Consider the following 41770-nt stretch of genomic DNA (forward strand, 5'->3'; position numbering starts at 1 on the left):
AATCCAGCCAAAGATGTCATCGACTTACATCGCATACTTTTTGGTAAATTCATTGGGAATGCCGTTTCTTTAGTGATGGTCGGATACTATTTTATACTGGCTCTAACGGTCTTTCGCGGCTACATCGAAATCATACAAGTTTGGATGTTTCCAACCCTTAGAACCTGGATTCTAGCATTCATCTTCATCTGTATCATCTATTACACCGTTTCTGGAGGATTTCGAGTATTAGCCGGCTATTGTTTTTTCGGGGTTATTTTCTCCATGCTGCTACCATTGTTATTGTACTTCAATATCAAATATGGACATTTTATTTATGTACTGCCTATGTTAAATCATTCTATAAAAGATCTGCTCACGTCTTCTAAATACTCAGGCATCATGTTTATGGGATTCGAAGGTTTACTCATTTATTTTCCATTTATAAAAGCCCCCGAGAAAAATGTAAAATGGGCTCATCTCGGTTTGTTTTTAGTCACACTCAAGTACTCCGTACTAACGTTTGTAACCCTCATATATTTTAGTCAGGGGCTATTAAGGCATACCTACTGGCCAACCTTGGTAATGATAAAAGTGATTGAGTTTTCACTTATTGCAAGGATTGAATTTATTTTTATATGTATCTGGCATATGATTATTATGCCCATGCTTTGTCTCTCGGTTTGGAGCTGTACAAGAATTCTAAAAAGAGTTACGAATCTTAAACCCACATTGTCACTATTACCGATACTGATAGCAATCTTCATAGCCACACTACCATTCAATGATCGCGTTAAGATTGACTGGTTAGGAAAGAACGTTGCTGAGATTGGATTTTATTTTATTTATGCATATATCCCGCTACTATTTATCCTTTATTTGATTCGCAGTAAAATCTCACAGAAAAAATCAAAGACGATACAAGCCGAATAAATAAGAAAACCAGTCAAACATGAACAATGTTGGACTGGTTTTTACTGTGTCGTAATTAATCTCTATTTAGAAATAGTGAACATGTTCGGCAAACAAATCTGGGTATTGGAAGTGGAATCCGTGACAAAGCCGTTGATTTGAAATCAACGGCTTAATCCGTTTCATTTGTAGGACTCGAACTGAGATTTAACCCACGTCTGATTTTGCTCAGCAATGTATTGTTCAGCGTTAATTAGTAATTCCACGAGTTAGTTTTTGAGATTTTGGGTTTCTTTTTCGAGTGTTTTAGGTAGTATACGCGGCACTTAATGAAATAAAGTTCTTGTCAACCGATACTTGGCCGTGACAAGTCAGGCTAAGAGATCCTGAGCTCTTTTCGTTCATAAAATTAAAACGTATTATATACATTTTCACATTCTTTCGCGGTCGGCTCATAAAAACAGTGCTTCTTGTATCGTCCTGCGTGCGGCTGATTATACCAGGTCGGTGGACATGGTGCAGGATTTTCGAACGTTCCTGGACGGAAATACCATAGGGAGAATTTGGCTGGCCAATTCCGCTCCCCATCCACAGCCCTTCGCGCCAGACGGCGTTCTCTCTCTCTTGCGTTTTGATAGTACATACCATGTTGCAACGCTTCGAACGCGTGCGGCTGGTTGATCATTTGGGGAATTGTCCGGAGTCCTTTAAAATCGGAGCAATTCGCTCTTATTCGGTTAATGCCAACATTTCCAACAAGAAGCATACCCATTTCGCCTTCGCCCTCAGCTTCGGCTCGAAGCAACCTTGCCAACATATCAATATCCTGTTTCCTGGCTTTTACGACTGCCATCGGCTCACCTCTTTAGATTGTATTGACACATCATATTGTGGGTGAAGCGGAAGTGTTACTCTGGCAAAGGAGCTACTTCAAAGTAGCTCCTGAACTATAGTTCTTCGTTAGTTAATCGCTCTCTATATTACTGCTTATCTACACATGGTTTGAGAGCAAAAGATATCAAACATCATTTTGTCATGGGCAGCCTGATCTCTATCAAGGTCCCTTCATTAACCCTGCTCTTATACGTAATACTGCCTCGGTGTTGTTTAATAATCCTATGACAGATCATGAGACCGAGTCCTGTTCCCTTTTCTTTCAAACTATAAAAAGGCTGACCCAATCGTGGCAACAGCTCCTCAGGGATCCCACAACCTTGATCTTTTATAGAAATCATACATACATCATCTGCTTCTTTTCTCAAACTGATGTCGATGTCCCCGCCATTAGGCATAGACTCTATGGCATTCTTTAAAATATTCAGAATCACTTGCTTTAATTGATTTTTTTCGCATGTAATGGGGAATTTTGATTCTTCAAAATTACGTTTAAATTCAATATTGTTCAGCAGGGTCTGAGGAGACAGAAATTCGAGCGTATATTCAATCAATTCTTGTACATCCGTACGGGCAAGCTGAACAGATTGAGGCTTTGCCAAAGAAAGAAGTTCACTAGTAATGGTTTCAATGCGTTCAAGCTCACTAAGGAGCAAATCACTAAACTTTATCGAATGATTCTCCCTTTTGTAAACCTGAAGAAATCCCTTTATGGTTGTTAGGGGATTTCGAATTTCATGTGCCACTCCTGCTGCCAGCTCCCCGACAACGGACAACTTCTCAGATTGCAAAAGAAGTTCTTCCGCTTTTTTGCGTTCGGAGATATCGCGGCTGATAATGACGATATGCTTGATCGTCTCTTCCTCTCCCTTAACTGACCTGCAACGGGACTCTAATTCGATCCAATAGCCTTCTTTGTGCTTGAACCGGATCTCCATGGAGTGTGATTCCTTACCTTCGAACATCATCTTTATCGTACTCTTAAAACTCCCCACATCGTCTGGATGTACCACCATACGTAATTCAATACCTTCCAATTCGAAGCCTTTATATCCCAAAACGAGCTCGTGAGAAGGTGAAAAGTAACTAACCGAATGATCCTTATCCATCACCATGATCAGGTCGGATGTATTCTCAGCGATTAGCCGATATTTCGATTCACTTGCTTCTAGTGTCTTCTCCATAAGTTTTTTTTCTGTAATGATTCTACGAAGCCTCTCATTGGATTCAATGAGTAAGCCCCCGAGGATTACTCCTAACATCACAAACAATAAATACTGAAGGTGAAAGAGTGGCCGGTTTACTAAAATTTGAAAAGAAATTACCGTAATTATATAGAGAACAATATATGTTCCAAAAAGAGCCGCGATTTTTTTAAGAGGTGTGAATCGTGAAATATACACATGTAAGATGGAGAACACACCCATGATTAATGTCCACCCAATGATGGCAGGAAACCAATTGCCGCTTGAAAGCAGCCTTGTCATCAAGGAAAAACAACCTGTAATTAATCCAGCTACCGGTCCAAGATAGGCAAAAACCAGAATTACGGGGGCATATCTGATGTCGTAAGAATAGCCTTGTTGCTTAACCGACAAAATAACTAGGATTACGGAAACAAGCCCAGCATAAACGCCTGCCCAGAGGTGCAGCTGCTTAGTTGGCTGATGATTAATGAAAGAACGGATAACTAAGGGCGTACTAACTAAGAGTGAAAATATGGAGAGATTAACAATGTAGTCATAAAGTATCAATATACCTTCACCCGCATATTAGTTTTTATCATGAATCTTCATATCTATCATAAACCATGGTGATGAGTATTTCTATATTAATATCTTAACGATTGGGGGGTTCCTTTGCCGAAAACAAATCAATCTTTTCCTCGATCTCATTGTAGATCTGGAGGAAGAAGAGGAAATAAACTCAAATAGATATCTGTTCTTCACTAGTTGGAATGCGGATAAAAAAGAACGAGATCTTGCAAAGTTCATTAAAAAGAAATCAGCATAACCACATCGTCAGGATGTCGATCAGCGTGATTTCATTATAGATACAACCTGTAGTAGAACTATACCAGTTCTTGCTCTTGCGGATCTTGGTTTCTTTTTTATCCTTTGACAGCCGAACCGACAGTCATGGCACGCTCCACTTGTTCGCTGAAAAATAAATAAATAATAACCATCGGTAAGCTGGCAATCGTCATCACGGCGCCCATGCCGCCCCAGTCTGTGCTGTATTGTCCTTGAAAGAACATCAAGCCTAGCGGAAGCGTTTTCTTCGCCTCGTCGGAGATAAGAATATAGGCCATTGTAAATTCGTTCCACGCCCCGAGAAATTCGAAAATAGCCACGGTTGCGATCGCCGGCGTGATGATCGGCACAATAATCTGCAGAAAAGTCCTGTATACGTTCGCTCCGTCCATACAAGCGGATTCCTCCAATTCAACCGGGATGCCGCGCAAGAATCCGTAAAATATTAAAGAAGAGAAAGGCAAGCCAAAAGCGATATAAGGAAAAATCAAGGCTCCGTACGTATTCGTAAGGTGAAAGTTTTTCACCAGGATAGCCAACGGGATCATGATCACCTGGAGCGGCATAAACATGCCAAGCATCATATAGATTCTTACTACCTTCCGGAGCCTCCACTCCATTCTGGCGATTGCATAGGAAAACATAACGGCCAGCAGCAAAATGCCGATCGTCGTAACCGTAGAAACGACCAAACTGTTCAGAAAATATTTCGGAATATTGAATTGCGTCCAAGCGTGAATGTAGTTTGCGAACCTAAAATGGGGCGGCAATCCCAACGGATGCGTCACGAAGATTTCGTCGTTGTTCTTGAGCGAATACGAAATCATCCAGAAGAGCGGATATACGGAAATAATAAAATAAATCCACAGCGGCAGCTGCGGAAGGAAGCTAAGCATTCTTTTCGCGCGGGTCATAGCAGCAGGTTCTCCTCTCTCCCTTTCTTCATTATGCGAGTTTTTCGCTGCCGAAAGCACGGTTGATGACCATAGTGACGGCTAAGCTGATAAGCACAAGCAATACGGAAACCGCGCATGCGTAGCCGTAAGCATTTTCGCTGAAACCATAGCGGTAGATCATAAACGTCAGCGTATAGTTGGTCGTACCCGGACCGCCTCCCGTCATAATCGCCATTTGAGCGAAAGCACCGATACCTCCCGTGATTGCGACGATAAAGCAAAATTTGTAGGTTTCCACCATCAACGGAATCGTGATTTTCCGGTGAGCGGCCCATTTGCTGCAGCCGTCAATGGTAGCGGCTTCGAAATACTGTTCGGGTATCGACTTCACACCGGCATAAAGCAAACTAAATTGATACCCCATATATTGCCAAGCGTTGACGACAGCAAGCGCGATAATTGAAACACTCGGAGAGGTCAACCAATTTTGCTGATAGGAACTCCCGATTAAATGGAAAATCTTGTTGATCAACCCGTTGCTCGGATCATACATCGCGATCCAAAGCTGGCAAACTACCGTGACTGAAAGGACAACCGGAATAAAATAACCCGTTTTCAGTATTTTTCTGCCTTTCACTTTAGGATCGGCGCAAACCAAGGCGAGAATCGTACCCAGACCGATCTGAAAAATCACCAATACGGCGGCAAATACGATACCGTTTTTCAAGGAGGTTAGAAGAAGCGGATCCGATGCGAGCATGACGAAATTTTGAAACTCAATAAATTTGGCATCGCCTAAACCGTCCCAATCGAAGAAGCTGCGATAAAATGTCTGAAATACGGGATAGGCCACCACAATGGAGTAAAGCAGCAGGGAAGGTAGAACGAAAAGGGCAATCGCCGTTTTGTTGGAAAAAAAAATTTTCATTCTGGTTTCATCCTATCGTTTGAAAATGCCCGCACCGCGACGGCCGTCACGGTGCGGGAAATTCGTCGTCTTTATTTGTTCTCTTGCGCCAGCACTCGGTTCATGTTTTGAACGAATTGATCGGCGGTAAATCCTTTTACAAGAATATTTTGCGTGTTATCGCCGAGGGCGTTGTTGATTTTGTTATTAGGCGACGCGCCGGCGAAACCTTTAATATTCGGAAGCGTTTCTTTGACCAGACGCTGCATCATGGCAGGCGAGTCGGACGCCAGCGGTTTGTCGACTTTGACGGAAACGATCGGATTGCCGAGCTGAGAATATTTGAATTCGGCATATTTCCGGGCCATGAACGCCGCCACCTTGACCGCCTCATCCTTATGCTTCGTAGTAGCCGACAACGCAAAGCCGGAAGGCTCTCCCGATCCATCCATATAATATTTCATCTTGTCGTACGTAGCCTCGTCCTTGGCCGGAGAGTACATCCAGTCTACATTGTCGCCCATATTTTTCTGCGCACTGTAGATTTCCCACTGACCGTTGACGAACATCGCCGCTTTTCCTTGATAGAACAGCGAGGACGCTTGATCATAGTTCGCATTTGTCGCATTGGCGTCGAACAATCCGGCTTCCTGCAGCTTCTGCATTTGCTGGGCTGCAAGCTTGAACGCGTCAGGCAGCTGCGTTACGCCATTTTGATTGATCACTGCGTAGCCTTTCGGTTCTTCTCTTGTTACAAGACCTTTATAGAAGGAGTCAGCAATCCACTTTTCCTTGGCAAAAATCGACAAAGGGATAATACCTTTCGCTTTGAACTTCTTGGCGGCGTCGACCCATTGATCCACCGTTTTGATCGGCGTCTGAACGCCGGCATCGGCAAATAGCTTCTTGTTGTAATATAAAATTTGAAACTCGATGCCGCTGTACGGATAAGCATATACGTGCCCGTCAGGGGCAATCACTTTGGGCTCGTTTCCCGGGTTTAGGTCTTTCTTGAAAGCCGCGGTTTCAGGCTCGTTATCCAGCACCAAAATATTTTTCGAGTTGTTGAACGTTTGGAAATCGGTGAGCCCTCCGTCAAAGATATCGGGCAGATTCCCCGTCGCGGCGTAGGTTTTCAACTTTTGGCTGTTATCCTGCACATACGGGTCGAGCTCCAGTTCTATGTTCGGCATGGCTTTCTTCAACTCGGATACGGCATAGTCGTAAGGTTTCTTCGTATCGTCGTCAAAATATTTCGCATAAATTCGCAGCTTCACCGTCTGGATCGAAGGTGTCGCGCTTCCGCTTTGCGTATCCGCCTTGTTCGGAGCGCTCGCCGTTGCCGTTTGTTTTGCATCACCGTTTCCTGTTCCGCATGCCGTCAGACCGAGAGTTAATGCGAGCGTAAGTGCGATCCCCGTTGACTTGGTCAATGTTTTTTTCATGTGCTACCCCTTCCTCTTCGTTATGTTTCGTTAGCGCTTTCATTGAAGCTATCTCTTATTATAGAAATTTCGACCGATTTTCAAAACGGATAAAACAGGCACAATAGGGAAGAATCAGGCAAACTCAGCAAAACAAAGAACGCCCCATTCACGAGGCGCTAGATTCATGTTATTTTTTTCTGCTTTCGTATTCGCTAGGCGTCATGCCGAAATATTTTTTGAAGCTTTTGCTGAAATAATTCGCATCGCTATAGCCGATCTTCTCGGCGATGTCAGCCAATTTGACGTTACCCACTCCTAGCAGCGCTTTGGCCCTCTGCATGCGAATCCGGGTAATGTAATCCGAAACGGAGACGCTGCCTTCTTTCCTGAATATTTTCCGCAGGTAGCTCGGATCGACGAATACTTCACCGGCCACTCTTTCCACTGTCAGCTCCGGATCTTGAAAGTTCGAATCGATGAATTCCTTCGCCGCTTCAAACCAATTTTTCGATTTGGACAGACGGCCTTTCTTCGCCGACTCTAAGACCGTGCGGTACAGCTCCAGCATCCAGATGCGGGATTGTTCGATCGACTCCATGCTTTGAATAGCCTGATACGGCGAAAAATCCGGACCGAACAGCTCCATAACGGATAAGCCCGACTCGATGGCGAATGACAGGCATAGAGAGACCAGACCCATCATGACCGTATAGGCATAATCGACCGATATTTCGTTGCCCTCCATGTAATGAAAAACTTGTCCGATCAGCTTCTCGATTCCGTCCCAATCCCGCAATCTCAAATGAACGATCAAGCTTTCATGAATCTCGGCCGAAACGTAATCCAGCGAGTTTTGTCCGGTGGGTAATAGGTCGAACCGAATTACGTTCCTTTGACCGGCCGTTATTTTATTTCTTATAGCGGTTAGCGCATCCCGGTAGGAGACGTGAATTTTTTCATACCCGTCGGCTTCACTGCCGATTCCGATCGTAGCCGTAAATTTGAAATGGCGTTCGACCATTTGACACAATCTCCGGTATGCTTCGACGCCGAAATCGCGCATGTCGGCCACGTCTTCGAAAGCCGTGAGTGAGACGGTTCGCCCTTCCGCATCATGAAAGAGAATGTGGCCGCCTGCACCTTGCAACAAGTCTTTCAACAAATTCGCCACCGTATGCTTCCACAGACCTATTTCCTTCGGATCGCTCCATCTCTGGTACAGTCCGTCGATTTCGACGACGGCAACGCGAAACCGCCGCGGCGGTATCGGGATTCTGAACCGTTCCAGCGATTTCTCGATATCGTCCACGTTCATATTGAATTCTTGGCTGATGAGACGGTTAAGAAAGCCTTCGCGCAAAATAGCGGAATGGCTGCGGGACACCGTTCTCTCTTCTTGCGCTTGCTGCAGGGAGCTTTTGACCTTTTGCAGCGTCACAGTGATTTCCTCTTCGTTAAACGGCTTCAGGAGGTAATCCGCCACGCCGATTCGGATCGATTTTCTTGCGTACTCAAATTCATTATGCCCAGTTACAAGCACTACAACAATTTCGGGGAATGCGGCCGTTAATTTCTCGGCAAGCTCCAAACCGTCCATGAAAGGCATATTGATATCGACCAAGGCGACATCCGGTCTATGCTGATGCACCATCTCCAAAGCCTCGACTCCATGCTTCGCTTCGCAACAAACGATAAAGCCGAGTGCGTTCCAATTCAATTTGCTCCGTATGTAATGCCTGAAAATTGGCTCATCGTCCACAATCATCACTTTAAACATAGGTTTTCCTCCTCGAATTGTCGGCCGGCACCATAATCCGGACCTCCGTTCCTTTCCCCGGCTCGCTTTGGATGGAAACGCCGTATTGATCGCCGAAATACAGCCGGATTCGTTCATGTACGCTGAATATTCCGAAGGAAGCCGGATGGCGCTCGCCGGAGCCGAACCCAAGAATGGCTCTCGCCTTTTCTTCGGACATGCCGATGCCGTCGTCCTTCACCCGCAAGACGATCGCGGTTCCTTCCCTTTCGCCGTCAATGTCGATATGGCCGAAGCTGCCTTTCGTTTTCAAACCGTGGTAAATGGCATTTTCGACAAGGGGTTGAAGGGACAGCTTCGGAATTTCTTCGTTCAGCAGCTCGCTAGGCACATGAATGCTGAAATCGAAAACATCCGGGTATCTCATTTGCTGAATTACCAAATAATCGGCGGCATTCTTGATTTCCTCGCCGACCGTGATGATTTCTTTGCCCTTGCTTAACGCGATTCTATAATAATCAGCCAGCGCCTTCGTCGTATCCCGAGCCTCTTGAATGCGGTTTAAATCGTTCAGAACATAGATGAGATCAAGCGTATTGTATAGAAAATGAGGTTTGATCTGGGCATGAATCAAAGCAAGCTCGTATTCCTTTTTCATTCGCTGCTCCGTCTCCACCCGCTGCAGCAAATCTTGGATTTGCGAGATCATCGTATTGAATACTGAAGTCAACAAACCGATTTCATCCTGAGTCTGAATGTCGCTTCTGCTGTCCAAATCGCCGTCCTTTACTTTTCGCATCGCTTTCGTCAGCCGGAAGAGCGGCCTGACGATGACCCGAGACAACACTCCAGCTCCCACTAAACCGAACAGAAGGCATACGATTCCGATGAAAGCGATCATCCAACTATTTTTTTGAATATCGCCGGTCAGCATATTCATAGGTACAACATTGACCAGCTTCCAATTCATTTTATCGTAAGCATCGCTAGTTACCAGATTGCTGCTGGCGTCCGTATGAACGACTTGGCTGAACGAACCGTTCGCAGCCAGCAAACGGTTCAATTCGTCGTCCTGGAGAGGCTTTAGCAGCTTCCCGGCTTCGGGGGCGGAAATGATCATGCCCCGGTTGTCCAAAACAAAATAATGGTTGGGGCTTCCCTTGCTCATATTCAAGTAGGCGGAGGAAAGCGAGCTTTCTTTGACATTCAGCAGCAACGTACCGAACGGTAATCCCGTGTTGATATCGGTCACTATCTTGCCTAATGTAAGGACGGGCGTTTGGGGATCTGTCACCAAAAAAGCGCGCTGCTGCATCGGCAGCCAATGATTCACTCCAAAAGTTTCATTCGTTTGAAGCTTCTCCAGAATGCCGCTGCGAAACACCTCTTTATCCTTGTCGCTCGTTGATGCATAGGATGTGAAGATATTCGAATTCCGTCTTTCGATGAAGACAGCGGAATCGACGTCGGGAAAAATGAGCAAATCGACCGCGAGCTGAGATTCGATTTGGCCGCGGAACTGCCCTTCTCCATAAGCGTCGTTTGTCTCCGGATTGTTACTCAAAATTTTGTTCAAATCGGTCGTCAAAATATTGGCGCAGCTTTCCGTATTTTGGATGATGGAGTTCACTTGGCTCAAGATCAGATTCGATTCGTCGATGCTGTTTCTTTTCATCTTTTCGATCAGCGATCCGGTAAAAATGCGGCTGGACACGATGCCGAGAATAAGAAGCGGAACGATAATCAACGGAATATATACGGCGATAATTTTATTGCGAATCCATAGCCGCTCAAACCAGGAAACGGGATTCCATCGTCCGTTCATAGTTTTCTCCCCCTTTTTAAATGGGTTGATTCTGCCGTTTGTGTTAACTCTCTTTTATTTAATGCGATTCTTGAAATATGTATATGGTTGGTTTCTTAAATGGAGACCGCTTTCCCGAGTCATTTAATCTCTCTGGATCTATTCATTGACGTACTTCTTCAATACAAAGAGCATCTACCGAATCTTTATAAATCGATAGACGCCCTGGCTTAAGATTTAACGGAGATTGATTTAATCCAATAGATACCCGGTATTGGCACTAAAATTGCAGCAACAATTTTAGCTGAGATCGGAGGGTTCTCTGAGAGGAACCTTTTAGTAGCTCACTAAATGGTGATAACTTGGTTAATGTTAAAGTAGATTCTGATGAAGACTTATAAAGAGCCTCGGCTTTGGAATAATGTTCTTTCTCACCAAGATTAGATAATGCTTGTCCGTCTCTTCCATATAACCAGCAAACTCCCTTATCGCATTTGTATCTCCAGCTTTTCGTTTGCAGTTGCATGATTTTGATAGAGAACACGTGAATCCCTAAAAAGACCAAAGCGATCAGTAAGGAGAAGATTGCACCCTTCCTTACACAGATCTTCAATCAATCAACTGCCTGCATTACACCCATTAAATAAAAATTACATAAATATTGAAATTAATTTACTTATCATGCTGTCCCCTGAGTTTTAAGTTTTCGTCTCATCTTGTATCTAAATTCAACCTCTTTTACGAATGTCCTTTATTGTAAGTATCCTGCCCGATAGCGTAATGAAGGCTGCCGAACGTTTCCTCGGCAGCCTTGTCGTTTTCTTATTCAGTTCTCGTACTAAGTTTGCTGAAGGCCCTTTATTTCCATTAAGTAGAATATGAATCGATAGACATCACGGACGGGAGTTAAGTCAGGGAAAGTACCGAACTGTACCCCGTTATAAAATCGGTTAAGGCCATGTTCCTCTTCGCATTGGATCATGGCATTCCCGACCAAGGATTCCCATCACTTCTCCTTTTATCGAACATGCTTAATCATCGAATTTAGGATATTTTGGGAATTACAAACAATATCTTAAAGCTTTTTGTCACTCTATGAAAACATATAGCTCCTTCACGAGCGCTTCCTCCTCTACCGACTTTGCGTATCGCCCAGATGAGAAAAGGGACGGCCACCAAAACCGCCAGGTTCGTAAACATCCAATAATTGTAATATTTGCAGGCATTTAGTTGCGCAGTATAAGGGAACTCCCAGGGTGAAAACGATGAGCAGCTGCCAAATAATCGGCGTCAAAAATTCGAGCTTCTTGAGCGGTAAATATTCTATCGATACCGTATCAATCGCTACCTGTGGAGAATAAGTCATTGTTCTGACCGCAGCTTCGCCGAAAATCATCAAAGGATTCACAATAACTATCACCAAGAGGAAGGCGGCCAATACGAACGCTCCAAGGACCCTCCGCATTACTCGCTTGTGTTCATTCAAATTAGGGAATAGGAAATAGGGGACGCCAAGCGTCTTCAAGCCGGATAGATGGGCGATCTGGTAAAGCATGCCCCAGCAATGGCTCTGCATAAAAGCAGAGAAGCACATTCGGGAAAATCGGTTTTGCGAGTAAAGACAGCTACTGACGTGTAAGCTGCCTAAGGAGCGCGTCGAGGCGATTGTGAAGTCTGAACAAGGGGAGTATTTTGATCCTGGACATACGGAAAACGCATGAAGGAATGGGGTTACGGTTCACCGCTCCGACTACGAACAATGGCTGGCACTGGCGCAAGAAGCGAAGGATTTTGTCCTCTCTGGATTAAAATTACAGCTTCGAACCCCGCAACAACAAACATCCCGACCTTGCCCATGCGCGCGCGGTTGGGATGTTCGTCCACTGCCGGTTAACGATTAAAATGATCCGGATGCGGACCGTAACGCAGGCCCTCATCCAATGCGTCGATCGTCGCCATATCCTCTTCGCTGAGCTCGAAGTCGAACACATTCGCATTCTGCCGGATCCGTTCGGGGTTCACGGACTTCGGGATCGTCACAATCCCGTTCTGAATGTCCCAGCGGAGTATGATTTGCGCCATCGTCTTGCCGTACTTGGTTGCCAGCCGGGCCAGCACCGGGTGGTCCAAATGGCCATGCATCAGCGGGGCGTACGCCTGCAGCTGGATTCCCTGCTCTCTGCAGAATGTCAGCAGCTCGCGCTGGACCAGCCGGGGATGGTACTCGACCTGATTGACCGCAGGCACCACGCCCGTATCCTCGATAATTTCGCGCAGGTTATGGATCTGAAAGTTGCTGACTCCGATCGCGCGGACATGACCTTCTTGATACAGATGCACAAGCGCCTTCCACGTCTCGCGGTACTTGCCTTTCACCAGCCAGTGAATGAGGTACAAATCGATGGCCTCAAGCCCAAGCTTTTTGCGGCTGACCTCGTACGCCTTCAGCGTAGATTCATAGCCTTGGTCGGCATTCCACACCTTCGTTGTCACGAACAGCTCCTCGCGAGGAACGCCGCTTTCCCGGATGGCTTGCCCGACACCCTGCTCGTTGCCGTAAACAGACGCCGTATCAATGCTGCGGTAGCCGGCGCCGATAGCCGATTTTACCGAATGAATCACTTCGTTGCCTTCCCTTACCAAAAATACGCCAAGCCCGATCCATGGCATCGTGATGCCGTTATTCAACCTGGGTCCGGACGAAAATGCCCGGTTGGCTCCTTCTGTCGTCATGGTTTATCCCTCCTAATTCCTTAGCTCCAAGACCGATTTTTTTCAGCAGACGAATCAACAGCTCTTTTTCATCCGTACTGATAAAGGCTAAGACATGAGATATCGTTTCCACATGCCTTGGAAAGATCTCGTCAAACAGCCGTTTCCCTTTCTCGCTAAGGACGACATTCGAAACTCTGGTCGCCGGATCCGTTTCTCTTTTTATCAGCTCTTTTTTTTCAAGCTTTTCAACGACGTAGGTGATACTTCCGCTGGGAATCGAAAGCACTTCACTGATATTTTTGCACCGGATGGGGTACCTAGTTGTAAATAAGCTCAAGGATCATAAAATGAGGAATTTCGATGTTATAACTTTCAATATCCTTTTGAACATGTTCGAATACGGTCGCGGAAGCTTTTCTCCATATTCGAAATAATCTTAAATTCGAGCTGGCTTTATTCGTCCATTTGATACATGGATTCCCCCTCATTTCAAACAATAAGGATAATAATATCCTATCATTAGGGTATTGTGATGTCAACAAGCCCCTCTATCGCTAACGTACTCATCTCTTCTATACTCCTCCAAAATGGGATGAAATCCTGCGAATAAGCGAGTATTCGCGAGAAAATTGAATCGTACCGAGGGAGCTGAATGAGCTATCATATGTACACAAAAAAGTAGTGTTTTGTGCACGTTTTCTTTATTCCATTACCAATCCTCGTTAATTTATTTTCAGAGAGTAGGTAATCCCCAAAGTTTGCAATGATACAAAAACGAACAGAACTGCTAGAGTAAAAAAGACTTGAATTGAGCAACACTTCGGCAATAGGCATTGCTCACAAAAAATATGCCACTAAATTCAATTACTGCTACTGTAAAAGCTTATATATTAAATAAAGGATTTTTTCGAAATTGTTTTTACATAAAAGACCAGTAGCGTAACAAGGCTGCCGATTGTTCAAGCGGCAGCCTTGTGGATAGGTTATTAAACTCTCGTTTCCTTTAGTTCTCTTAAATAAGACGAGTCATTCGAGCGCCTGGCGCTTCCCGAAAAAACAGAGAATTGGGTGAATCAGATTTATTCCATTCCGGGTCATGTTTAGCGATCCTTTGGAATCAATCAATTAATTCAAATTGGCATAGAGCAATTTCTCGCGCGCGTCTATGTAATCTTTGAGCAATTTGTCCGCGGTTCTCTGGTACAGCTTGTCATTAAACTTGATACCGGCCGGAACGAAGACCGGAATGCCTTCCGCCATGCTTGCCTCTACCGCTTGCTCGAGTTCCCACTTCTTATCGCCAGCATAATAAGGAGCAAGGAAATTGAGCGATTTCTTGATGCTTCCGCCTTTAGGGGACTCGTAGTTCCACAAATCAATGCCTACCTTGTCGCCAAGCTGGGCGAGGTAAACGAATCCTTGCAGGTTGTACAGCGGATAGTGAAGCGAGAGCGTTCTATCCATTTCTTGCGGCATCTTGCCGTCGGACTCGATCTGGCCGTCCACCCGTTGTTTGCCGCTTTCAATATATTTCTTCGCGACGTCCAGTTTGCCGCTGAACAACGCGAAGGAAGCAACTTGCGTGTCATACCAAGTGCCGTGGTTGTTCGTCGCTTTCTTTTCATCCAGACCGATTTTATTTTCAGTCAGCCACTTCATGTATGCTGCGATCCAGTCCTTGAACCGGTTCAGATCAGAATCCGGCAAATATTTGGACTTGTTTAAGATCGTGACATAATCCAAGATGTTCATGATGTTGATCGTTTCAATGATCCCTTCTTTTCGGCCTTCAGTAACGCCCGGTATAGACTGGCCGTAGTTCAAATTCGGATTCATCATTGTATCCGGATTCAAATACCAAACGCGCAACAGCTTGGATGCATATTCGGCATAGACTTCATTGCCGGTGTAAAAATAAGCCAGCGCCAAAGTTTTGATCGCGGAATGCGATTTAACGAGGCTGTCTTTGTCATAAGCGGAGTTTTTCGTTTCCGGATTCACAAAGCCGTCCTTGCGGATGTAGGGCTTTCCATCCGGCGTATCCGGGTTCGGCCACCAGTAGATGCCGATCGAAACATAGTCATGCTTATCTCCGCTAGGAGGCGTCGACGTTTTGTAGGTTACCGAATAAGGTCCAGCCTTCATTTCTTTGTCAGCCTGCTGCTTCAGCTGATCTACGCTCGCCGTTACGCCGGCGTCCCCTGCCAGGTACTTAGCTTTGATTTCGTTCAGCGAGTACACGTTCAAGTAAAGAAAATTGGAAGCCAGCATCGCGTTATTCGCGTTTTTACAAATCGTTTTCATGACCTCATCACTCGCTTTTCCGCCGATAAGTACAGTTTTGCATTCTTGGTTCCATTCCACGGTTTTTCCGAGCAGGCTGCCGATCATTCGAATCGGGACGTATGTAGTGTCTTGGTAAATGAAAGAGGCTGGAACCTTTGTGCCGTTATTGTCATACATGCCGTCTACAGCGGTCTTGTCCTCCCCGTTAATAATAAAGTTAAGCTTGTCGAAGCTGCCTTCGAGATTCTGGGTGGCCGCAAATGTTAGACCCGAGAAGAAAATAGACCCGCACATGAACGCAATAATTAAATGCTTGAACTGATACTTCTTATTCATGCAAAACCTCCTCCAAATAATGTAAGCGCATTCGAATCAATTATACTCTTATTGCCAAGATTTGATTAGATGGAAAAATTTTAGGTCCTTTTAGTAAAATTTATCTTGTTTGGTCGATCGTGCATAGGCGGCACCTGAGATCTCTAAGAACTTCAATTGTGGTTCGGGATTTTAGATTTGAGCTTCTCAAAGAGGAGCAGCATTCGGTCCGATCAAACGCATGGGTGCAGGCATAATCGTTGAGTTCGGTTTTCATTGGCTTGCGAGCTGGATACTAGATTTCACCGTCGGCCCGATTCATTTTGCGAAATTGCCCCCTTGATAAATCGATAGAGGCCCTAGCTGAAGAGTTACTTGAATATGATTTAATCCAATCGATACCCGGTATTGGCACTAAGATTGCTGCAACAATTTTAACTGAGATCGGGGAAATCGATCGGTTTGATCACGCAAAGAAGAAACTGGTGGCCTTTGCCGGTATTGATCCAAGTGTTTTTTCTTCAGGCAAGTTTGTGTTACCCAAAATAAAATCACTAAGTTTAGAGTAAGCAGCAAGATATGGAAATATATGAAATGTCTTTCCGTGCTTTATGGGACGGTTTTTCCCATGCACTTTTTTAAGTATACCAACTCATGAATCCGCCATTAATAATTAAATATTGACAAGCTATTAGCTGGAATAGCTTAATGATGAGTCTTAAAAAGGATCTGTCGGGAATGAGAACAAGTTCTTGTCAAAATCGGGAATGGGATCAAGTTCTTGTCTTTTATTTTTGATAAGAACTTGATCCCATAAAAAATAAAAAACCGCGTAATACGCGGCAATTAATGGGACAATGTTCTTGTCACCCGACAATAGATGAATATGAATTTCTCCGCTGAATGTTGCTTGCCACCAAGGCTTTTTTTCCCAGTTAATTGCGCTTTTGTGAAATCAGAAATTGGTCCAAAAAACTGCACAAGGGATTGAATAGACCATATTGAAAATCATTCTTAAGTACCATAAAATTCCTATGAAAATTTGAAAGAAAAAAAATAAGCGATAGCTTATCTCCCCTGGAACCTTCTCTACCCGCTGCTCGTTTAGGATCGAGAAGAAAGTTATTCTCAACAATATGACATGAGGTGAAAGACCATCGATTCTTGGTAAAGCCGAAAGCTACGGACTATTTCCCTAAGGCAGATAACGACGCATGGTATGCCGATGCGCTGATTAATTGCTGCCGCTAACGGGATTGAACTGCCAAAAGATCTGATCCCAATGCCACAATGACGCGTGAAGCGTTCACGAATGTGCTTGTACGCGCTATGGAGGTACATGGCAATCTGTCGATGATCAAACCGGTTGTTATCGAGATCGCCGATCAGAATCAGCTGACTGTCGAATATTCCGGCTCCATCCAACGTGCACTTCAGTATGGTCTAGTGAAGCTGAATTCAGACGGTACGTTCCATCCCAAAGATGAGATGACCCGGGCCGATGCTGCGGAACAAATTTATCATGCAATCGCCTATTTGAAGGCTCACCAGGCGACTGCCGCCAGTACCGAAACACTTTCCTATACGGAAGGCGTCCAGTTGATTGATTAAGGATGCTCTCGGAAGCGTGGAGATTTCCATTGATTTCAAAATCGATCCTAACGCGAAGCTGACTCGTGATTCGTTCACCTATTTGCTGATCCACACTTACCAATCAAGCGGTAATTTGCCGATGTACAAGATAAAGCCAGTTGAAATTAAGGATAACGATAAAATCGAATTTCTACATTCGGGTGCCATTCAAACTGCAATTGCTTTAGGGATTGTTGAATTGGATGCGGAAGGCAACTTCCTCCCACAAGATGAAATTAAGCGCGCGGATGCACAGGCGTTTATTGATAAAGCGCTTGAAGCGGCTAAAAAATAGACGAAATAAAAATAGAATATTCGATGAATTGCTATGAAAATATTTGATAATCCAAGCAATGAGAATAATTCAACATCTGCTTTCCTCCTTTTTTTCGAGTGTTTGTAGTATTGTTTGCTGTTATCGTTCACGAGTTTGTCTGATTCAATTATATCTTATGGCATATTAAGATGTTTCTTATCAATTGCTATTTTTGATAAAAAAAACTAAACTTATGTTTTTAAGCTACTCTGCCCTGTAAGCGGAGAAAGGCTGCCGAATCCCGCTCTCGTAGTATATGATATTGTGATTATTTCTTTAGTGTGAAGCGGCAAATGTAGGGTTAGGATGAATTTTATCGTCATCGATTTTTATTTCCTCTCATTCCCACTCCATCTAATCCCCTTTTCTCGCTACAATTGGCATAGGTGATTCCTATATACATCAGCCCCAGTATCTTCCTGTTATTTAAATCAATTTCGCAGTGGTTGATAAATCCGATGAAAAATTTTGTTATTATCTATTGGTTGAATATCAAAATTTAACTCATCATAATATTTTAACCCATGTGCGTTGGAAATGGCATATTACGACCTCCTTAGGCGGGAAAGTTTGTATATTTATTCCACTGCCTTCTTGCACTTTCCTGCAAATAGTTTAATAGGCGCCGATAATGCCGGTTTCCTGGCTCATGGAGCGTACCACCAACCCAATAATGTAAAACCTTGCTGCGACAGTTTTTAACAAATGAAAAGTCGGTTTTCATGTGCTAAGGATTACCTACTTCGTTAAAGTCTGCTGAATTACTATGGTTTACGGACAATCACATAGGCTGCAAATAATAATGCTAAAATCAAGTTTTCAACACTATCCAATCCCCTTTATTTGGCTTGAAATCCAAATATAACAAATATGGTTCAAAAAGAGGTTCGAAATGCGTTATCGGTTCGTTAGATATTAGGCATCATTGCTTTTTCTATATACCTAAATATGGTTCTGCATAAGCTGCTTTTTTTTAATTAAATTGATCGGATGTCATGTCAAATTCTGATTTAGCGTCTATATTTCCTTTTTGAATTGATTCATATTTCGATAACTTATAGTTTACGGCTTCAAATGCTTCATCCAACTCCATCTGCCTTTTTTGCAGTTCCTGTTTATGATTCTCGAGAATGGCTTTTCTCTCGGAAATGGTTGAGTCGCCTTGAACAGCTAAATCTACAATATTTTTTAAAGCGGCTACAGGCATACCCGTCACACGAAAACAAGTCATTAATTTGATCCAATCCAGATCTTTTTGTTCAAAAACGCGGTTCCCATGCCCATCCCTTTGGATATCGGGGAGCAGTCCTTCTTTTTCATAGTATCGAATCGTATGTGGGGGGATCCCAAGTTTTTCTGAAACTTCTTTAATAGAAAATCCCACATAAACACCTCCTTTTGACAAGGTTTTTCAACAAGCCTTACTTGCAGCCAACAACATGATAACATCGAGAAAGTATCCGTTTCTAGAATCTTACACCTTAAAGTATACTTTAAGTCAAGAATTTATGAAGTGATTTATGAATGGCAGAGGTCGAATCTCCCATTCCCAGCCTTTCTCTTGAATTGGTAAAAAGAATTTATTGAAGACCGCTTGACTTAAAGTGAACTTTAAGGTTTAAGGTATTTTCGTAAGCATGCTGCTCCTCATGGGGGGGCAACGGCAGTGCTCAATATATCTTAAAAGGAGAGATCCAATCATGAGAATAATCGATAAGATTTATATCAACGGCCAATTTGTGAAGCCCCTCGGGACGGAAGTGCAGGAATTAATTAATCCGGCTACAAAGCAGGTGATAGGCGTTGTGACCCTGGGAGATGAGCAGGACACTCGGGACGCGATTGCAGCGGCGAAGGCAGCTTTTAAGACCTTCTCCAAAACAACCAATGAAGAACGTGCCCAAATGCTGCAGCGTCTGCATGATGTAATGATGAATAAACTGGACCTCCTGAATCAGGTTGCGGTGGATGAATATGGCGCTCCTGCCGCTGCCACAGCCGGTCGTACTCAGTATGCCGCAAAAAACTTTCTTCATAACATGGAGGTTATGAAAGAATTTGAATTCGAGAAACGGATCGGCAAAGCCAAGGTTGTACTTGAGCCGCTTGGCGTTATAGGCTTGATCACCCCCTGGAATGCGAACTACACGCACATTTCCACGAAGCTAGCCCCTGCAATCGCGGCTGGCTGCACGGTTGTGATTAAAACTAGTGAACTAAGTGCGATTCAAACCCAGGTGATTGCGGAATGTTTCCACGAAGCCGGTATTCCAGCAGGCGTGATTAACTTCGTTAATGGCCGAGGAGATGTAGTTGGAGCTGAATTGACCCGTCATCCGGATGTAGCGATGATTTCGTTTACAGGATCCACTCAAGTGGGAAGAATCATCTCACGGGATGGGGCGGCAACGATGAAAAGACTGGTTCTAGAGCTTGGAGGCAAGTCTCCCAACGTGATTCTAGATGATGCTGATTTTCATAGTGCGATTCCGCTGGCCGTGATGACAGCCTTTAGCAATAGTGGACAGGCCTGCCATGTAGGTTCGCGCTTGATTGTTCCCGAGCAACGCTTGGAGGAAGTGAAGAAATTAGTGATCAAGACGGTGGAAGGAATTAAAGTAGGGAATCCCTGGGAGGAAGGTACGTTTATCGGACCTATGGTAAGCCAAAAGCAATATGAAACCGTCCAGCGCTATATTAGGTTGGGCCTAGAAGAAGGGGCTGAATTGATTATCGGCGGCGAGGGGCATCCCGAAGGACTTGATAACGGCTATTATGTCAAACCGACCGTGTTTGCAAATGTCACTATGGATATGAAAATTGCCAAGGAAGAAATTTTCGGTCCGGTACTGTCCATCTTAACGTACAAGACGGAAGAAGAAGCGATCGATATTGCTAACGATACGATCTATGGCCTATCCGCGTATGTCAGCTCCTCCAATCTGGACAATGCCAATCGCGTCGTTTCCCAGATTGTATCTGGACGTGTCTTGATTAATGGCTTGTACGATGAACCGAAAGCACCTTTCGGCGGTTTTAAACAATCCGGTATCGACCGGGAGTTTGGCGCTTATGGCCTGCAAGCTTATGTTGAGCCGAAAACGATCATGGGATATGATATCGTACCGCAATAATCAATAGGTTCAAGATACGAAGCCGATACTCATTCAGCTCGTTGTGACTTTTGCATCTTTCTTCATCCTGCCAAGCTTGCTGATTGGTAGTTATTTGTCAAAGCGCGTCTCGAAGAAAACAATGCTTCGGTTTGGTCTAGTTTTGTACGTCATAGGGGGCGTAGGTCCGGCATTTATGAATTCCATAGAAGGCATTCTTATCTTTCGGGCAATTCTAGGTCTCGGCATCGGTTTTATTACTCCACTGATGAATGCCTTGGTGGCAGAGTATTTCGATGGTGAGGATCGCTCCAAAATGAATGGTCTTACGGTCGGGGTCAACGGGTTAAGCGGGGCCTTCTTCCTGATCATCGGAGGCGCCATAACCGCTTTGGGGTGGAGGGGCGTGTTTTGGACGTATTGCCTTTGGCGTGGTTTTGCTCATTTTAGTATAGCTGTTCGTGCCATACAGCGTGATTTTGTTCATCTGCTGAAGCACGTCTAAAGTACTCTTTTATCTGTTGGTTATTGGTTTTTTCCGCGATATCCAGATAAAAGCCAACTGTTTCTTTGTACGTTTTTAAAAGCAAAGTGCAATCCTGCTCTATAATGGGAAGGACGGATAAAAGATGCGATAGAACACAAAATGACCTACCCATGGAGATAGGTCATTATAATAATAAGAAATTTCGGCTAACAAGAACTTGATGTCATAAATGACAAGAACTTTATCCCATTCCCGTCATTACCGATAACCCAGCTGCAGCCGCGGCGCATCTGAGAATAAAAAATTCTGGACGAGAAAAGATCATGGTGCAACTTATGTCAATTTGCGGTGGATGTCAGCAAGTTGTTCGTACATCCTGGTAGTAAGATCTCTTAATACCGGAAAGTAAGGGCGTATCTCTTGGATTTTTCGAATATCCACTTCACCGATCGTTATGCACTCCCCTTCATAGGGTGCTTTACAAACTATTGGACTCCCTGGAATTTTTTTATCTTTCTCACCGGGGCCTACAATAAAACCTCCGCCCCAATACTCCGTTTCATCTTCTTTACCAACAAGATTGGTATAAACAATCCAAACCGTATTTTCCATTGCCCTGACTTTTACAATCGACTCAAAAATATCTTTTTCAAATTTCGGGGATCCCGATATTCCTACAATGATGTCAACACCTTGTAGAGTTAATGCACGGGCCAGCTCCGGGTAAAAAATATCATAGCAAACTAATAGGCCAATCTTCCCTATTGATGTTTGAAATACCGGCAAATCCTCTCCGGCCTTAAAATATCTCCGGTCTGGAAATGCACCTAGGGTAGCCCTCACACACCCGTTTGTTTAAGTATATTTCTTCACAATCTTGCTGGAAATTATGTTGTCTCATAACAAAAGCCACCAGTATATCGGCAACCTTATTTTTAGCAACTCCTGTATTTTTCTGTTCCACACAGTATGGTGAACCCAATAGAATCAAAGAACAGCTAAACCTTGCGACCCAAAGTAAGGAAAGTTGGTCCATGCAGCAACCTGCTTTCTTACTAGACTACCATCATTTTGGATATTAAATACTGAAACTGTACCCTGATTTCCGTTAAGGGTGTAAAAATGCCGTCCATCTTTACTCACTCCAACATCCATCGGAAGACCTGGTGCTGTATTCGGCGGTGTACTGGTAATATGCCTTACCACCGACAGTGCTCCATTGGGGTCGATTTGGTAGGTTGAGATGGTGCCACTTAAGGTGTTGGTAGTGTAGGCAAAACGTTCATCCCTCGTTGTTACAACCCAACAAGCAGTCTTATATCCGTTTGGTATAGAGCCGCTGATCATACCGTCGTTGTTCAATGAATAAGATGACAGCGCATTTGAAACTGCTTCTGTAACTAAGAGGATTCCAGAGGATAGAAAATAAGCGCCCAACGGTCCTTGACCGTAAGAATCATTAACGATTGGTCCTGTAACCTTACCATTTTTATTTACATGGAATACACTGATATGGTTTGATGTAAGCTCGGAGACAACAATTTTACTGCCATCTGGATTGAAGAGAACCTGTGCCGGCTGTGCATTGAAGGTACTGAGAGAATGGGTGGATCCGGAAATAGGAGTAAGGCTTCCGTTATCACTTATGTGAAAACCTGTGATATTTGATGCAAAATTGTTTGCGGCATCACCTACATTGGAAACATAGAGAAGATTACCAAACACATCTACGCTATTAGGCTGGGCACCTCCTGATGGCTTTACATCCACTAGAACGGGTGCTCCGCTGTCGGTTATGATGAAACTACTGATACTATGGCTGCCTGCGTTAACTGCAAGTAGGAAACGTCCATCACGGGACAAAGTTAGGGCGCCTTGTGACGCTAAGGGGTCAACGCCATCGTTTGCTGTTGCAGTGGAAACTTCCTTTATACCAGTACCTCTTCCATAAGTTGGATAGGAACCCACAAAGGTGAGAATTCCATTCATGTCCATGTAAAATGCGATGATTTGATTCATTACTTCATTATTGGTCATCATATACACCATATTCGCACGCGCACGAAAATATTTGTTAATTATCTGCATTTTATGACTTTCCTCCTTTCATAATTTTATATGTTTCTTTTGCCATTTAAATTCTCCAAACGGATGTAAATTGGTTATCCCCCTAACCTTCCCGTTACTTGAACAGAAAGAGGGAAGCGAACGAGATTGAATCAGATGATGACTAACGCTCATTTCCCACCCTCTCTGAATCGAAAGTCGGAAGCATATCCTTAACGACCCGATCGATGAATCATCCTCCCTTCTCCAAGGGTCCCCCCCAAGCAAGGAGTTGTGCACCCTCAAGACATGCTCAATCTCCTTTGCGTCCCTGTCCACACACCTAAGTCGTAGAACCTAAACGCTTCTGCTTGCTCGACTCCGAGAACGTTTCACAATCTTCTCCGACGTCAGCATAGAGATATTTGCACTCCCCTCCCGCCTATATATGTATTCAATTGAGTTCTACAGGCCTCAATCCTTCCCTACATTCAAGAAAAATTTAAGAAAAAAGGACGCTTTTCAGCGTCCCTTTAGCCTATAATACGGAAATGTCGCTTGGCATTCTGCCTGTACGTTGAATGGTACGAATCTGAGAAGTTGTTATCCGGAATCCAACTAGAATAAACGACGAGGTTACATTATTAAAGTTGAAAGCTCGTAAGTCTGGAATGTTCTGGCTTCCACGGAAAATTCGAAAATTCCCTGTAAAGTTGCGCCCTGAAAACAGTACTAACGTAACTTGACTAGGAATTACCACATTTCTTAGCCGGAAACTGGAGATGATGTTGTCAAAACCGAATAATCCCAGATTTGAAACCGCCACGCCTCATCTAAATGTTAGACTTCTTCCTCGCTTCAACCCACTGATTCCTAGGCAAAACTTTGTTTTTTTCAATAACACACCTCGCTGTCCACTTTTACCAACTTATTCTATCCGAAATAAAAATTCGCTATGCTTCAGTCGCTACCCGTTTATGTATAACCCCTGATTGGATGTAATCAGCACATAACTTCCCGTTAACTTACGCTATTGCCAGTCTAACACTTTATTTTTCCAAGACATTAATGGCGTAAAGAGCATATTGTCACCCCATACACCATTTTCACCCTTATGATGCATTACAAAAACAAAACGCAGCTAATAAATTTCCGCTCATCGCCCTCTCATCTCGTTGACCAGTTGTTTCATCGCCTTTTTCATGTCCGCCAGAGGCAGCTTAACCCGTTCCCCATGGCCGGGAAGCACCCATTCGAACGTTTCGGCGGCAAGCCGTTTCATGGAAATTCCCTGCTCTTCCCAGGAATACCAGCAGTAATCTTCGAATGCCTCTAGTGCCCCTCGGTGCCGGTCCCATGCCAAGTGGTCACCCGTAAACAGAAACTGTTCCCGATACAGTAGCACCATCGAGCCCCGTGTGTGGCCTGGAACGACAACGATTTTCATTTCGTTATCCCATCGCACATCCTCGAAGCCTTCGATTACATGCTCAGCATCGGGCTGTGCCATCCTCTCGATCTCATGGATGATTCGCTTCGCTCCGAACCGCTCCGCATACAACTTTGAATCCGCCACATCGTCTCGGTGCGTTATGAAAATTGTATCGATGCCGCCCATTTCCTCGAACCGTCGTACCAAGGACGGCACGAAGCGCGGCGCATCGACAAGCCAGTTGCCATTCGGCCGTACAATAAAATACGAGCTACCACCGAACGATTTTGGCGACGTATATCCGCAATAATGTACACCGTCCTCCAACAATAGCGGAAAATCGGCCATCGCCTCGGATATGTCGCCCTTCTCCTCGCTAACGATAGCCGCTGTCGGACAAGAGAGCAAGGCGTACCGTGCTTGCTTCCGCTCCTGCCCCGTTTCCGGCTGGCGGGCGACGGTGGAGTAACCTTTCGCTTCGGTGAATACCGTAGACGCGAGCTGGCGGCACGTATCGCAATCAATGCAGGCGGACGTGACGTACAGCGGTCCGGGGGCGTTCGTATCCAATCGGTGATGCGAGCTCATGCGATTAGCCTCCATTTCGGATTAAAATAAGTTTTCTTTTCTTTTTCCTTACAATACCACGAACCCGAGTTTTCATTCATTTATCGCGCGACTTCTGGCTTAAAGAAAGGACGATCTGCGCTAAGCATCTCCTCTCCACTATCGTCTCCATTACTGCAATAGATTTACTGCCAATTACCTAACTAAGATGGGTAGATAAAAGGACGAACAGGGTAACCGCCCTTTTATCCATGACAGGTTGCATTTAATGCCGTCCATTATGACAGAGGCTCTTACTTGGCGAATTCAGCCATTACAATATTTCGATATACCCTTCTGTTCCATTCACGCGAATTCGTTGCCCGTCTTTGATCAGTCTGGTAGCATTTTCCACTCCGACAACTGCCGGCAAGCCATATTCACGCGCGATAACTGCTCCATGGGTCATCAGTCCGCCAACTTCGGTGACTAGACCTTTTATGGATACAAATAATGGTGTCCAGCCAGGGTCAGTAAAGGAGGTGACTAATATATCTCCATCTTCCAGATCGGCATTTTCCATGTTTAAAATGACACGCGCTCTTCCTTCTATCACTCCGGAAGAAACAGGTAGACCTACAATCGCATTAGCCGGCAAATTTTCTCGTTTGTACTCACCTGCAATGATTTCACCATCAGACGTGATGACACGCGGGGGAGTTAGTTTTTTGAAAAATTTGTAATCCTCTTTTCGTTTGTTGATGATCTGATCATCAAGTTTGTTTGTGCGTACGACTTCGTGAAGTTCTTCAAAAGTGAGATAGTACATATCTTCTTTGTCATGGATAATGCCAGCTTGAACGAGTTGTTCGGCTTCTTTCAGTAAAGCCTGCTTATAAACGAAGTAGCGACTAATCATGCCGTATTTTGGATATTCCCGATAACCGATGAAATTCCGGATTAGGCGGATCACTCGTTTTGTCTCGTTGGCTTTTTGTTCACCATCCGGTAATTGCTTCAATCGATCTAATAACTCTTGTTCTTTTTCCAAAGCTTCCTGTCGCCCTTGCTCAAATTTCCGATTGCCGGCATTAGGCTCAAAGTTTTTGATGTTACCCAGAATCATCGGGACAAGTGTAATTGGTTTTTCACTCCACCGAGTTTTCGTAATATCGATTTCACCGGCACATCGCATTCCGTATTTGTTGAGATAAGCATAGATAGCGTCTTGAGTTTCCTGTCCACCATCAAACTTAACCAGTTCATCCCAAAAATTATCATCTTTTACATGTTGTAAATAATCAATGACTTCCGGATAAGGACGAATCACATCTGCGACATCCAATAGCGCCAGACCCATTTCCGAAGTAATGTTGTTTGGTACAGATTGAGAAAGCGTATCTGCTGCGTTTTTTTCACCTAACCACTCGTACATTTTTTCATTGATCCATGACGAAGCATTCATAGCAGTCATAAAAACCTTTGAACTTTGTGGGTCAAATAAGATCTTCTTTAATTCCTGGAGATCTTCCAGAATAAAATCAAACAAATCCAATCCCGATTTCGCTTGGATGTTTTGTTTTAACTCTTCTATCGATGTTTGACTACGCTTAATCAAATCAGAAACGATTGTCGGATCGTTCTCGAATTGTGCCAGCATATCTGTATTACTTCTGTTGGGAATCGGTGCTATTTGATCATTTGGTAACAATTTTATAAAATCTCGCTCTATTATGGTCATGAGTGCGCCTTTTATGAGCGGATCGGATCCCAGGGTATTTAATAAAGTTTCCCGGCCGACAGGTGTAGCCAGCCTAGGTGCAACATCAACAAACAACCTCCCACCGGCTTTACGCATGGGTGCAGGAGTTATTAACAGGTAAAAAGACAATCCCAATGGTTTTATCGGGTCAGTCATCATTTGTTGATGACCGACAGATACATAAACGTGATTTTCCTGATCATTTACTTCAGGGATCGGGTATAAAGTCGTGATTGGCCGACTCTGGACAATATAAAATGTATCATCAACCAAACACCATTCGATATCTTGCGGGTAACCAAAATAAGCTTCGATCTGTCTTCCGATGTGTGCCAGCTGTAAAATTTGTTGCTCAGTGAGTGTTTGAGACATCTGCTGATCAGGATCGATCTGCTTTGTCTCTGTTCCGCCTTCTTTTCGTCCGTAGATAGCTATTTTTTTTGTTGCTATCCTCTTATCGACAATTTCCCCATCCTGTACTCTATAACAATCGGCAGATACCAAGCCAGAGACCAGCACTTCTCCAAGTCCAAAACTGGCATCAATTGATAGCAGCTTTCGGTTGGAAGTAATCGGATCAGCGCTAAATAAAATCCCCGAAGCCTGTGGGAAAACCATCCTTTGAACGATAACGGACAAATAAACCTGACTGTGGTCAAATCCATTTTGCATACGGTAGATTACCGCACGGTCCGTAAATAGGGAAGCCCAACATTTGCTAATATGCTGCAAAATTGCTTCTTTGCCGATGATATTTAAATAGGTGTCTTGTTGACCGGCAAAAGAGGCATGAGGTAAATCTTCAGCAGTTGCGCTAGAACGCACTGCATAAGCATGTTCATCACCAAACTGGGAGAGATAGTGAGTAACTGCTTTCACAACATCGGAAGGAATTTCTACTTCCATAATGATTTGTCGAATCTTCCTGCTGATTTCACCAATTTGATCTCGATCTTCTACTTTTAGCATAGTTAGTCGATCCAACAAAGCATGATACGTTTCGTTTTGTTCGATGGCTTTTTGATATCCCACTGTTGTAACACAAAATCCTTCTGGTACTTGTATTCCTTCAATTTTTGATAATTCCCCTAAATTTAACCCTTTTCCGCCAACGAGCAAAAGCTGCGTTTTTTCCATTTCCTGAAAACCGAGAACGAAAGAACTCATTCAATATCTCTCCTAACCATTAAATTGAGAAAAAACATTTGACAAGAGTTTACCGGCATGGTACACTAAAAGTGTAAGATACAATAATTATGTCCATGTAACTTTAAAAAAGTCGTAATCTGATTATATCATCGTGTCTGTTTATATGCAATATAAAAGAACCTGTTAAAACTACCCAGGTTCTTTTTTGATTTCCCGCTATCATTAGTCACATCAAAAACCATGGTTCGAGCCGAACTCCATCACTGCATAGTTCCCTAGCGTCCTATGCAGCCTAAGGAAATTCTGAAGTTGCGTCGGGTTCTTATTGAGCAAACCTGCCAGTAAGTTGAGCGAACGAACTCGGCTACCTCACTGAATTTTTCTCCTACCGTTCTTCATTTATTGGAACTTTTCAAATTCTTTTTTTAACCAGATCTGATTTTGGTGAGAAATGTACTGTTCCATTCGGATAGTCAGTTCAAACAGATGTATATTATGTGGTGTTTGGACTGGTGGCAATGCATAAGTGCGGAGAAACCTTGGTTTCCCCAAATCCATACTTTTCTGCCTAGAAAAATAGTGCAATTTGCACTTAAAGGGATTGTCACGTCAATTTGTTCCTATACTAAAATCCGTCTTCAATCTGCACGTGCTTTTGCTGAAATGGAAAATTAACGTTACGTTTTTCACGTTGAACTGTATGAATATTTGGCTTCAGTATGAACGAATGAAAAAAAGAGCTGCCGTTAGTTCCGGTAGCCCCTCCCCACTCAGCCGTAATAAAACCATAACCCCGTGTTCGTAAAGTTCCCTGCTTTTCCTTACTCCCTTTCGTAACACACTATTTTTTTCAGTTATACTCTCGATCAAAGAACCTATTTGCAGAAATTCTGGAGTCGGATCACCCGGAACTGCAGCTGAGAACTGCCGAGCCTGTTCCTGTAACGACCTCTCCTACTCCCTATTAGACTAAATGATCTGTTTTAATAAGGTCATGATGACGGAAAAATGTCCCAGCGTCTATTACACTCATTACACTACTATCAGTTGCAACGACAGTTACTTCGACTTTCTTCCCTTGTTTATCAATGTCACCTTTAAAACTGATGCGAATTATATCTCTAATTTGAAAATGCGTGCTGATAAATGCTAAAACCTGCGTTGCACGATGTGGTTGAAGAGTCACTGGCAGTGTTAAAGTATTGAATTCGATTGCTTGAACAGGAAATGCAGCCTGTGCTGCTCTGGACAAATAAACAGTTACCTGTAGCATTTGTCCGTAGGATTTTTAAGTCCAATTACTATAGTGTTTGGCTGAACACCGTTATGAAGTAACGGTGGCATATAATATGGTCTAGTTGTTAAATTACTCATGCTTTCACCTCCATTACTATTATTTTGTATATTCAGAGAATGATAAGTTTGTTTAGTTAAATACTAGTAAGCAATTTGCACATAAATGGTAGAACGAAGAAACCAAAAATCCTTTTCGGAATTCTTTAGCGACGTAACAGACAAAACAATCCCCCATTTTGGGAGTGTTTCTCTATTTCGCGCTAAAAAAGTGACCTTATTCTTTCGAACAAAGGGTATCCCTTTCATCCTATTTACCATTTTCTTCAATGAGGGAAATGTCATCAGCAACTATTCCATTTGTAGCAGGAACTCCATCTGCAGCTGTTGTAATAGAAACAATAGCCCCTGTAGTGTTCTTCGGCGCTTCCGCCAAAAGATTGAACACTCTATAGTTGCCCTCTCCCCATTCTGGTAAAGTAAGTCTATTAAAAGTCTTAGTAAATGTTTCTAATGTCACAAAAGTGTTTCCATCTTTAGCTAGAAATGTTAATGAAACTGCAACCGTTGGGTTTTCTGGTGAATCAAAATCTCCTCCATCATCTGCAAGTGCTCCAGATAATCGGTATACCCTTTTTGATTTTAACCCTGTTGGAACTAGTTGTCTGATTTCAGAACTAGGGCAGCATTGGTTCTGGCCTTTGGCAAGCTAAGAAGAGAATTGATCGCATTCAAAAAGAAAAAAACGATTACGCTGAGTCTACCTTGCTTTATTAGGGTCCCTTTATGCCGCGTGGCATATTCCCAATACATCGTTGCCTGCAGGCTCAGGGGCAGGCCTGCGCTGGACTGCTTGCGGGAAGCCGAAGCCATCTACAACAACTGCAAGGGTAACTGCTGATTCACAGCTCCCCCACTAGGCTTGAAGCTTAACCGATATGGTAAAGTAGAGAATTGAAGTTTCACATGGGGGGTTGTGAGCCCTACTTTTTCAACTCACTGACCCTGCCTGAATTTGTAGACAGCAAGAAAGACCCTTGAACCCCCCATTTATGACTTCGTCATTCAGGAGATTTAACCGTTTTGCTCGCATCTTCAAAATGCTCCGCTCTTCCCTCAGGTAAAAACCATCTCTGGTTTTCTATTGCTCTTTGTAATAGAACTTTGTTGTAAACCAGCTATATTGACATTCATCAAAGTTAAAGAGCGTGATTGCACCTGTGTCATCGACCGTAAAATTGCCTACATTGATATCCCCATGAATAAGACCGAAATTGTTAGGCGAGACAGGCATACCTGCTACACGCTCTTTAAGTTCATCAAGGGCGCGAAGCACAGATTCATCCTCAACAGGTATGTAACTGCGGGCGCACAGTAGGTACTCAATGCGCTCCCAGGAGTTTCTCCTAACCGAAGGTTTGTATCGTTTGGCCAACTCATATAAGCGCCTGCTTAGTCGGCCGCATTGCTCGTAGAGACGGGAATTACCGAAAGATTCCGGGTAACCGATTTTACGGCCCGGTGCATGCTTAAATGAGGTCGCGTAAAAAGAAATCTCTCTCCAGGGATACTTTCGACGTCTATCCCATGAGCGGAAGGGATCGGTTCGGAGACGCTCATGCCATTTGATGCCAAATACCGAATCCGTTCCAATTCGGCTGCCAGATCTGCCGGGTGCTTGCAAGATTGAATTTTTTAAACCAAATAATATCTGCGACGAAGCACGGCGCACTGCCCCAATTTGGGAAACTGCTTTCTTCTCCTCCGTACGGATCGACATGCACCCGAAGCTGATTTCACTTACCATTCCGCACACACAAATAAAAGATCTCCTTGTCGGAGACCTTCCGATTTAGCAACTCTTTTGTCGATATTCGTTCTATCAACCCGGCACAACTCGATAAACGTTTTTCTTCCCTATATTTTGCAAAATGCGGGTTGGCACACATGACATTTTCAACACATCCGTTATCCCTTTTGCATTTTTCGTTAAGGTTAACATTAAGATTGTTCCTCGCAGTCTAGCGGTATGCTGGGGAAGTTCGGTGGATACGAAATTTCCTAGCGAAGACGCCGCTACCCGATTTCTAATGAGTCCGTCGATGTCCTTCACCTTAAACATTCTTATCGGATGCAGCACATGGGGATGCGCTCCCAGCACTACATTCACACCATTATTAAACAACAGCTGAATGAGCCGGATTTGGTTGCGGTCGGGGTAAGTTCGAAATTCTTTCCCGAAATGTAGGCAAGCGATGATAAAATCTGTTCTATTCTTCAAGCTGCGCACGTCCGCTATTATTTTTTTCGGGTTTAGCCGGTTGACTAACCACGGCTCCGGCACTGGGATCCCGTTCGTTCCTTTCGTATAAGCCAATATTCCGATTTTTATTCCCTTTACGTTAACAATCAGTTTCCGCCGGGCTTCCCAGGCGGAGCGATACGTGCCCGTATGTCGCAAACCGTGTCGATCAAGGACGTTTAATGTCCGCCTCAAACCGGATAGTTTCCCGTCCATACAATGGTTATTGGCTGTGCCTAATACATCGAAGCCCAAGTTCCGGAGCGCAGCAGCGAATTCGTCCGGGGAGTTGAATAACAGTTTTCCGGGCACTTCGCGAAAATTGTTGCCGGAGAAGGTCGTCTCCAGATTGCCTATCGTTAAATCGGATTTCCGCAGATAGGGTTTCACTTTGGAAAAAATAGGGGCGAATCCGCCTTCCCGTGCGGCCGAGGCGATCATCTTCTTTTTCATCAACAAATCCCCGACTGCAGCGATTGTGATTTTCGTCAATCCACCCACTCCTTTCATGATTACACCTTATGCGATAGAAAAGCGAAATGCTTGTAAGTTGGGCACCCTCGGTACGGCCAGAAGAAAAAAGCCCAAGCCTGGATCGGCTTGAGGTTTCGCATTCTAACCCTTTATAGGTTGACGTTTTTCATTCTAAATAATGGATTAAGTCAATGACAAATTCACAGGTGCATTGCCTACAATTAGATATTGGGAGTTTACGTAAACTGCCCGTTACTTGAATAGGCTGCCGAATATGCCGGCAGTCTGTTTTATTATTGTGCTAACGTTTTCCGTTAGCTCAATGGTGGACATCTGTATCTAAAATCCTATTTTGCTCAGATGTCCTTTATTGAGCTATCTGTCCCGTTAAACTTTTTGAATTTTCTACGGAGGCGTCGCTCACCTCCTCATTTTTTCATTAATTCCGGTAAGTTAATTGCTACAGCAATGTTGCATAACATTCCTCTGGCTAAGAACAACATCGTTCTTTCTTCGGGCTTCTGGATTCCAGGCTGATGGAATGCATGAAGTACGATTTGTCGCACCTCCCGGAATCCGTTCCTCATAGCTTCTTGGATAGCTTCTTCTTGAATCGTCTGAGCCTGCATCTGTAGAAGGACTTCATTGTGATAGCTTTCCGTAATTCTCTCGTATGCTTCGATCAGTTCGGCTTCAAGCCGCTCAGGGGACGTAGATTCGGCCACTTGGCGGAAGGATTCAATAACCCGCGACCAGGAAACCTCCAGGGCCGATAATAGCAGGGCCTCTTTTGTTGAGAAGAAACGAAAAACATAGGGCTGCGATATTTGGGCTCGTTGTGCGACCTGTGCCGTAGTGGCCCTATAATAACCGGTCTCGGCAAACACTTCTATTGCAGCAGAGATGATATCTGTTCTGCGGGTAACGGATGTCTTCGTATCTTTTGTCATGAATGTGAGCTCCTTGCCGAAGGATAAAATGTTATTCATTAATCAATCATTTTTTTATTTAATTTGGCCTCCGCCTCGGCAGTCGTCTTGAGGTCGGTAAGCCAGGCATCAAGCGAGGACGTGAGTGCCGCACGCATGCCGTCGGGGTCGGCTGCTACAGGCGGACCATCCCAGGACTCAGTGGTGTGCACGACGACTCCTTTGAGGGTGGGAGTGATTTCCCATACGTGAATGCCCTCGATGCCTAGTGCCGGTCCCCACCAAACGATGCGTCGCATGGGATCAACCTCGCAGATGGTGGAGACGATGGGTAGCCCATGCGTCTCCCACTGGAAGGTGCTTCCCACCGCGATTGGACCGGATAACCGTGCCTGGGAGACGTTTTTCTGCCAAGTTGACCACTGGTCGATGTCAGTCTGTATCCGCCATACGGTCTCCTGTGGAGCGTCGATTTCGATGGAAAGGTCGACTATCACCTGGGTCCTACTACTCTTTCTCGTCGTTGCCTTATTCATATTCCTTATATATCCTTGGACGTAAGTGGGCGACCACGGAATTCCAAGCTGGCGATGTGCTTATTTTCGGTATGTTATTGCTGTACTGCTCACTCAAAAATACGACCAATCAGTATCGGATCAGCGTTGATGCGAGGTATCAGTCTACTAACCAGAAGGTAGATGAAAGATGGAAAGACAAAAAGACACGGGGACATTTTAAATAAGTTCCTTAAAGTTCAAATAACATTTAAAAAAACCACAGCATGCAGCAGCCTGTTAAATCTTAACTGGCTGTTGCATACTGTGGTTTTCTCACAACGACTACATGCATTTCGCACATACGCCATAAAACTCGACCTGATAACTTTCAACCTGGAACGCACCTTTTTGTGTACCGACTGCCATCAATGCTTCGGTCTTGGCCGGCTCCAAATCGTAGATCTCACCGCAAACCTTACAATTGAAATGCCAGTGTTCCATTTCGTTGACTTCAAAGTTACTGGATTTGTCGCCATTCGTGAGCTCTTTGACGACTCCGATCTCTTTCAATTTCTTTAGCGTGTTATAGACTGTCGCTTGGCTGACATAAGGAAATTTCTCGGTCATCAGGGTATAAATCCGATCCGCTGTCGGATGTGACAATTCGAATAAGAACTCGACGATATGAACGCGCTGGGGAGTAAGACGCAGCCCTTCTTCTTTCATATGGTCTAATATCGTCTCCTTACTCATTATGATCCCCTTCTTTTCCTTTATTTTCTTTTTTGAACTTTAATAAAACTATAGCAAAGAACAGTATTTGTCGTTAAATACTGCTCCTTGCTTTACATGGTTATAAGTGCGTTTTACTTCAGATCGAAACGATCCGCATTCATTACTTTAACCCAGCTAGCTACAAAGTCGCACACAAACTTTTCTTGGTTATCGTCTTGCGCATATACCTCTGCAATGGCACGCAGAATGGAGTTTGAACCGAATACAAGGTCAACAGTAGTCGCTGTACGCAGGATTTTACCCGTCTTGCGATCGCGTCCTTCAAATAGATCTCCGCCTACTGGGTTCCATTGTACGTTCATATCAAGCAAGTTAATGAAGAAATCGTTGGTGAGTGTGCCTACACGTTCGGTGAATACGCCGTGTTTGGTTCCCTCGAAGTTCGTACCTAGTACACGCATACCGCCAACAAGAGCTGTCATTTCCGGAGCAGTCAGGTTGAGCAGATGTGCCTTGTCTACTAGAAGCTCTGCTGAGCTGATGCTATAATTCTTCTTCTGATAATTGCGGAAACCATCAAAGATTGGCTCTAGCACTGCGAAGCTTTCTACATCCGTTTGCTCTTGTGTTGCATCACCGCGTCCAGGAGTGAAAGGAACAGTTACGTTAAAGCCTGCATCACGGGCAGCTTTTTCCACCGCGGCGCTGCCGCCAAGTACGATCAGATCAGCGAGGCTCATTTCAGCATCAAGCTCTGATTGAATACCTTCTAAGATCGTAAGCACTTTTGTCAGTTGTGCAGGTTGGTTCACTTCCCAGTACTTCTGTGGGGCAAGACGGATACGAGCACCGTTTGCGCCGCCACGCATGTCAGAACCACGGAAAGTGCTAGCCGAAGCCCAAGCTGTAGTTACCAGTTCACTGACGGTAAGGCCAGAGTTTAGAATTTTTGTTTTAAGATCTTCTACTTGTGCGTCTGTTAACGTATATCCAACAGCCGGCACAGCATCTTGCCAGATGAGAACTTCTTCAGGAACTTCTGGCCCTAAATATCTGGCAAGAGGACCCATGTCACGGTGAGTAAGCTTAAACCATGCACGAGCAAATGCATCAGCAAACTCATCTGAATTCTCATAGAAACGACGAGAAATTTTCTCGTAGGCAGGATCCACACGCAATGCCATATCTGCGGTAGTCATGATCGTCGCAACACGAATGGATGCATCTTCTGCATCAGGAGCTAGATGCTCTGCAGCAGGATTGACTGGCGCCCACTGATTTGCGCCTGCTGGGCTTTTCGTAAGCGTCCATTCATACCCAAACAGTAGTTCAAAATAACCATTATCCCACTGTGTCGGATTCGCTGTCCAAGCACCTTCAATTCCGCTGGTGATGGTGTCGCGGCCTTTACCGGAGCCGTGCGAGCTGAGCCAACCTAAGCCTAGTGCTTCAATAGCAGCAGCTTCCGGCTCTGCACCCACATGCGCAGCATCGCCTGCACCATGTGCTTTACCAAATGTATGTCCACCGGCTACGAGTGCAACGGTTTCTTCATCGTTCATACCCATCCGTTTGAACGTTTCGCGAATATCACGAGCACTTGCAAGCGGATCTGGATTGCCATTAGGACCTTCTGGATTCACATAGATAAGTCCCATTTGAACGGCAGCAAGCGGATTCTGAAGCTCGCGATCACCTGTATAACGCTTATCCCCTAGCCACTCCGTTTCAATACCCCAGTAGATGTCTTCTTCTGGGTGCCACACGTCAGCACGTCCGCCGCCAAAACCAAATGTTTTGCCGCCCATCGATTCAATAGCGACATTACCAGTTAGAATGAACAAGTCGGCCCAAGAGATTTTGTTGCCATATTTTTGTTTAATCGGCCATAGTAATCTACGAGCTTTATCAAGGTTGCCGTTATCCGGCCAACTGTTAAGGGGAGCAAACCGCTGTGTTCCGGTTCCGCCACCTCCACGGCCGTCACCTGTACGATATGTACCTGCGGAGTGCCAAGCCATACGAATAAAGAACGGACCATAATGTCCGTAGTCAGCTGGCCACCAGTCTTGACTGTCCGTCATGAGAGCAGTTAAATCCTGCTTAAGCGCTTGATAGTCTAATTTTGCAAATTCCTCTGCGTAATCAAAATCGTCTCCTAAAGGATTCGTTTTGCGGTCATGCTGATGGAGAATGTTCAAATTCAACTGATTAGGCCACCAGTTTCTATTCGTCGTACCACTAGATTTGTGCGTTGAAGCGCTTCCAGTGCTTCCATGCGAGAACGGGCATTTTCCTGAATTAGCAGCATCCATAGAGTTCATTTAAACCTCTCCATTCAATTTAAAATAAGTTCTTAATAAGAATAACTCTAATATAAGTTATATACCTTTTTGGGACAGAAATCAACGTTTTTTTCTACGACTGACCAATCGACTAACAAGGATTTCCAGACACCTCTGTGCTGATAATCAGACATCCAATACACAACCTAATCCAATTAATATTGGGGAGTTGGCTCCAGATTGACCGAAATGCGGCAAAATGCAGGTAAGTCGGTTATGGTTTTACCATCCTATAGAGAATAACTTCCAGCTGGCACAACTTGAACACATGTGATAGTACCACCTTGTATTTCAGCATCTTTGAATATTTCTTAATTAAATCATCCTCTTCAAAATTAAAACGACAAAGATTTATGTAAAGAAAGGACAGCCTGCATATCATGTATTGCTAATCTGTCTGATTGTTATTTTCAAACATAAACATAGCCACCGTTATTGAACTATAGTTTCTCTAAGTTAGCGTAATACCGTTAAACCCATTTTTAACAAAAGTAACTCTATGATACTCTGTTTTAAAGAAATCCTTTTCAATGTTAACTTGCTCATAACCTATATTCCGGTTAAAACGTTAACGTATTTTCAGCAAAATAGGGACCGTCAGACTGCGCGGCATCCGGCGATCCCTATTTAAGTAACGTTCTGCGTTAGCGTAACAAAATCAACTTTGGAATAATTGTTCATATACTGATTCAGCCATCTCTAGTAGTTCAAGTCGTAACCCGTCCCCTTCAATTTTTGATATGATTTGGCGGGCTGTTTCAAAATTCATAGTCACTCTCCCAGTCGTCTCAAAACCTTCTGGCATGATTACATAATCCTTTACTCTTGCCATGACAAAAACAGTGTATGTATCTGTATTCTCCCAGTACCAAACAGCAATCGATACTCTCATAGACTCTAAAATTAGACCAGCTTCTTCAATTGTCTCTCGATTTAAAGCAGTATCAATATCCTCATTAGCTTCTATCCTCCCACCGACTGTAGTTAAAGCCTTCTCATTCTTATCCCAGACCATAACAATTGAGCCATCATTGGTAATTGGTATGCTGTGAACGCCAGCAATTATTTTATCAATAGGAAAAGTTCCATTTAAAGGACGGAGCATTCTATCCCTCCAATTTCATTCTTTCTATAAAGTATTCATTGAAAAATTGGTAAATCCTTCTTGAACAATTTGCCCATGTTCTCAACAAATGCAACCGTATTATTAGAAGCTGCCACCACGCTAAACTGCCCGTTTGTTGAACAAAAGGTTACCGAACATATGTCGTCAGCCAATGTGATCGGAATTCCAGAAATTCCTAAATAGGAAAAATATGTTATATTATCGATAGGGTAATTTCAAAAGGGGATAACGAAAACATGAATTCACTCTTCAATCCGAGCGTCACTGATTATTTTCTTGCTTATTCTTCCTCGCATCTGGTTGTTCTTGCGATTTTAGTAATATTGGCTGCCTTGATATTTGCCTTCAAGTCCAACATAAGTGCTCATGATGGGATTCAAAGAACAATTAAATACACGCTCTTGTCGGCATTGATCGTACCAGAAACCATTCTTTATGGTTGGTATAGTGAAGAAGGACTGTGGGACATCCAATATACGCTTCCGCTTGAGCTTTGCAGCATTTCACAGATTCTTGCCATCGTTATGCTAATTACTCGGAGCCAGCTCCTGTATCAAATTGTTTTTTTCGCTGGAATCGGTGGTGCACTTCAAGCAATGCTTACTCCTGACCTCGAATACCCTTTTCCCCATTTCCGTTTTTTCCACTTTTTTATTGTCCATATCGCCATCATCCTTGCTCCGCTTTATATGACGTGGGTGGAAAAGTACCGCCCTACTTGGAAATCCATCGGCATCGCCATGATTTTTCTAAACATCCTTGTCGTGACTGTAGGTGGAATAGACTACTGGCTGAAAGCAAACTATATGTTTCTTCGGCACAAACCGGAATCCGCGTCGTTATTAGATGTATTGGGGCCGTATCCTTACTATTTAGTCGTGGAAGAAGGAATTGCCGTATGTATATTTACTATCATGTATTTGCCATTTCTTTGGAGAAATAAAATCGTCGAATAACAATTCTGATCGAGCGGATGAATTTTGCGGAACATCACCCTACTTATAGAACAAAAAAACGAAAACCCGCATTATGCGGGTCATTATCGGAATATTCTATTGTATTGCTACACGTGCGCTATTCCTCTTCATCTTTTTTCCGTTCCCAATAACTTCACCACCAAAGTAATCCTGACAAACGTTATCAAGGGTCTGCAACGTATCTATAAATCCTTTTAAACGCTAAATCATTGAAGTATCCTGCCCGTTACTTGAATGAAGAAAAAAAGGAATTGCCGCGAGGCAAGCCCCTCAACTGGTGTTCGCTGTTACGCACTTTTTACTTACTGTAACCACGAGTATGTTAGCCGCTGAACAAGACAAAAAACCCGCAGCATGAAGCATGCCGCAGGTCTCTAACTCGTATTACTTTAGATCGTTCCATGCCGAAGCTCAACTTAGGAACTGACATCCGTATCAATGATTTCATCCAGTTCTGAACTATGTTCGTTTGCGGCTGCAATAATTTCTTGATCGACCTTATTACTTCCTTGAATTTGCTCCGCGGCTTGGGCTTGATTGTTCAATGCTTAACAATTTGTCCTGTGCCATGAGCTCCTTGATGTCCTCTACTGGATGTCATTGTATTTATCCTCCAAATTCGAAAGTTGATCTCCCTACTATATTATGATGCTATTTTCCAGCCTTATTCCACAGAGCCTCATTGGTTCGTTTTCGCCTCATGCAATTGTGTAATTAACACCAACAGATTCAGCTACTGTTAATTGAATGGTTCGCTGAAATGTTTTTAAGCATCACCTGGTTGATCGTGTGTATTATTTTGTGCAGACTGGTCAGGTGATTTTCGAGTTCGAGATTGCAGTTCCTTATCAACGGTTCGCTGAGATTTGGTTATCTTAGTTTTAGTTTTATCGGACATTGAGATTACCTCCTTTCTATCTTGATGAAATAAGCTAAAATTTAGCTTGTTCTGTGGGAAAGTTTCCTCAGGCTTTTTTAGGGCTTTATATGTGAACCATTTTGTTAACTAACCACCTTAATTAATATTTGCCTCATCAATTTTACCCTTTTGATTTGGTTTTTGGTTTTTTTGCTTTTCGGATTTCACGCTTTTCTTTTGATTAGTCATAACTTTAGCACACCCCTTTGAGTAATTTGAAACATATATATTGTACTCACTTAAGAAGTAATATAAGCAGACACATTGTGCCAATCACTTAGTTGGTCGGCGAAATTAAACAATAATTTCTTACTGGGAACTAAAGCTTTTCAAATGAGATTATTCTTGCATAATCCTCCCTTAATCTCCACAAAATATAGAACATTGAGAAAAGGAGTGATTTTATCCCTAGGATGGTGTAGGAAGATGGTTAGCATGAATGCTTATACTGGTGCGTGGAAAGCTTGGTGTTAATTTCACTTTATAGACCAGGGCTACTCCTTTTGCATTCGCATAGCCAGTATTTACGGGTTCTAGAACTGTGCTACAAGGCATGGATACATTAGCTTTTCCGTTCTTAGGACTAATCAGGACACAACCCAAAATTAATAGAACCACAATAATTTGCTTCACCTTGACCCCTCCACAATTTGTTGTGGTTATTATTCCATATTTGCTGTTTAGTATTAAACTGCCCTATAGATGTGAAAAGGCTGCCAATCATGTCGGCAGCTTCATCTTAGTGTATGTAACTAACTAATGTTCCCCGTTAGCTTAACAATCCGTACCGTCTTTACAAATTCCTTTTTAACTTAACAACACTTTTCTTATTTCTGTCCAACTGTTTACTCTTTTGATTCGTGGATGATGGCAGTTTCGATTATATGGTTTATCAAGTAATAAAACGTCTATTCCAGCCTCAGCAATAGAGACAGCATGTTCAGGATTATCCTCGATGAACAGAGTTACATTTCTTAACGCAGCACATTCAGCCTTTCCATTTTTATATTCCGACGCACAAATAACATCGTTTATCCTTAAATCCTTTTCATTAATCCATTTAACAGCCGAATCCATCCATTCAAGTGGTCTGCTTGTCATAACAGATATTTTTGAATCACGCCCTAGCTCTTCAAGCGTTTCCTTTAGTTGCGTATAAGGCTCGATCAAATGAAGCCGTTCTTGATTTATTGAAAAAATATTGAAAAATTCCTGATAAGTATACCCATATAAATCCGAGAACGCGTATTCTGCAACATTTTCAGAAATTAAATTTTTCCCAGTTAGTTCATTGAGCAATTCTACTATGGATCTTCTCATGTCAACGAGTGTATCGTCGAAATCTAAGCCAATATGATTCATGCGGTCTCATCTCCACTCCAAATTCAACTTATATATGTATTCAGTATGACATTCCGTTATCCTGCCCGTTCGTATTATGAGGTCACCAGATCTTTCTGGTCGACCTCTTTTTTGAAAGGTCGTAAGATAGCGGTAGCCGGGGATCGAACGTTTCTGCCCGTGGGACTTGGATCCCGAGAGCTATTCAGTTCATCCCCCCTACTTGTTCAACCATGGTTAGGCTGGTTGGGACATGAATCCCGTATCACATGCGATAGTGTGGAAGACAAGAAGGTTAGGGGTTGCCGGTGAAAATACTACAGGAGTGATGTTATGAATCCAGTCATTGGTTTGGATGTATCAAAGGGAGAGAGCCATGCACAAGCTTTTTTAGACCGTGGAGTACCTCATGGGAAGATCTTTAG

Annotated in this window: 36 protein-coding genes and 3 pseudogenes; 8 read left to right on the forward strand and 31 right to left on the reverse strand. The window is 43.7% G+C overall.

Features of this window, described 5'->3' with window-relative positions; genetic code table 11:
- Positions 1 to 912: GerAB/ArcD/ProY family transporter (locus BLT91_RS27140; protein ID WP_090826995.1), on the forward strand; the 912-nt coding region annotated here is incomplete at its 5' end.
- A gap of 388 nt (positions 913 to 1300) precedes the next feature.
- On the opposite strand, the gene BLT91_RS27145 is transcribed toward BLT91_RS27140, so the two are convergent.
- From BLT91_RS27145 to BLT91_RS27175, 7 genes are all read right to left on the reverse strand, one after another.
- The gene (locus BLT91_RS27145) at positions 1301 to 1744 is read right to left on the reverse strand and encodes a cell wall hydrolase (protein WP_090826997.1); all 444 of its coding nucleotides are present in this window, start codon (positions 1742 to 1744) and stop codon (positions 1301 to 1303) included.
- Positions 1745 to 1916: 172 nt separating this feature from the next.
- On the reverse strand, positions 1917 to 3539 hold the full coding sequence (locus BLT91_RS27150; RefSeq protein WP_090827000.1) for an ATP-binding protein: 1623 nt from the start codon (positions 3537 to 3539) through the stop codon (positions 1917 to 1919).
- Positions 3540 to 3895: 356 nt separating this feature from the next.
- Positions 3896 to 4732, reverse strand: a complete 837-nt coding sequence (locus tag BLT91_RS27155) for a carbohydrate ABC transporter permease (protein ID WP_090827002.1) — start codon at positions 4730 to 4732, stop codon at positions 3896 to 3898.
- A 31-nt stretch (positions 4733 to 4763) separates the two neighbouring features.
- On the reverse strand, positions 4764 to 5642 hold the full coding sequence (locus tag BLT91_RS27160) for a carbohydrate ABC transporter permease (RefSeq protein WP_090827004.1): 879 nt from the start codon (positions 5640 to 5642) through the stop codon (positions 4764 to 4766).
- Positions 5643 to 5713: 71 nt separating this feature from the next.
- Complete coding sequence (locus tag BLT91_RS27165) at positions 5714 to 7066, reverse strand: ABC transporter substrate-binding protein (protein ID WP_090827006.1); 1353 nt, start codon at positions 7064 to 7066, stop codon at positions 5714 to 5716.
- 169 nt (positions 7067 to 7235) lie between these two features.
- Positions 7236 to 8825 carry a response regulator gene (locus tag BLT91_RS27170; protein WP_175532546.1) on the reverse strand — a complete coding sequence of 530 codons (1590 nt, stop codon included), beginning with the start codon at positions 8823 to 8825 and terminating at the stop codon, positions 7236 to 7238.
- On the reverse strand, positions 8818 to 10629 hold the full coding sequence (locus BLT91_RS27175) for a sensor histidine kinase (RefSeq protein ID WP_090827010.1): 1812 nt from the start codon (positions 10627 to 10629) through the stop codon (positions 8818 to 8820). Before BLT91_RS27175 ends, BLT91_RS27170 begins: the two co-directional genes overlap by 8 nt.
- A gap of 105 nt (positions 10630 to 10734) precedes the next feature.
- On the opposite strand from BLT91_RS27175, the pseudogene BLT91_RS33200 reads away from it, so the two are divergent.
- Positions 10735 to 10869, forward strand: a pseudogene (locus BLT91_RS33200) (IS110 family transposase); the annotation flags it as partial.
- A gap of 871 nt (positions 10870 to 11740) precedes the next feature.
- Here the strand turns inward: BLT91_RS33200 and BLT91_RS27180 are convergent.
- The 4 genes from BLT91_RS27180 to BLT91_RS27195 form a co-directional block, all read right to left on the reverse strand.
- Positions 11741 to 12184, reverse strand: a complete 444-nt coding sequence (locus tag BLT91_RS27180) for a GerAB/ArcD/ProY family transporter (protein WP_217635283.1) — start codon at positions 12182 to 12184, stop codon at positions 11741 to 11743.
- Between the two features lie 314 nt (positions 12185 to 12498).
- Positions 12499 to 13341, reverse strand: a complete 843-nt coding sequence (locus tag BLT91_RS27185; RefSeq protein WP_090827014.1) for an aldo/keto reductase — start codon at positions 13339 to 13341, stop codon at positions 12499 to 12501.
- Positions 13289 to 13660 carry a MarR family winged helix-turn-helix transcriptional regulator gene (locus BLT91_RS27190; protein ID WP_254777157.1) on the reverse strand — a complete coding sequence of 124 codons (372 nt, stop codon included), beginning with the start codon at positions 13658 to 13660 and terminating at the stop codon, positions 13289 to 13291. Before BLT91_RS27190 ends, BLT91_RS27185 begins: the two co-directional genes overlap by 53 nt.
- Before the next feature lie 788 nt (positions 13661 to 14448).
- Entirely contained in the window at positions 14449 to 15945 is a 1497-nt protein-coding gene (locus BLT91_RS27195) for an alginate lyase family protein (protein ID WP_090827016.1), read from the reverse strand.
- 329 nt (positions 15946 to 16274) lie between these two features.
- Between BLT91_RS27195 and BLT91_RS27200 the strand changes: the two are divergent.
- From BLT91_RS27200 to BLT91_RS27210, 3 genes and pseudogenes are all read left to right on the forward strand, one after another.
- Positions 16275 to 16457 (forward strand): annotated as a pseudogene (locus BLT91_RS27200) (transposase); the annotation flags it as partial.
- Positions 16458 to 17214: 757 nt separating this feature from the next.
- Positions 17215 to 17535: an S-layer homology domain-containing protein gene (locus BLT91_RS27205; RefSeq protein WP_090827017.1), complete on the forward strand. Its 321-nt coding sequence runs from the start codon at positions 17215 to 17217 to the stop codon at positions 17533 to 17535.
- Entirely contained in the window at positions 17528 to 17851 is a 324-nt protein-coding gene (locus BLT91_RS27210) for an S-layer homology domain-containing protein (protein WP_090827019.1), read from the forward strand. Before BLT91_RS27205 ends, BLT91_RS27210 begins: the two co-directional genes overlap by 8 nt.
- A 994-nt stretch (positions 17852 to 18845) precedes the next feature.
- On the opposite strand, the gene BLT91_RS27215 is transcribed toward BLT91_RS27210, so the two are convergent.
- Entirely contained in the window at positions 18846 to 19256 is a 411-nt protein-coding gene (locus tag BLT91_RS27215; RefSeq protein WP_090827021.1) for a MerR family transcriptional regulator, read from the reverse strand.
- 316 nt (positions 19257 to 19572) lie between these two features.
- Between BLT91_RS27215 and BLT91_RS27220 the strand changes: the two genes are divergently transcribed.
- Both BLT91_RS27220 and BLT91_RS27225 read left to right on the forward strand, forming a co-directional pair.
- On the forward strand, positions 19573 to 21006 hold the full coding sequence (locus tag BLT91_RS27220; RefSeq protein WP_090827024.1) for an aldehyde dehydrogenase family protein: 1434 nt from the start codon (positions 19573 to 19575) through the stop codon (positions 21004 to 21006).
- Between the two features lie 31 nt (positions 21007 to 21037).
- Positions 21038 to 21490, forward strand: coding sequence for an MFS transporter (locus BLT91_RS27225; protein ID WP_302847559.1), 453 nt, complete (start codon positions 21038 to 21040; stop codon positions 21488 to 21490).
- Here BLT91_RS27225 and BLT91_RS33205 read toward each other — a convergent pair.
- The 15 genes and pseudogenes from BLT91_RS33205 to BLT91_RS27300 all read right to left on the reverse strand — a co-directional run bounded on the left by BLT91_RS33205 (position 21432) and on the right by BLT91_RS27300 (position 38087).
- Positions 21432 to 21644: a ferritin family protein gene (locus tag BLT91_RS33205; protein WP_141225095.1), complete on the reverse strand. Its 213-nt coding sequence runs from the start codon at positions 21642 to 21644 to the stop codon at positions 21432 to 21434. The genes BLT91_RS27225 and BLT91_RS33205 overlap by 59 nt on opposite strands.
- Before the next feature lie 161 nt (positions 21645 to 21805).
- Positions 21806 to 22315: a carbon-nitrogen hydrolase family protein gene (locus tag BLT91_RS27235; RefSeq protein WP_090827028.1), complete on the reverse strand. Its 510-nt coding sequence runs from the start codon at positions 22313 to 22315 to the stop codon at positions 21806 to 21808.
- A 144-nt stretch (positions 22316 to 22459) separates the two neighbouring features.
- Positions 22460 to 23560, reverse strand: a complete 1101-nt coding sequence (locus BLT91_RS27240) for a lactonase family protein (RefSeq protein ID WP_090827030.1) — start codon at positions 23558 to 23560, stop codon at positions 22460 to 22462.
- A gap of 1114 nt (positions 23561 to 24674) precedes the next feature.
- Positions 24675 to 25358, reverse strand: coding sequence for an MBL fold metallo-hydrolase (locus BLT91_RS27250; RefSeq protein WP_254777158.1), 684 nt, complete (start codon positions 25356 to 25358; stop codon positions 24675 to 24677).
- A gap of 33 nt (positions 25359 to 25391) precedes the next feature.
- Positions 25392 to 25553, reverse strand: a pseudogene (locus BLT91_RS34055) (ferredoxin); the annotation flags it as partial.
- Positions 25554 to 25830: 277 nt separating this feature from the next.
- Positions 25831 to 28425, reverse strand: coding sequence for a phosphoenolpyruvate synthase (ppsA, locus tag BLT91_RS27255; protein ID WP_090827034.1), 2595 nt, complete (start codon positions 28423 to 28425; stop codon positions 25831 to 25833).
- Positions 28426 to 29371: 946 nt separating this feature from the next.
- Complete coding sequence (locus BLT91_RS27260; protein WP_090827036.1) at positions 29372 to 29659, reverse strand: hypothetical protein; 288 nt, start codon at positions 29657 to 29659, stop codon at positions 29372 to 29374.
- Positions 29660 to 30010: 351 nt separating this feature from the next.
- On the reverse strand, positions 30011 to 30220 hold the full coding sequence (locus tag BLT91_RS30985; protein ID WP_141225096.1) for a hypothetical protein: 210 nt from the start codon (positions 30218 to 30220) through the stop codon (positions 30011 to 30013).
- A gap of 621 nt (positions 30221 to 30841) precedes the next feature.
- Complete coding sequence (locus BLT91_RS27265; protein WP_254777160.1) at positions 30842 to 31507, reverse strand: phosphotransferase; 666 nt, start codon at positions 31505 to 31507, stop codon at positions 30842 to 30844.
- 75 nt (positions 31508 to 31582) lie between these two features.
- A complete protein-coding gene (locus tag BLT91_RS27270) occupies positions 31583 to 32503 on the reverse strand; it encodes a CapA family protein (RefSeq protein ID WP_254777161.1) in 921 nt (306 codons plus the stop codon).
- A 401-nt stretch (positions 32504 to 32904) separates the two neighbouring features.
- Positions 32905 to 33426 (reverse strand): TetR/AcrR family transcriptional regulator, encoded by a 522-nt coding sequence (locus BLT91_RS27275; protein ID WP_090827053.1) that lies wholly within the window; start codon positions 33424 to 33426, stop codon positions 32905 to 32907.
- Between the two features lie 38 nt (positions 33427 to 33464).
- Complete coding sequence (locus BLT91_RS27280; RefSeq protein WP_090827041.1) at positions 33465 to 33941, reverse strand: SRPBCC family protein; 477 nt, start codon at positions 33939 to 33941, stop codon at positions 33465 to 33467.
- Positions 33942 to 34244: 303 nt separating this feature from the next.
- Positions 34245 to 34655, reverse strand: coding sequence for a Fur family transcriptional regulator (locus tag BLT91_RS27290; protein WP_090827042.1), 411 nt, complete (start codon positions 34653 to 34655; stop codon positions 34245 to 34247).
- Positions 34656 to 34768: 113 nt separating this feature from the next.
- Entirely contained in the window at positions 34769 to 36961 is a 2193-nt protein-coding gene (gene katG, locus BLT91_RS27295) for a catalase/peroxidase HPI (RefSeq protein WP_090827044.1), read from the reverse strand.
- Positions 36962 to 37640: 679 nt separating this feature from the next.
- Positions 37641 to 38087, reverse strand: a complete 447-nt coding sequence (locus BLT91_RS27300) for an NUDIX hydrolase (RefSeq protein WP_090827046.1) — start codon at positions 38085 to 38087, stop codon at positions 37641 to 37643.
- A gap of 257 nt (positions 38088 to 38344) precedes the next feature.
- On the opposite strand from BLT91_RS27300, the gene BLT91_RS27305 reads away from it, so the two are divergent.
- Positions 38345 to 39064 carry a YwaF family protein gene (locus BLT91_RS27305; protein ID WP_090827047.1) on the forward strand — a complete coding sequence of 240 codons (720 nt, stop codon included), beginning with the start codon at positions 38345 to 38347 and terminating at the stop codon, positions 39062 to 39064.
- Between the two features lie 437 nt (positions 39065 to 39501).
- Here BLT91_RS27305 and BLT91_RS33675 read toward each other — a convergent pair whose 3' ends face one another.
- The 4 genes from BLT91_RS33675 to BLT91_RS27320 form a co-directional block, all read right to left on the reverse strand.
- Positions 39502 to 39630 carry a hypothetical protein gene (locus tag BLT91_RS33675; protein ID WP_302847558.1) on the reverse strand — a complete coding sequence of 43 codons (129 nt, stop codon included), beginning with the start codon at positions 39628 to 39630 and terminating at the stop codon, positions 39502 to 39504.
- A 221-nt stretch (positions 39631 to 39851) separates the two neighbouring features.
- A complete protein-coding gene (locus BLT91_RS33680; RefSeq protein WP_261304347.1) occupies positions 39852 to 39983 on the reverse strand; it encodes a hypothetical protein in 132 nt (43 codons plus the stop codon).
- Positions 39984 to 40412: 429 nt separating this feature from the next.
- On the reverse strand, positions 40413 to 40637 hold the full coding sequence (locus tag BLT91_RS27315) for a YoqH family protein (RefSeq protein ID WP_090827049.1): 225 nt from the start codon (positions 40635 to 40637) through the stop codon (positions 40413 to 40415).
- A gap of 174 nt (positions 40638 to 40811) precedes the next feature.
- Positions 40812 to 41366 carry a 5' nucleotidase, NT5C type gene (locus tag BLT91_RS27320; RefSeq protein WP_090827051.1) on the reverse strand — a complete coding sequence of 185 codons (555 nt, stop codon included), beginning with the start codon at positions 41364 to 41366 and terminating at the stop codon, positions 40812 to 40814.
- Between the last annotated feature and the right edge of the window lie 404 nt (positions 41367 to 41770).

This window comes from Paenibacillus sp. yr247, assembly GCF_900103825.1.
Classification (GTDB): Bacteria; Bacillota; Bacilli; order Paenibacillales; family NBRC-103111; genus Paenibacillus_E.

Bases quoted from the DNA above. Each gene is read 5' to 3' on its own strand.
- BLT91_RS27145 (WP_090826997.1), bottom strand. From the start codon at position 1,744: ATGGCAGTCGTAAAAGCCAGGAAACAGGATATTGATATGTTGGCAAGG.
- BLT91_RS27155 (WP_090827002.1), bottom strand. From the start codon at position 4,732: ATGACCCGCGCGAAAAGAATGCTTAGCTTCCTTCCGCAGCTGCCGCTG.
- BLT91_RS27160 (WP_090827004.1), bottom strand. From the start codon at position 5,642: ATGAAAATTTTTTTTTCCAACAAAACGGCGATTGCCCTTTTCGTTCTA.
- BLT91_RS27165 (WP_090827006.1), bottom strand. From the start codon at position 7,066: ATGAAAAAAACATTGACCAAGTCAACGGGGATCGCACTTACGCTCGCA.
- BLT91_RS27170 (WP_175532546.1), bottom strand. From the start codon at position 8,825: ATGTTTAAAGTGATGATTGTGGACGATGAGCCAATTTTCAGGCATTAC.
- BLT91_RS27175 (WP_090827010.1), bottom strand. From the start codon at position 10,629: ATGAACGGACGATGGAATCCCGTTTCCTGGTTTGAGCGGCTATGGATT.
- BLT91_RS27180 (WP_217635283.1), bottom strand. From the start codon at position 12,184: ATGCAGAGCCATTGCTGGGGCATGCTTTACCAGATCGCCCATCTATCC.
- BLT91_RS27185 (WP_090827014.1), bottom strand. From the start codon at position 13,341: ATGACGACAGAAGGAGCCAACCGGGCATTTTCGTCCGGACCCAGGTTG.
- BLT91_RS27195 (WP_090827016.1), bottom strand. From the start codon at position 15,945: ATGAATAAGAAGTATCAGTTCAAGCATTTAATTATTGCGTTCATGTGC.
- BLT91_RS27205 (WP_090827017.1), top strand. From the start codon at position 17,215: ATGACGCGTGAAGCGTTCACGAATGTGCTTGTACGCGCTATGGAGGTA.
- BLT91_RS27220 (WP_090827024.1), top strand. From the start codon at position 19,573: ATGAGAATAATCGATAAGATTTATATCAACGGCCAATTTGTGAAGCCC.
- BLT91_RS33205 (WP_141225095.1), bottom strand. From the start codon at position 21,644: ATGGGTAGGTCATTTTGTGTTCTATCGCATCTTTTATCCGTCCTTCCC.
- BLT91_RS27240 (WP_090827030.1), bottom strand. From the start codon at position 23,560: ATGCAGATAATTAACAAATATTTTCGTGCGCGTGCGAATATGGTGTAT.
- ppsA (WP_090827034.1), bottom strand. From the start codon at position 28,425: ATGAGTTCTTTCGTTCTCGGTTTTCAGGAAATGGAAAAAACGCAGCTT.
- BLT91_RS27265 (WP_254777160.1), bottom strand. From the start codon at position 31,507: ATGGTAAGTGAAATCAGCTTCGGGTGCATGTCGATCCGTACGGAGGAG.
- BLT91_RS27275 (WP_090827053.1), bottom strand. From the start codon at position 33,426: ATGACAAAAGATACGAAGACATCCGTTACCCGCAGAACAGATATCATC.
- BLT91_RS27280 (WP_090827041.1), bottom strand. From the start codon at position 33,941: ATGAATAAGGCAACGACGAGAAAGAGTAGTAGGACCCAGGTGATAGTC.
- BLT91_RS27290 (WP_090827042.1), bottom strand. From the start codon at position 34,655: ATGAGTAAGGAGACGATATTAGACCATATGAAAGAAGAAGGGCTGCGT.
- katG (WP_090827044.1), bottom strand. From the start codon at position 36,961: ATGAACTCTATGGATGCTGCTAATTCAGGAAAATGCCCGTTCTCGCAT.
- BLT91_RS27300 (WP_090827046.1), bottom strand. From the start codon at position 38,087: ATGCTCCGTCCTTTAAATGGAACTTTTCCTATTGATAAAATAATTGCT.
- BLT91_RS27305 (WP_090827047.1), top strand. From the start codon at position 38,345: ATGAATTCACTCTTCAATCCGAGCGTCACTGATTATTTTCTTGCTTAT.
- BLT91_RS33680 (WP_261304347.1), bottom strand. From the start codon at position 39,983: ATGTCCGATAAAACTAAAACTAAGATAACCAAATCTCAGCGAACCGTT.
- BLT91_RS27320 (WP_090827051.1), bottom strand. From the start codon at position 41,366: ATGAATCATATTGGCTTAGATTTCGACGATACACTCGTTGACATGAGA.